Origin of the sequence: Streptomyces sp. NPDC005483, assembly GCF_040606035.1 — a bacterium.
In the GTDB taxonomy this organism is placed as follows: Bacteria; Actinomycetota; Actinomycetes; order Streptomycetales; family Streptomycetaceae; genus Streptomyces.
Genome location: NZ_JBEXEA010000001.1, coordinates 446,411 through 504,081, shown reverse-complemented (window position 1 = coordinate 504,081; position 57,671 = coordinate 446,411). Strand labels below are relative to the sequence as shown.

Below are 57,671 nucleotides of genomic sequence, written 5' to 3'. Positions count from 1 at the left end.
TCCGCGCGGACCTTGGTGTGCAGGGCGACTCTCATGACGGCTCCTCGGCGGTCAGGAGGCCGGTGTCGCGCAGCTCCTGCCAGTAGGCGGGGGGCACCGGAGTGGCGAACTGCTCGGCGGCGTCCCTGACTTCGGCCGCCGAGCGGGCGCCCACGAGGACGCTGGCGACGGCCGGGTGGGCCGCGCAGAAGGCGAGGGCGGCGGCCCGCAGGCTGATGCCGTGCCGCTCGGCGATCTCCCGCATGCGCAGGGCCCGGTCCAGCAGGTCCCCGGGAGACTGTGCGTAGTTGTACGTCGCGCCGGGCCTCGGATCCGCCAGCAGACCGGAGTTGAACGCGCCGCCGATCACCACGGAGACGCCTCGCTCGACGGCGGCGGGCAGCAGCTCGGTGAGCGCGCTCTGGTCGAGCAGGGTGTAGCGGCCGGCGCACAGCACCACGTCGACGTCGGTCTCGCGGACGAAGCGGGTGAGCATCTCGGCCTGGTTCATGCCGGCGCCGATCGCCCGGACCACACCCTCGGCGCGAAGCTTCTCCAGGGCCGGATAGCCCTCACGGAAGGCCGCTTCGGCGTGGTCGTCGGGGTCGTGGAGGTAGACGACGTCCACGTGGTCCAGGCCGAGGCGTTCGAGGCTCGCTTCCAGGGTGCGGCGTACGCCGTCCGCGCTGAAGTCCCAGACGCGGCGCCGGGTTGCGGGGACCGCGAAGCCGTTCGCGAGGTCGTCGCCGCCGTCCGTGGACGGCTCCAGCCGGCGGCCGACCTTCGTGGAGATCGTGTACTCGGCGCGAGGGCGCTCCCGAAGGGCCTCCCCCAGGCGCTGCTCCGCCAGTCCGAGGCCGTAGTGCGGGGCGGTGTCGAAGTAGCGGACGCCGCTCCGCCAGGCGGTGTCGACCGCTTCGTGCGCCTGCTCGTCGGTCACCTCGGTGAAGAGGTTGCCGATGACGGCACCGCCGAAGCCCAGCCCGCTGACCGGGACGCCGCTGCTGCCGAGGGTGTTCACTGATCCACCGGCCTCAGGCGCAGGCCCTGCATGCCGCCGTCGACGGCGAGGGAGGTGCCGGTGGTGGCGCCCGAGAGGGGACTCGCCAGGTAGGCGATGGCACCCGCGACCTCGTCCGCCGAGACGAGTCGGCCGGTGGGCTGGCGGGCTTCCAGGGCGGCGCGCTCGGCGGCCGGGTCGGGGGCCTTGGCGAGGAGGCGCCCGATCCACGGGGTGTCCGCCGTACCGGGGTTGACGCAGTTCACGCGGATGCCCTCGCGGACATGGTCGGCGGCCATGGCGAGAGTCAGGGAGTACACGGCCCCCTTGGTCGCGCTGTACAGAGCCCGCCGCGGGAGCCCCGCGGTGGCGGCGATGGAGGAGGTGTTCACGATCGCGGCGTGCGACGACTCACGCAGGTGGGGCAGGGCGGCACGGGCCACCCGGACCATGCCGACGACATTGACGTCGAGGACGCGGTGCCATTCCTCGTCGTCGTTGTCCGCGACCGTGCCCTGGGCGCCGATGCCCGCATTGTTGACCACGATGTCGAGTCCGCCGAGGTCGGCGGCTGCAGCGGCGACGGCTTCGCGGACGGAGGCGTCATCGGTGACGTCGGCGCGGTAGGCGAGCAGGGGCTTGTCGACCGAGGACGGGTCCAGGTCGAGGACGGCGACCTGGGCGCCGCGCGCGAGAAGGAGTTCGGCGGTGGCCCGGCCGATGCCGGAGGCGCCGCCCGTCACCAGGGCCCTCAGGCCCTCGAAGTCGCTCATGCCGCCTGCCCCTTCTTCTGTGTGTCGTCGGCGAGGTCTTCTGCCCAGAAGGCCCCGTCCGGGAACGTGTACCGCGCGATGGACTCCGGGCGCATGGCCGCCGAGAAGCCCGGTGCGGTGGGTGCCGTGTAGTGGCCCTCGCGGATCACCACGGGGTCCAGGAAGTGGTCGTGCAGATGGTCGACGTACTCGATGACCCGGTCCTCGGTGGTGCCGGTGACGGCCACGTAGTCGAACATCGACAGGTGCTGGACGAGTTCGCACAGGCCGACCCCGCCGGCGTGCGGGCAGACCGGCACGCCGAACTTGGCCGCCAGCAGCAGGATGGCGAGGTTCTCGTTGACGCCGCCGACGCGGGCCGCGTCGATCTGCACGACGTCGAGAGCGCCTGCCTGGAGGAGCTGCTTGAAGACGACCCGGTTCTGGACGTGCTCGCCGGTGGCCACCTTCACCGGGGCGACCGCCTTGCGGACGGCGGCGTGGCCGAGGATGTCGTCGGGGCTGGTGGGCTCCTCGATCCAGTACGGGTCGAACTCGGCGAGCGCCTTGGTCCAGCGGATCGCCTCGTCGACGTCCCAGCGCTGGTTGGCGTCGATCGCCATGCGGATGCCGGGGCCGACGACCCGGCGGGCGACCCGGCAGCGCCGTATGTCGTCCTCCAGGTCCGCGCCGACCTTGAGCTTGATCTGCCGGAAGCCGTCGGCGACGGCCGCGGCGGCGAGCCGGGTGAGCTTCTCGTCGTCGTAGCCGAGCCAGCCGGCGGAGGTGGTGTAGCCGGGGTAGCCGCGCTCCAGAAGGCTCTCGACGCGCTCCTGCGAGCCCGCACGCCCCCGCCGCAGGATCTCCAGCGCCTCCTCGGGGGTGAGCGCGTCCGTGAGGTAGCGGAAGTCGATCTGAGCGACCAGCCACTCGGGGTCACCCTCGGCCAGCAGCCTCCACAGGGGCTTGTCCGCGCGCTTGGCGGCCAGGTCCCACACGGCGTTGACGACCGCGCCGATCGCCATGTGCATCACGCCCTTCTCGGGGCCGAGCCAGCGCAGCTGGCTGTCGCCGATCAGGTCGCGGTTCAACGTCCCCGGGTCCGCGCACAGTTCGTCGACGGACCGTCCGACCACATGCCCGCGCAGCGCCTCTATCGCGGCGACCTGGACCTCGTTGCCCCGCCCGATGGTGAAGGTGAATCCGTGCCCCTCGTGCCCGTCGGCCGCGTCCGTGCGCAGCACGACGTAGGCCGCCGAGTAGTCGGGGTCCGGGTTCATCGCGTCGGAGCCGTCGAGCTCGCGCGAGGTGGGGAAGCGGATGTCGTAGGTGTCTACCGCGGTGACGCGGGCGGGGGTCGAGGACACGGAAGGCCTTTCGGTAGGTGACGGGACGGGCGGGCTCAGTCCTGGGCGCGTCCCGTCGTCACACGGGCGATCATGAGGGCTACCAGGATGATTCCGCCGTAGATGGCCTGGATCCAGAAGGACGGCACCTGGGCGAGGGTGAGCAGGTTCTGTACGACACCGAGCAGGAGTACGCCGGTCAAGGCGCCGAACATGGTGCCCTTGCCGCCGTCGAGGCTGATGCCGCCGATCACCGCGGCCGCGAACACCGTGAAGATCATGTTCTGGCCCTGGTTGGCGCTGATCGCGCCGACGTAGCCGGTCTGCATGATGCCGCCGACCGAGGCGAGAACACCCGCGACGACGAACACTCCGAGCATCACGCGCTCCACGCGGATGCCGGCGGCGCGGGCCGCGTCCGGGTTGCCGCCGATGGCGTACAGGGAGCGGCCGACGCGGTGGTACTTCAGGACGAAACCGGTGACGGCGAAGGCGACGGCGGCGAGCCACACGGACATCGGGATGTTGAGGAAGGTGGTCGTGGCCAGGGAGTAGAAGCTGTCCGGCATACCGAAGAGGGTCTTGCCCTTGGTGGCGCCGACGAGCAGTCCGCGCAGCACGATCAGCATCGCCAGCGTCACGATGAACGCGTTGAGCTTGAACTTCACGACCAGGATGCCGTTGAAGGCGCCGACCAGCGCACCGACGACGAGGATCGCCAGCATGGCGAGGACGGCCGGGAACTCGGTCCCCCAGCCGGACTGCGCGGCGGGCAGGACGAGAAGGGCTCCCACGGCGGGCGCGATGCCGACGACCGACTCCAGGGAGAGGTCGAACTTGCCGGTGATCAGGACGAGCGACTCGGCCAGCACCACCATCGCGAGGGCCGCCGAGGCGCCGAGGATCGAGATCAGGTTGCGCTCGGTGAGGAACGAGTCGTTCACGAACGCGCCGAGCACCATCAGCAGCAACAGGGCGGGAACGAGGGCGAGTTCGCGGGCCCGGCGCAGCAGGACCGTCCGGGTGCCGCTCGGGGTCTTCGTCCCGCCCCGCGCGGGAGTGGCGGTCGGCGTCTCCGAGGCTTTCATCTCAGTCACCCGGGCCTGCCCCTCGTCGGCCGGGGGTCCGGGGGTTGTCCCCCGGGGAGCCGCTGTAGCCATGGTGGTCCACTCCTTCGATGGAGGCGATCAGCTCGTGGTCGCGCCAGCCGGCCGGGTGTTCGGCGACCACGCGGCCGTGGAAGAGGACGAGGACGCGGTCGCAGCGGCGCAGGTCGTCGAGTTCGTCGGAGACGACGAGGACCGCGGTGCCGTCCTCGCGGGCGGTGTCCACGCGGGAGAGCAGGGACTCCTTGGACTTCACATCGACGCCCGCGGTGGGGTTGATGAGGACCAGCAGGCGGGGGTCGGAGGCGAGGGCGCGGGCCATGACGACCTTCTGCGCGTTGCCGCCGGAGAGGTCGGAGACGGGCTGGTCGGGGCCCTCGGTGTGGATGTCGAGGCGGTCGATGAGCTCGGTGGCGAAGCCGCGTCTGCGGTCGGTGCCGACGAAGCCGTAACGGCCGAGCCGGTCCAGCACGCTGAGGGTGGCGTTGTCGCCGATGGTCATGCCGAACACCAGGCCCTGGTCGTGCCGGTCGCGCGGCACGAAGCCGACGCCGGCCTTCAAGGAGGCCTGTACATCGCCGAACGGCAGTGGCTTTCCATCGAGTTGCGCCGTGCCGCTGGTCGGGGTGTGCAGTCCCGTGAAGCACTCGGCGAGCTCGATCTTGCCGCTGCCGCTGATGCCGGCGAGTCCGACGACCTCACCGCGGCGCACGGTGAGGTCGACGTCGTCGTAGGCGTCGGAGGTGAGGCCGCGGGCGTCGAGGAGGACGGGCGCGTCGTCCTCGACCTCCCTGAGCTGGACGGCCTGTTCGGCGACGGTCTCGCCTGCCATGGCCTCGATCAGGGCGGCCCGGGGCATGTCGGCGACCGGGGCCGTGGTGATCCAGCGGGCGTCCCTGAGGACCGTCACCGTCTGGCACACCTCGTACACCTCCTGGAGGTGGTGCGAGATGAACAGGAAGGTGACACCGGAGTCCTGGAGCGAACGCATCCTGCTGAAGAGCCGCTCGATCTCCCGTTTGTCGAGCTGCGCGGTCGGCTCGTCGAGGACGATGAAGCGGGCGCCGAAGCTCAACGCCCGTGCGATCTCCACCATTTGGCGGTCCTCGACCTTGAGGTCGGCGGTGCGCGCCTCCGGGTCGACGCTCACGTCCCAGGTGTCGAGGAGCTCGGCTGCCTCCTTCTGCAGCCTGCGCCAGCTGATGAAGCCCTTCCGCAGCGGCTGCCGGTTGATGAAGAGGTTCTCGGCGACCGTCAGCTCGGGTACGACGGTGGGCTTCTGGTAGACGCAGGCGACCTTGCTCCGCCAGGCGTCCCGGTCGGTGAGCGCGGGCGCGGGCTCGCCGTCGAAGCGGACGGTTCCCTCGTCGGGGGCCTGGAGACCGGTGAGGACGGTGACGAGGGTGGACTTGCCCGCGCCGTTGCGGCCGACGAGCGCGTGCGACTCCCCGGGCAGGACGGTGAGGCGGCCGTCCGCGAGGGCGGTCGTGGGGCCGTACCGCTTGACGACCCCCTGAGCTTCAACGAGTGGGGTGCTCATTTGACCGTGTTGCCCCACAGCTTGGGGTCGTCGACGTTGTCCTTGGTGATCAGGGGCGCGGGCAGCTGGTCCTCAAGGATGCCGCTCGACAACTTGACGATCGTCGAGTCGTGATCCGTCGGGCCGGGCTTGAAGGTCTTCCCCTGCATCGCCGCCTTGATGTAGTACATGCCGTACTTGGCGTACAGGTCGGCCGGCTGGGAGACCGTGGCGTCGATCTCGCCCTTGCGGATGGCGTCGAACTCCTGCGGGATGCCGTCGTTGGAGACGATCGCGATGTGGCCCGCCTGCCCGGCCTTCTTCAGCATGCCCTTGGACTTGAGGGTCTGCAGGGTCGGCGCGAGGTAGACGCCGCCGGCCTGCATGTAGATGCCCTTGATGTCGGGGTTGGCGTTCAGGAGGGTGCTCAGCTGCGAGGCGGCCGTGTCGGACTCCCACTTGGCGGGGATCTCCAGCACCTTGAGCTTCGGGAAGTTCTTCTTCACGCAGGCCCGGAAGGCCTCGGAGCGGTCGCGTCCGTTGACGGAGGCCAGGTCACCCATGATCTGGACGACCTTGCCCGAGGGGATCTGCTCCCCGAGGTACTGGCAGGCCTTCTCGCCGTACGACACGTTGTTCGCCCGTACGACCATGGCGACCTTGCCCTTGTCGGGGGCCACGTCGACCGCGACGACCGGGACGCCCTTGCGTTCGGCCTGGTCGAGGCCGGCCTCGATGGCCGCGCTGTCCAGGGGGGCGACGACCAGGCCCTTCACCCCCTGGTTGAGCTCGTTGTTGATGTCGGTGATCTGCTGGGAGGGATCGCTGTTGGAGTTGACCGTCTTCAGCGTGTCCACCCCCTCGGACTTGGCCATCTTGGGCACGTAGTCGTTGTACGACTGCCAGAACGGCGAGGTCAGCAGCGGCAGGATCACTCCTACCTTGCCGGTCCCGTCGCCGCCTTCGGTGCCGGCGCTGCCGGTGTCCTTGGTGCTGCCGCACGCGGCGAGCACGAGCGAGGCGCTCGCGGCCGCGGCCACCGCACCGATGATGCGCATTCTGTTCCGCTTCCCCACTGGCCTGTCGGGCATCTGACGGCTCCTCGTTGAGCGTGTTTCGCGTGATCCAGCATGAGCGTGTTCGAGCAGATGACGGCATACTTATCAGACCACTCGGGCTTGGCAATACCCTCTGGCGGCATATTTTCCCGTCTTCGGGCCATAGTGGTCCGACCACATCGACGGTTAGACTGCGGCGCACCCGGTGAGTCGTAGCCGGTGAGTGGAGGAGTGGCGTGGAGGAGACAGCCCCGCAGAAGGGCACCGTGACGCAACGCGCCATCGAGCAGATCAAGGCGATGATCGGCGAGGGCCGCCTCGAGCCGGGCCAGCGGCTGCCGACCGAGCGTGATCTGGCCGTACAGCTGGGCATCTCCCGCAGTTCGATGCGGGAGGCGATCCGCGCGCTGACGGTGCTGGGCGTGCTGGAGGCGCGGCACGGCTCGGGCATCTACGTCACCCAGCTGGAGGCCGGTGACCTGCTGGAGACCTTCGGGGTGGTCGCCGACCTGTCCCGGGGCCCGCAGCTGGTGGAGCTCCTGGAGGTGCGCCGCATCCTGGAGTCGACGGCGACCGCGCTGGCCGCCGCCCGCATCACGCCGGACCAGCTGGCCGAGGTCGAGAAACACCTCACGGCGATGAACGCCACCGACGACCCGGAGGAGATCCTCGCCCACGACCTGGCCTTCCACCGGGAGATCGCGGTGGCGGCCGGCAACGACACGATGGCGGCGATCCTGGAGGGCCTGTCGTCCCGCACCTTCCGGGCCCGGGTCTGGCGCGGCTACCAGGAGGAGGGCGCGTTCGAACGGACGCGCCGCGAGCATGCCGCGATCCACCGGGCCCTGGTCGCCCACGACCCGGAGGCGGCCCGGGCCGCGGCGGCCGCGCACGTGGGCGAGGTGGAGGAGTGGCTGCGGGCACAGCTCGGGGCATGACGGAAGGGGCGTGCAGGGCGGGGAGTATGGGAGCGGGTCTCAGGCCCTGGTGAACCGTCCGTGCCGCGGCCGGGGAACTGACCGCCCTGCTGGACTGCGGCCCGGCACTCACGGTACGGGTTCCGGTACCGCGGCTGGTCGTGCGGGACGGCACGGGGTGGCGCCGCAGCGCCTGAGAGCCCGGGGGGACATCGGGCACCCCGGAGCGACGATGGCCGTGTGCGGACACGGGGAGCGCTCTGTGCCGTCACAGCACCGAGCACTCCCGGCACAGCGTCACCGGCCACCGGCCCGGCCGGCAGGTCGCCGGCGTCCCGGTGGCCGTCCGCTCTCTCAGACCTGGGACCTGTACAGCCCGAACTCCGCCATGTGCAGGGCGCTTCGGGACTGTGTCACCCGCAGCCGCCACCGCCGCGCCCGTACCGGGGCCGGCAACAGGAGGATGCGGCTCGCGCCGATCGTGCCGGCGGCCGTGATCTCCGTCCAGGCGCCGTCACGGAACGCCTCGACGACGAAGCTCTCCACCTGCTGGCCGTGCCGGATGTCCTCCGCGAGACGGATGCGGTCGACCTCCGTCTCGCGGCCCAGGTCCAGTGTCACGCGGTCCGATGCCGTGGTCCTGCGGGCGCCCCGGGCCAGATCGCGGGGCAGTTCGCGCTCGATCCGCTCACGGAACTCGCGCAGCCGGACGACGTCCGTGCCGTGCAGCAGGCCGTCGGTGTCCGGCGGGACGTTCAGCAGCAGTACCGCGTTGCGGCCCACCGACCCGAAGTAGATGTCCGTCAAGTAGTCGACGGACTTGGGCTGTTGGTCGGCGTGGTAGAACCAGCCGTCGCGGATGGAGACGTCGCACTCGGCGGGCCACCACTGGAGGTAGTCCGTCGCGGGCCGCGCCTTCACCAGGGCGGTACGACTGCCCTCGTCCGGGGTGTCGTAGGACAGGGCCCAGTCGGTGCGGCCGTACTGGTTCTCCTTGACCGGGATGACGCTCCACTCGTCCTCGCGCGCGATGCCGCTCTCGTTGCCGACCCAGCGCAGGTCGGGGCCGGTGACGGCGATCGCCGCGTCCGGGGCGAGGGTGCGGACCAGGGTGTACCAGCTGTCCCAGTCGTAGCTCTCCACCTTGTCGGGCGGGATGTGCCCCTGGGCGCCGTCGAACCACACCTCGTCCACGGGCCCGTACTCGGTCAGCACCTCGTACAGGGTGTTGAGCATGTGGGCGCCGTAGTCGGTCGCGGGGAGGGTGAAGAAGCGGTCCGGCGTACGGTCGTCGCCCGCCACGAGGGTCGGTATCGTGCGCGGGGAACGGGCGCTGCCATTGGCGTAGACGCCGTGGAGGTACTGGTTCTCGTCGGCGGGTGAGATGTAGACGCCGACCTTGAGGCCGTACCGTCGCATGGAGTCGGCGAAGGAGCGCAGCACGTCGCCCTGGCCGCCCCGCCAACTGCTCGAGGCCACCGAGTGGCCGGTGTAGCGGGAGGGGTGGAGGACGAAGCCGTCGTGGTGCTTGACGGTGAGGATGGCCAGTTTGAAGCCGCCGTCCTTCAGGGCTGCGGCCCACTGGTCGGTGTCGAGGCCGGCCGGCTGGAAGACGTCCGGGTCCTCGTCGCCGGTGCCCCACTCCAGGCCGGTGAAGGTGTTCACACCGAAGTGCAGGAACGCGGTCCGTTCCAGGCTCTGCCAGGCGATCTGCCGTGCGGTGGGCCGGACTTGGGACGCCTTGCGGACGAGGTCGGCCTCGGTGTCGTCCGGCGAGACGGGGATGCGGTAGCGGAGGTCACCGTCGAGGGCCGCCGCCGGGCCCGGAATGCCGGTCACGGCGAGGCCGGCGGCGGCTGTGACGAAGAGGCGTCTGGAGACGGACATGGGGTGCTCCTCAGCTCAGGTGCCAGACTGCGGGAGTTCGTTGATCGGCCGGGTACTGCACGAGCCGGTTGTCGTCCGTGAGGGTGAGCGCCATCCGGGTGATCGCGTTGACGAGCCGGTAGCCGCCCGCCGCGGGCTCCAGCACCCAGCGCTGCAAGGTGCCGGTCGCGTCGCAGGTGTCCCAGGTCGCCTCGACCCCGGGCTGCAGCGGCACGTTCAGGGTGAGCTTGCCTGCGCTGATCGCGAGGCAGCCGGCCGCCGAGCGGAGGGTCACATAGCCGTCCGCCGTGCGCTGCACGGAGGCTGTGAAGGACTGCCCGAAGGTGTACGTCCCGTCCTTCACCGGCACCCGGGTCAGGTCCCGCCAGCCGGGTGCGTGTCCGACTGCCGTACCGCGGGCCACGAACTCGGCGTAGGTCGCGTCGGGACGCGGGTCGCCCCAGGTGGCCTGGGCGATGTGCCGCAGTGCGGGCCAGAGCCGTACGGCGACCTCGTTCTCGGTCTCACCGCGCCCGTTGTCCGGCCACAGGCTGATCTTCGCGCCGGTGACGCCCCGGGAGGAGGTCAGCTTCTCGCCCTCGAAACTGCGCGGGTCCCAACTCTGGTCGTACAGCGACTCGGTGTCGCTATGGAAGCCGCCGCGGATGAGGTAGAGCGAGTACGCGGAGTTCATCACCGAGTACCCCTGCGCGATGAGCCCGCTCGGCTTCACCGCCACGTTCAGCCAGTGCTCGACGGTGGTGTCCTTGTCGACCGGCACGGTGTTGGCGCCGGTCAGCCCGTCGTTCCAGATGCGCAGCCGCACGCCCTTGCCCGCCGCGTAGTCGTGGACGCGGTTGACGAAGTCGACGAAGGCGTCCTGCGGGGTGGCGGCCGAACCGTACTTCTCCCGGGCGTACTCGAGGATCTGCGGGTACTTCGCGAAGTCGGAGCCGAGCATGTACTCGTCGGCACCCATGTGCCAGGACTTCGAGGTGAAGACCTGGGCGTACTCGTCCATCAGGCTCGTGTAGTAGTCGAAGGCCGCCTGCTGGGTGATGTCGAGCCGCGCGGGCTGCTTGTTTCCGTCGGAGTCGGTCAGCTGGAGGTCCGGGCGGTTCTCGATCCAGGGGTCCATGTGCCCGGGGGAGTTGATCTCGGGGATGATCTCGACGTGGTACTTGTCGCCGAGCGCGACGAGCTGCCGTATCTCGTCCTTGGTGTAGTAGCCCCAGGTGTTCGCCTCGGGGTGGGCCTCGCTCTTGACCTTCAGTTCCACCAGCAGCTGGTTGAGCTTGTTGTAGGCCATCTCGCGGACGAGGTTCTCCAGCCAGGGCAGCGAGATGTGGATGTAGCAGGCGCACACACCGACACCCCGCTCCTTGTAGCGCGGCACGTCGACCGTGCGTCCGGCGGGGACGCGGTCGCCCTGGGCGAGGAGCTGGAGCAGGGTCCGGGTGCCGTAGAAGGCTCCGGTCTCGGTGGCTCCGGTGATCGACAGGCTACTGCCGGCGTGGAGTTCGTAACCCTCGGCGCCGAGGGAGCTCCGGGACGGCCTGACGTCGACAACGATGTCACCGGTACGGGCTCCGCCACCTACGACGGGGACCGAGCCGTGGCCTGCCGCCCGCAGATCACCGGCCAGCGTGTCGGCGACCCTGCGTTCGGCCGGGTCGTCCGCGACCAGCCGGGCCCCGGGCCGGTAGACGTAGGCGCCCGACTCGGGGGTCCACCGGGTCAGGGCGGGCACCGTGACCGGCTTCCCCTCCTCGGAGCGGGCGACCGCCGGGACGGGCGCCAGGAGCAACGCCAGCAGCGCCACGACGGCGGCGAATCTCAGCCGTTTCCTCATGAGTGACTCCCTATTCATCGGGTGGCTGATAATTGAGGCCACCAGAAGAGCTGTCAACGGGGCTGAATCGGCCGAGAGTTGCGCAAGAGATCGGATGACCTGCTGGTCGGCGACGCACACCTGGCCTCACCCCTCGCGAAAAGTCCAAGAAGACCCGTCCGAATGTCCAAGCGCGAGCGCTCTCGACGTGACGTCCACCTCCGGGCAGAGTTCTCCCTACGTACTCGCGAGTAGCCCCGAGGAGCGCACGTGACCAGCTGGGTCGGCCGTACCGCCGCCGAGATCGCCGCCGCCGTCCGCGAGAAGCGGGCCGCGCCCCGGGAGGTCCTGGCCGAGCACCTCGCCCGGATCGAGAAACTTGACGGACGTATCGGGGCGTTCCGGCTGGTGCGGGCCGAGGCGGCACTGGCGGAGGCCGACGAGGTGGGCTCCCGGGGCGACCTCGGCGAACTCCCCCTGGCCGGTGTGCCCGTGGCGGTCAAGGACAACCTCGCCGTGCGCGGGGAGACGAACCGCGTCGGTTCCGCCGCGACCCCGGACACGCCCACCGAGGCCGACCACGAGGTCGTGGCCCGGCTGCGGGCCGCGGGCGCGGTGGTCGTGGGGCTGACGAACGTCCCGGAGCTGTGCGTCTTCGGTACCACGGAGGGCGTCCACGGCACCTCCCGCAACCCCTGGGACACCTCGCGCACGGCGGGCGGCTCGTCCGGTGGCAGCGCGGCCGCGGTCGCCGCGGGCCTGGTCCCGATCGCCCTCGGCAACGACGGCATGGGCTCCCTGCGCATTCCCGCCGCCAACTGCGGGCTCGTCACGCTGAAGCCCGGGTCGGGGGTGGTGCCGGCAGGCATCAGTGAAGGCGACTGGTTCGGCATGTCCGAAAACGGTCCCCTGGCGACCACGGTCGAGGACGCCCGCCTGCTGCTTTCGGTCATCGCCGGCACCGAGTTCCTACGACGGGACGCGCCCGCCACGCTCGACGTCGCCGTGTCCCTGCGCAGCCCCCTCGCCGGGGTCACGATCAGCGCGCCGTATACGAACGCGGTCCGCGAGGCGGCGGGGCTGCTGATCAAGGCGGGGCATCAGGTGCGGCGCGCCGACCCGCCGTACCCGCTCTCGCTGAGCGTGACCTCGCTGGCCACCTGGACGGCGGGCACCTCGGTGGACGCGGCCGGTCTGGACCCGCGGCAGCTGGCCCGGCGCACCCGGGTGCACGCGGCGATCGGCCGGCGCTTCGTCAAGGGCGTCCGGAAGGGCAGAGCCCGGCAGGAACTGCGCGAGCGCCTGGAGCCGTTCTTCGCCGAGCACGACGTGCTGCTGATGCCGGCCCTGGCCCGGCGATCCCCCAAGGCCGAGGCCTGGCACGAGCGGGGCTGGCTGCGCAACGTCCTGGTCAACACCAACTACTCGCCGCTGACCCCACCGTGGAACCTCACCGGCTGGCCGGCGATGTCGGTCCCGCTCGGCACCCTGCCCTCGGGCGCCCCCACCGCCGTCCAACTGGTGGCCCGGCCCGGATCGGAGACGGTGCTGCTGGAGGTCGCGGAGGAACTGGAGCGGCGGCAGCCGTGGCGGCGGACGGCGCCGCTCGACTGAACACCGGGCCTGGAGAGCTCGATAGCGAGGTCCACAGCTTCACGGCCGGGTTGGTCTCGACACCGGCGTTGAGGACCATGCCCGGTAGCCGTCCGCCGCGGCGGCCAGGACGTGCTCGGCGAGGGCACGACCGATGCCGCGGCCGCCCTGCTCGGGGCCGACCACAAAGCCGGCGTCGGCTATCCGGATGCGGGGCCGCCGCAGTGGGGGTGACACAGGCCGAGGCGTCGCAGGCGCCGGTCTCGTCCTCGACGACGTGGACGCGCCCGGCCGGGTGCGTCCACAGGGCGCGCGCTGCTTCTTCGGAGGTGCCGGGGGTCCCGGGCGCAGGTCTCGCCCGCGGCCACGATCCGGTGCCAGAACGGCGAGATCCGTGGCCGGTTGTCGGCCACGGCTTCTCTGATCAGCATGGGCGTGAGTTCGCACGCCCATGCCGTCGGCGATCGCGAAGATCCTGCGGTCAGTCCACGCTGGGCAGGATGTGGGGCTCGGCGAGGTCGTCCTCGTAGCCCGCGAGACGGATGGGGGCGGAGCGCGCCCACACGTCAAGACTGCCGATGTCTCCGGGCCGTCGGCCCGCACGCTCCGGGCGTTCCTTGGGGCGCTGTTCGCGATTCGTCTTCTCCGGTGTCACCGCGCACTCCTTATGTGTCGGGCTCACCCTCGGGACGTGCCTCTCCAACCTACGGTCGGTGCCTGGACGTCCGCTCGGGCCTGGGTAGAGATCGGTTCGGACGCGGTGGCGCCGTGCAACTCATATGAGAGCAGGCCGTGATGACCGGCTTGTCCCGGGACGGACTGTGGGTGTGGGTGGGACCCCGTACTGCCGTCCGTCGGCTACAGATTAACCAGATGAGCGGGGGTCCGCTCGATAGGCGCTGAAAACAAGGTGTAACCATTGCAATTCACCTTGACGTTTCCGGCCGTGTTCGGCCTGTTTTGTCATTTGATGCGCCTTTCCGAAGTCACTCGTTCGGCCTACGGCTCGACCGGCCCTCCGAGCCGTCGAGGTCGCGCAGTTCAAGTCCCGTTGGCCGGATCGCAAGGCACGCATGCTGTGCTGACCCGTGGCAACGGCCGGACCGGCGGGAGGTCTGACGCATGGAACTGCGCAGTGTCGACGAGCTGATGGATCTGCTGCACGCCTGCGGCAGCGAACACGCCCTGCGGACCGCCGCACTGCTGCGCCGCAGTCGGCCCGCGGACAAGGAGCTCCAGGTGGCGGGCCTGCTCCTGGGCACCGGCCAGGCGGCCGAGGTCTTCCACGCACTTCTCGGGGAACGGGTCTACCGCCTGGTGCGCCGGCACGGCCCCGCCACCGACGACGACCTGTTGCTCCTGGCGGGCGAGGAGAGCCTGACATCCCGGTTCGACGCCGGCGTCCTGGAGGACTGGCGTGCCGTCCTGGAGCTGGTCGCGGCACGCAACTCCCGTCTGGAGACTGTTGACTGACGGTTCGTCATGAGACGGTACGGCGATGACGTCGTCGTACGGACTGCACGGCAGGGCTGCCCTGGTGACCGGCGGCACCCGCGGGATCGGGCGCGAGGTCGCCCGGCAACTGGCCGACGCCGGCGCGCGGGTGTGTGTCACGGCCAGGGACCGGGAGGACGTCCGGCGGACCGCCGTCGAACTCGGCGGTATCGGGCTCGCGGGCAGCGTCGCGGACCCCGCGCATCCGCGAGCCGTCGTGGACCTCACCCTGCGTGAGTTCGGCCGACTCGACATCCTGGTCAACAACGCGGCGACGAATCAGCCGTACGGCCCCCTCATGGAGGTCGATCCGGACGCCTGGCGCGAGGCCTTCACCGTCAATGTCGAGGGACCGCTGCGACTGGTGCAGGCGGCGTGGCGCGGGTGGATGCGGGAGCACGGCGGGGCGGTGGTCAACGTCTGCACGGAGGGCGCCGGGCACGTGGGGCCGAACGTCGGCGCGTACGGCACCGGCAAGGCGGCGCTGCTTCACCTCACCCAGCAGCTGGCGGGCGAGCTGGCGCCCGGGGTGCGGGTCAACTCCGTCTCCCCCGGGCTGGTACGGACGGAGATGGCGCGGTTCGTGTGGGAGAAAGGTCCCGTCGAACTGCCGCTGGGGCGGATCGGCGAGCCCGGGGACATCGCGCGGGCCGTGGTGTGGCTCGCGTCCGACGCGGCCGAGTGGATCACCGGGGCGGATCTGCTGGTGGACGGGGGCACGCGGGTGCGGGCGGCGCACCCGGGCGGGTACACCGTCCATGACCGGCTGCGGTCCGGCGCGCCGCCGCACTCATGACCGCTGTCAGGGGAACAGGGCGATGCCCATGACGACGATCAGGCCCACGAAGACGACGAACGCGATCATGCCCCAGCTCCAGGGGTGCCTGATCGGGTCGGCGGCACCGCCGCGGGGCCGGTCCTCCGGGAGCTCGTGCTGGACCGGACGGTCGCTCGCGTAGAACTCCTCGTCGGTCGGGTAGTGGTTGCGCGGATCGTTGAAGGCGCGCGGATCGATGCTGTGGGGACCTGCCATGACAACTCCTGGCGCGGGTGGCGCGGAGAACTCTCCGGACTCCGGGTTCCCCACCGACGGCGGCCCACACGCCAGGGCCGCCGTCGAGCGGTCAGGGCCGCCGGCTCACCACTTCCCGGGCACGTAGTCCTTCAGGAAGACCCCGTACACGTCCTCGCCGTCCTCGCCGCGCACGATCGGGTCGTACACGCGGGCCGCGCCGTCGACCAGGTCGAGGGGGGCGTGGAAGCCCTCCTCGGCGAGGCGGAGCTTGTCGAAGTGGGGGCGTTCGTCGGTGATCCAGCCGGTGTCGACGGAGGTCATGAGGATGCCGTCGGTCTGGAACATCTCCTGGGCGCTGGTCCGCGTGACCATGTTCATGGCGGCCTTGGCGGCGTTGGTGTTGGGGTGGCCCGCGCCCTTGTAGCCGCGGCCGAAGACGCCCTCCATCGCCGAGACGTTCACCACGTAGGAGCGGCCGCTCCTGGCCTTCTTCGCGGCGTCGGCCATGGCCGGGCGCAACGCGCTGATCAGGATGAACGGTGCCGTGTAGTTGCACAGCTGGGTCTCGAGGAGCTCCACCGGGGAGATCTGCTCGATGGTCTGGACCCAGGTGTTGCTGTCGACGACGTCGGGGACGAGACCGCCCGCGTCGATGGCGGTGCCGTCGAGGTGCCGGGCCACGCTGGCGTTGCCCGCGACCAGGGCGAGGTCGGCGACCTGCTGGGCGTCGAGACCGGAGATCCCGGCGGGCAGGGAGGCGAGTCCGTCGACCGCGCCGGAGCCGAAGGCGCCGATGACGTGGTGGGCGGGGAGTTCACCGGCGGGCAGCGGGGCGCTCTCGCCGTCGACCAGGGCGGCGTAGGCGGAGGGCAGCCGGCGTACGGTCTGCGTCGCGTTGTTGACGAGGATGTCTAGCGGGCCCGCCTCGGCGACCTGCTCCGCGAGGGCCACGGCCTGCGCGGGGTCGCGCAGGTCGATGCCGACGACCTCCAGGCGGTGGATCCAGTCCCCGGAGTCGTCCATGGCCTTGAAGCGGCGGATGGCGTCCTTCGGGAAGCGCGTGGTGATCGTGGTGTGGGCGCCGTCGCGCAGCAGCCTCAGCGCGATGTACATGCCGATCTTGGCGCGGCCGCCGGTGAGCAGGGCGCGCTTGCCGCTGAGGTCGGCGCGGACGTCGCGCTTGGTGCGGTTCAGCGCGGCGCAGTCCGGACAGAGCTGGTGGTAGAAGTAGTCGACCTCGACGTAGCGGGTCTTGCAGGTGTAGCAGGAGCGCGGGCGCTGGAGTATCCCGGCGATCCTGCCCTCCTCGGTGACCGACGACGGCAGGATGCCCTCGGTCTCGTCGTCGATCCGCTGGGCGGAGCCGGTCGCCGTGGCCTCCGTGACCGCCTTGTCGTGGGCGGTCTTGGCGGCCCGGCGCTCCTGCCGGCGGCGCTGCTTCACCGTGCGGTAGATGCCGGCGGTGGCCCGGCGCACGGCGATCGCGTCGGGGTGGTCGACGTCCAGCTTGTCGAGCTCGTCGAGCACGCCGAGGCAGACGGCCAGCCGCTCCGGGTCGATGCCGGGGCCGTGCACGACCTCGTCACCGGGCTCGCGCACGACCTCGTCCGTGATCGTCGCCGAGCCGTCCTCTGTCACCGTCATCGCGCTGCCGTTTCCCTGGTCACCCGTGCGGCGCTGTGCCGCGTCCGCTTGCCGAACGCGGAATTTTACTTCAGCGCGGGGCCCGGCCCGCAATCCGGAAACGATCAAGAACCGCAGGCGGTCAGCAGTTCCTTCACCTCCTCGGTCAGCGCCCGGGCGAACCGGTCCAGGTCAGGCACCGCTTCCGCGTCGGCGACCAGGCCGTAGTGGACCTGTCCCCGGTACGTCGAGATGGCGACCGCGAGGGACTGGCCGCGGGCCAGCGGGGCGAAGGGGTAGACCTCGGTGACCGGGTTGCCGCCGAGCTTCAGGCCGATGCTGGGCAGCGGCACGCTGGTGACCAGGATGTCGAACCAGAACCGGGCGCCCTGACCGGCCAGGGGCCCGCCGAGGCGGTGGCCGAGGGCGGGGACGTGGTCGGCGAGCAGGGCGACGGCGCCCGCGCCGCGGTGGGGGCCGGCGTCCTTCTTGCGGTCCATGGCCATGCGGACCGTGTCCAGGCGGCCCAGCGGGTCGGGGTCGTCGACCGGAAGCCGCACCAGGTATCCGGAGAGCCGGTTGCCCTGCGGGTGCGCGGTGCGCGGACGGCGCCGGGAGACGGGGATCAGGGCGCGGGGCGTCACGCCCGCGCTGCCGTCGCCGCGTTCGTCCAGCCAGCGGCGCAGGGCACCCGCGACGACCGCGATCAGGACGTCGTTGACGGTGCCGCCCCGGCTCTTGCGGACCCGGTGCACGTCGTCGAGGTCGACGACGACTCCGGCGGTGCGCCGGGTACCGCTCGGCTCGGAGGTCAGGGCGGCGGAGGAGCGCACGCCCACGGAGGACAAGGCGACGGAGGCGCCGATGTCGAGGGCGCGGCCGACGTCGGAGACGGCGCTCCGGAGGAGGTCGGGCAGCTTGCGCACGTCCGGGAGCAGGCTCTTCGCGGGCTCCTCGGGGCGTGGCCTGCGTGCGGGCAGGTCCATCGGGTCCAGGACGGCGGCGGCGAGCGTCAGGGCCCGCAGTCCGTCGGCCAGGGCGTGGTGGAACTTGAAGAGCACGGCGAAGGAGACGCCGTCCTCCCCCGGCAGCACATGCGCCTCCCACGGCGGCCGTTCGCGGTCCAGCGGCCGCTGCATGAGCCGGCCGGCCTCGGTCTGGAAGTCCGCGGTCGGGGCGTGCAGCAGGACGTGCCGCAGCGGGTCGAAGTCGGGGTCGGGGACGCGGGCGGCGCCCCCGAAGGCGTACGGGAAGCCGAGCGGCCACACGTCCCGGATCCGCATCCGCAGACCGGGCACGGCCGCGGCCCGGCCGGCGAGCAGGTCGGCCGCGTGGGCGCCGGCGGTGGGCGAGTGTGCCGTGAAGACGCCGAGCGCTCCCAGGTGCATCGGATGCTCGGCGGATTCCATGTTCCAGAACGCCAGGTCGAGAGGGGCCAACAGGTCAGGAGTCAATGGCTTGCCTCTCGCCGACAACGGGTGGGCCAGCAGTCAATCGCCCTTCAGCGATTACGGTCAAGTACGATCAAGCTACGCTCAGTTAACAGCAGATTAAGTCCCGCCCCTGGGAAAGGGGCGGGACACGTGGTGCGGATGGGGTCATCCGCCGGTGATCAACACCCGGCCGGAGTCGCCCGGGACGCATCCCGGATGAGGGCCTGGTGTGCCGCCCTGACCCGCTCGACGTCCGGTTTCAGGACCTCGCGGTCGTAAGTGAGCAGCCCGTTCAGCTCACCCTCGACGTCCGAGATCTGGGTGTATACGGCCGCGTTGCCGCCTCGGCAGGCCAGGGTGCGTACCTCGTCGAGCTTGGCCAGGTAGTCGTCGGTGTAGGTCGCCGGGTCGACGTCGACGTACGACTGCTGTACGGACCAGGCGTGTCCGGGGACCGCCAGGCCGAGGCCGCCGTACTCACCGCTCACCAGGGCACGTCGGCCGTCCGGGTGAGGCGGCAGGGCGGGACTGGGATAGCCGTGCTCGTCCATGATGTCGCCGGCGCCGCCGTCGGCTCCGAGGTTGAGGCCCGACTGGTTGTTCACCAGGCGGGTCGGATCCCAGGCCTTGGCCTGCTCGGCGATCCGGCCGACGTCGTACTGCCCCCAGCCCTCGTTGAAGGTCACCCACATGACGACCGACGGACTGCTGATGTGCTGGTCGATCATCTGTTTCAGCTCACGCTCGTACTCGGCGCGGGCTGCGGGGCCCGGATTCACCCCCGCGGTCATCGCGGGCATGTCCTGCCACACCATCAGGCCCAGCCGGTCGGCCCAGTAGAACCAGCGGTCGGGCTCGACCTTGATGTGCTTGCGCACCGCGTTGAAGCCGAGCTGTTTGTGGACCCTGAGGTCGTACGCGAGGGCCTCGTCGGTGGGTGCGGTGTGCAGGCCGTCGGGCCAGAAGCCCTGGTCGAGGGTGGCCATCATGAAGACCGGCGCACCGTTGAGGACCGTGCGCGGGGTGCCGTTCACGTTCTCGACGGCGATGGAGCGCATCCCGAAGTAACTGCCCACCCGGTCGGCGCCGACGGACACCTTCAGGCCGTACAGGAACGGGTCGTCGGGTGACCACAGGCGCGGGGTCGCGAGGGTGAGGGTGAGCGGCTCACCGGTACGGCCGTGGGCCGTGGCGACCCTCCGCTTTCCGTCGTACGCCGTCGCCGTGACCGGTACGCCGTCGCGGACGCCCCGCGCCTCGACCGTCAGCCGGCCGGCGGAGACGTCGGGGGTCAGCTTGAGGGAGTCGACGTGGTCGCGGGCCACTGGCTCCATCCAGACGGTCTGCCAGATGCCGGAGGACGGGGTGTACCAGATGCCGCTCGGGTCGAGGCGCTGCTTGCCGAGGGGAGGGTTCTCACCGTCGGCCCCGTCCGTCGGGTCGTACACGCCGACGATCAGTTCCTGGGTGCGGCCGGGCTTCAGCGCGTCGGTGATGTCGGCGCCGAACTTGTCGTAGCCGCCGGTGTGTTCGGCGACCCTGGTGCCGTTGACGTACACCTCGGACCGCCAGTCGACCGCGCCGAAGTTGAGCCGGAGTCGGGTGCCGGAGCCGATGTGCCAGCCGGCCGGGACGGTGAAGGTGCGGCGGTACCACATGCGGTCCTCGTGCCGTTCCAGGCCGGAGAGCTGGGACTCCACGGGGTACGGGACGAGGATCCGCTCGGCCAGGTTCCTGCCGACCGGCGGCTGTTCTCCCGCCTCGGCGGCGGCGAACTGCCAGCGCCCGTTGAGGTTCTGCCACGCGTCGCGGGTCAACTGCGGGCGCGGGTACTCGGGATGGGCGTTGCCGGGGCCCACCTCCTCGGCCCACTTGGTCCGCAGCTCGTACGTCGAGCGGTTGGGGCCGCTGCTCCAGAAGGCGTTGACAACGTTGCCGTCGGCGCTGGTGAGCCCGCCCTCGCCGTCGTAGCGGAGGTCGGCGGTGCCACGCGCGGTGCCGGTCCTGTTGCCCACAACGGGTTCGGCGAGGGCGACGAGAAGGGCCCGGGGGTCTCGTGGGTCCTGTGTCGCCGCGCCCAGGGGCCACTTGGCGCCGCCGATCACCGCCTGGAGGTGGTCGGTGAGGCCGGCCGGGGGCGCGGCGAGCGGCTGGGCGAAGTCGAGCTTCAGGGTGCGGCCGGTACCGAGGACGGTGGTCGCGACCGGGCCGTCGTAGTCGTAGCCCTCGGGGAGCCGGAACGCCGACTGCGGTACGGCCTCCTTGGTGCCGCCGGGCTGGATCCAGCGCAGGTGGAGGTTGGAGCCGCCGTAGTGCTCGAAGTACTCGACCTTGATGTCGTAGGACTGTCCGGCGGTCAACTCGACGGGCTGCGCGCTCTGTTCGCGGTCCCAGTCGTCGACCCAGTGGTCGATGAGGAGCTGTCCGCCGATCCACAGGCGGAAGCCGTTGTCACCGGTGACGGAGAAGGTGTGGGGGCCGGACACCGCCGGTACGAGCCTGCCGGTCCAGCGGACGCTGACGTCGTCCGCGCGGCCGGTCGCGGCGGCGAGCCGGGGTTCCAGGGTGTCGAAGTCGAGGTTCGGGTCGAAGGTGGTGGCCTTGAGCTCGTGGAAGTCGAAGGCGCCGGGGGCGGACTGGGTCCAGTACTCGCCCTTGAGTCCGCGGGCCTCGACCGGGTCGTCGGCCAGGGCGGGGGTCGAGGTCAGACCGGCGACCCCGAGGAGGGCGGCGAACAGTAACGCCAGCCGGCCTCTGAGGCGGGTGAGGTGCCTGCTGTGCATGGAAGCCTCCATAACAACGTTGTCATGGGCAGGAGTTGGCATGACAACACGGATTCCGGCCTCCGTCCAGGGACATGACAAGTCCGCCAGCGCATGCCGTCGCCGCGCCGCGCGCGGACAATGGGCACAAGACCCCCCTCCTCTGCCGGAAGAAGGCGACGGAGATGCCGAAGGTTTCCCGCGACACGGCCACCCAGGGCGGCGACTACGGGGCGGTCGTCGACCGCGCCGAAGAGTTCGGCGACTACACGGTCGACTTCGTGACGTTCCGCGAGGACATCGACCACCGGCCTCTGCTCAAGGGGCTGCCCGACGACCGCTGCCAGTGCCCGCACTGGGGCTACGTCTTCCGGGGCGAACTCACCTTCCACTACGCGGACCACGACGAGGTGTACCACGAGGGCGACGCGTTCTACGCCCCCGCCGGACATGTACCGGTCCACACCGAGCCGGGCAGCGAGTACCTCCAGATCAGCCCCTCGGACGAGCTGCGCCGGACCAGCGAGGTGATCATGAAGAACTTCGAGTCCCTGCGGGGACAGGGCTGAACTGACCCCGCAGGTCGAAGATCGGGCTAGGACACCAGCTGGCCCTTCCCGAGCGCGATCACCCCGCCCTTGGACACGGTGTACAGCTCCGCGTCCCGCTCCGGGTTCACGCCGATCGTGGCGCCGGGCGGGACCTCGACGTTCTTGTCGAGGACGGCGCCGCGGACCACCGCGCCCCGTCCGATCTTGACGTTGTCGTGGAGTACCGAACCCTGGACGACGGCCCCCGGGTCGACCAGCACACCGGGCGAGAGCACGGAACGGGTGACCTGGCCGCGGATCAGGCAGCCCGCGCTGATGATGGACTCGCTGGCGATGCCGCCCGCGTTGAAACGGGCCGGTGAGAGCTGGTAGGAGTGGGTGTAGATGGGCCACTGCCGGTTGTAGAGGTTGAAGGCGGGGCGCTCGGCGATCAGGTCCATGTGGGCGTCGTAGTAGGCGTCCAGGGTGCCCACGTCCCGCCAGTAGCCGCGGTCGCGGGTGGTCTCGCCGGGGACGTGGTTGGCGCTGAAGTCGTAGAGCTGGGCCTCGCCGCGGTCGGTGAGCTGGGGCAGGATCGAACCGCCCATGTCGTGCACGGAGTGCTCGTCCTCGGAGTCCCGCTGGAGCGCCTCGATCAGCGCCTTGGTGGTGAAGATGTAGTTGCCCATCGAGGCGAACACGCACTCCGGGTCGTCCGCGAGGCCCGGCGGGTCGGCGGGCTTCTCCAGGAAGCGCTCCACGGTGAGGCCGTCGGAGCCCGGGGAGATCACCCCGAACGACGGGGACTCCGCGCGCGGCACGCGGATCCCGGCCACCGTGACACCCGCGCCGGACTCGATGTGCTGGGTGAGCATCTGGCGCGGGTCCATGCGGTACACGTGGTCGGCGCCGAACACCGCGACGTACTCGGGACGCTCGTCGTAGAGCAGGTTCAGGGACTGCAGGATCGCGTCCGCGCTGCCCAGGTACCAGCGCGGGCCCAGGCGCTGCTGGGCGGGCACCGGCGTGACGTAGTTGCCGAGCAGGCTCGACATCCGCCAGGTGGTCGTGATGTGCCGGTCCAGCGAGTGCGACTTGTACTGCGTGAGCACGCAGATGCGCAGGACGTCGGCGTTGACGAGGTTGGACAGGACGAAGTCGACCAGTCGGTACGTCCCTCCGAAGGTGACCGCTGGTTTGGCGCGGTCCGCGGTCAGGGGCATCAGGCGTTTGCCTTCCCCGCCCGCGAGTACGATGCCGAGCACCGAAGGTCCGCCACGACGCATGGCCGCTCCCCTCACCCTGGTTTCACCCATCACTGCCCTGGCGAGGGGCTTAGTACGCCTGTTTGACGATCTCCTCGTAGAGCCGGACCGTACGCCGAGCGACCGCGTCCCAGCCGAACTCGCTCACCGCGCGCTCCCGTCCCGCCTCGCCCATCCGGCGTGCCGTCGCCGGATCGCCGATCACGGAGTCGAGTGCCCGCGCCAGGGCCGTCTCGAACGTGTCGTCCACGGTCACCAGCAGGCCGGTCTTCCCGTCCTCCACGACCTCCGGGATACCGCCGACCCGCGAGGCCACCACGGGAGTGCCGCAGGCCATCGCCTCCAGGTTGACGATGCCGAGGGGCTCGTAGACCGAGGGGCAGACGAACACGGCCGCGTGGGTCAGCAGCTGGATCACCTCGGGGCGCGGCAGCATCTGCGGGATCCAGTGCACGCCCTCGCGGACCCGGCTCAGCTCCTCGAAGAGCTCGCGGAACTCCCGGTCGATCTCGGGGGTGTCCGGCGCGCCCGCGCACAGCACGACCTGTGCCGCCGGGTCGATGTCCCGTACCGCCCGCATCAGGTGGGGCACGCCCTTCTGCCGGGTGATGCGGCCGACGAACAGCACGAACGGACGGCCACGGTCCAGGCCGATGCGGTCCAGGACGTCGGTGCCGTGGTCGGGCCGGTACAGGGCGGTGTCGATGCCGTTGTGCACGATGTGGACCTTGGCCGGATCCAGCGCCGGGTAGCAGCCGAGGATGTCCTCGCGCATCGCTCCCGACACCGCGATCACCGCGTCGGCGGTCTCGATCGCGGTGCGTTCGGCCCAGCTGGACAGGGCGTATCCGCCGCCGAGCTGCTCGGCCTTCCAGGGGCGCAGGGGCTCCAGGGAGTGGGCGGTCATCACGTGCGGGATGCCGTGCAGCAGCTTGCCGAGGTGGCCGGCGAGGTTGGCGTACCAGGTGTGCGAGTGGACCAGTTCGCGGCCTTCGAGGCCCGCGGCCATGGACAGGTCCACGGAGAACGTGCGCAACGCGTCGTTGGCGGTGTCCAGCGCGGACCAGGGCCGGTGCCGGACGACACCGTCCGCGCGGCCCTCGCCCCAGCAGTGCACGTCCAGATCGACGAGGGACCTCAGCTCCCGGGCGAGGAATTCGACATGGACACCCGCGCCGCCGTACACGTCCGGCGGGTACTCCCGGGTCAGCAGGCCCACACGCACCCGGAACCCCCTGTCTCAGTGGCTGATCGGCTTTGCTTTCATGGTCACCCAGATGTGCCGCGCGGGGAAGAGCGCGGGGCTCGTGTGAAGCAACAGTCACCGCACACGCCACCTTCCGGCAACCGGTAGTACAGACAGCAGCTGCGGCGGCGGAGCGTGGTGCTGTCGAGGGTGCCCGCGAGCAGGGGATGGGCGAGGAGTTCGGCCGAGAGGGCACGGGCGCGGGCCGAGAGTCCGGGACGGTGGCCCAGCTGACGGGCGGCGCCCGCCAGGGCCGAGGCGGCGTTGCCCCACAGCAGTCCGGTGGCGAGCCGGTACTCCGCGTGCAGCGCCGCGGTGAGCGGTTCGAGGTGGCCGCGCAGGACGACGTCGGCGATGGTCCCGGCGTCCCCCGGCAGCGGCTCCACGGCCTCCAGCCACAGGTCGTCGGGGGCGCTCGCGTCGGGGTCCCAGCGCAGTCGCCGCGCCGACAGGTCGGGGACGCGGCCGTACAGGACCGCACAGCCGAGCGCGACCGACCACAGCCTGGCCGCGAGGCCCTGGTGGGCGATGGAGGCCGCGACCCGGGGCTCGGGGGCGCGCAGGACCCGGGCGACCTTTTCGACGCGAAAAGTCACGGATTTCCGGTAAACATCCGATGCCCGGTTCTCGTAGACTTGTGCGAGGGTCGGCAGCGCCGGGCGCGCTGTCCCGGGAGTGCCGCCGATCGTGCGTAGGACGAAGAAGGCGCCGAGCGGTCGCAGCGCCGCGAGATCAGGGTCGAGGTCCACGACCAGCAGTAGTACCAAGGCCCGTAGGGGTACCCACCAGGGGGCCTCCACCCCGTGTCACCCGCCTTGGGGAGGACACGGACCCTTTTGTACTCCATCGGCAGTAGGACCCATTGCCTGCTCAGGTACGACGACGGGAAGAACTTTTCCCGGCATCGTGTTGGTCATGGAAGACGACCGTTCGTCGCGCCGGGCAGAGCGCCCCCGCCTCACGCAGAGGAGCAACTCATGAGTGCCCTCGCGTTGTCCGTGCTCCTGTCCCTCGTCTCCGCCGTCGCCTACGCGGGCGGAGCGATCGTGCAGGAGCAGGTCGCGGTGTCGCACCCCGACGAGCAGTTCGCGCCGCTGCGCCGGCCGAGCTGGTGGGCGGCGGTCGCGCTGAACGGCCTGGGCGGACTGCTGCACGTGGTGGCGCTCGCCTACGGTCCCCTCAGCCTGGTCCAGCCGCTGGGCGCCCTGACGATCGTGTTCGCGCTGCCGATGGCCGCGCTGTTCGTCGGCCGCAGGGCCGGGGCCACCGCCTGGCGGGGCGCGATCATGGCGACAGCGGGTCTGGCCGGTCTGCTCTCCCTGGTGGGGGCCTCCGACGCGCACTCGCTGAGCACGACCCAGCGGGTGTTCGCCGGGCTGGTGACGGCCGCCGCGGTGGTCGCGCTGATGATCGCGGGCCGGGCCGCGCACCGGCACCCGGTGGTGCGCAGCGTGCTGCTCGCGACCGCGTCCGGCATAGCGTTCGGCATGTCCTCGGTGTTCACCAAGACGGTCGCCGTCGACTGGACCGGCGGCGTGTCGGCGGCGGACCTGCCCTCCCTGGCCGCGATCGGTGTCCTGGCCACCGCCGGACTGATGCTGTCGCAGGCCTCGTACCGCGGCGCCGGTCTCGCGGCCCCGCTGGCGACGCTGACGGTCGTGAACCCGGTGGTGGCGGCCGTGGTCGGCATCACGATGTTCGGCGAAACCTTCCGCTACGGCACCACGGGCACCGCGCTCGCCCTGAGCTGCGGTGTGGTGGCGGCGGGCGGGCTGATCCTGCTGACGACGGAGCGGCTCCAGCGCACCCACGCCGAGCCGCCGACGGCCGCGGTCCCCGACGACGGGGACGTGTTCGTCCCGGCGCCCGCCGAGGAACCGGCCGATGCTCTCGTGCGCGAGGGCGTGCTCGTCGACCAGGTGGCCGCACTGCGCGAGGAACTGCTCCTGCCGGCCCCTGCCTCGCCGTCCTCCTCCGCCACGTCCGAGGCGGCGCCGGGGGACGACTCGTCCGGCCGGCTCGACCAGCTCCCGAACCAGGGCGACGAGCCCCCGGCGTACTACGGCCCCTTCTACGGAGCCGCGTACATCCCGATGCCGGTCCTCGACCGGCACCGGACCCGCGTCAAATCCTGATGCCGCCGGCCCGGAGATACACCAACGGGTCGATGTCGGAACCGAAGCCGGGCCCCGTCCGCACCTCGAAGTGCAGATGCGGGCCCGAGCTGTTGCCGGTGGAGCCGGAGCGGCCGATGCGCTGCCCGGCGCCCACGCTCTGCCCGGCCTTCACCGAGATCGCGGACAGGTGGGCGTACTGGGTGTAGCGGCCGTCGGCGTGCCGGATCACCACCTGGTAGCCGAAGGAACCGCCCCACCCCGAGGTGACGACCTTCCCGGCCGCGACCGCCCTCACGGACGTCCCGGTGGGCACCGGGAAGTCGACGCCGGTGTGGTAGCCCTTCGACCAGGCGGAGCCCGCCTTGCGGTACGGGGTGCCGAGGGAGGCGTGCACGGGGGCGACGAGGCCCGTGTCCGCGGCCCTCTCGGTGTTTTCGCTCTTCTTGGTCTTCTTGGCCTTCTCCTGGGTGCCGGAGGAGGTCTTCTTCGTCGGGGTGTGGTCGGTGGTGGTGCTCGTACCGACGGTGGCGCGCAGCTTCAGCCGCTGTCCGGGCAGGATCAGGTCGGGATCGGCCCCGACGGTCTCACGGTTGGCTGCGTACAGCCCTCGCCAGCCGCCCCGGACCTTGTGCGCGTCGGCGATCCCGGAGAGCGAGTCGCCCCGGACCACGGTGTACATCTCGGCGGAGCCGGCCCGCGACTGCGGGGTGGTCTGCGGCTGGACGTCCCGCACGGAGGCCGTCTTCTTCGTGTGCGGCTGGACGTCCTGCGCCGAGGCCGTCTTCTCGGTGAGCGGCTGGATGCCGGGGTCCGAGCCCCCGCGCGTCAGCCCGGCCCGCACCGAGCACGCCGGCCAGGCGCCCGGTCCCTGTCCGTCCAGCACCTTCTCGGCCACGGCGATCTGCTGGTCCCTGGTGGCCAGATCCGCTCGGGCCGCGTACCGGGTGCCGCCGTACGCCTCCCAGGTGGACTGGGTGAACTGGAGCCCGCCGTAATAGCCGTTGCCGGAGTTGATGCTCCAGTTGTTGCTGGACTCGCACGCGGCGACCTTGTTCCAGGTGTCCACGTCGGCGGCGTGCGCCGTGCCGGTGCCGATGAGCGGGACCGCGATGCCGACGCCGCCCGCCGTGACGGTGAGTGAGGCTCGGTTGATCCTGTTCGGCTGATACCGGCGGTGCCGGCCACGTACGGCCATGGAGGCCTCCCCCTAGACATGCGTCCTGCGCCAGGAGGGGCAAAAGTAAGCGCGGCGAACAGGCCATGACAAGACGGCAACCGGCCGCGTGGGGGCGCGTCCCGGACCGCCGTCCCCGGCTGAACGCAACGAGGCGCCCGAACCGTATCCCTGGTGTGCGGCCAGTCCCCCGACAAGCCAGGATGACCGGTGGACGATACTGACAAGCACGACCGGCAGCGATAGACGACCTACGCGATCCACAGGATCTTTTGGGAGCAGGCGGTATGAGCACAACAGCGCAGATCGGTGTCACGGGCCTTGCGGTCATGGGCCGCAACCTCGCCCGCAACTTCGCCCGCAACGGCTATACGGTCGCCCTGCACAACCGGACCGCGTCGCGCACGCACGCCCTGGTCGAGGAGTTCGGCTCCGAGGGCGACTTCATCGCGGCCGAGACCGCCAAGGAGTTCGTGGCGGCCCTGGAGCGCCCGCGCCGTCTGGTCATCATGGTGAAGGCCGGTGAGCCGACCGACGCGGTGATCCAGGAGTTCGCGCCGCTGCTCGAGCCCGGCGACATGATCATCGACGGCGGCAACGCGCACTTCGCGGACACCCGGCGCCGGGAGCGCGAACTGCGCGAGCAGGGCATCCACTTCGTCGGCATGGGTGTCTCCGGCGGCGAGGAGGGCGCGCTGCACGGACCGAGCATCATGCCGGGCGGTCCGAAGGAGTCGTACGACTCTCTCGGCCCGATGCTGGAGAAGATCTCGGCGAAGGCGGCGGACGGGGCGCCCTGTGTGACGCACGTCGGTCCCGACGGGGCCGGGCACTTCGTGAAGATGGTCCACAACGGCATCGAGTACGCCGACATGCAGCTGATCGGCGAGGCGTACCAGTTGCTGCGGGACGTGGCCGGGTACTCCCCCGCCCAGATCGCCGACATCTTCCGCACCTGGAACACCGGGCGCCTGGACTCGTACCTGATCGAGATCACGGCCGAGGTGCTCTCGCACGTGGACGCGGCGACGGGCAAGCCGTTCGTCGACGTCGTGGTGGACCAGGCGGAGCAGAAGGGCACCGGCCGCTGGACCGTGCAGATCGCCCTCGACCTGGGCGTCCCGGTCTCGGGCATCGCGGAGGCCGTCTTCGCGCGGTCGCTGTCGGGCCACGCGGAGCTGCGGGAGGCGTCCCGCTCTCTCGCCGGACCCAAGGCGTCCCCGCTGTCGGAGTCGGAGGCCGGGGCCTTCGCGGACCGGGTCGAGCAGGCGCTGTACGCCTCGAAGATCGTGTCGTACACGCAGGGCTTCCACGAGATCTCGGCCGCCCGCGAGGAGTACGACTGGGACATCGACCTGGGTGCCGTCTCCGCGATCTGGCGCGGCGGCTGCATCATCCGCGCGGCCTTCCTGGACCGCATCCGGTCCGCCTACGACACCCGCGCGGACCTGCCCAGCCTGCTCTCCGACGACACCTTCGCCCAGGAGATCGCCTCGGCGCAGGACGACTGGCGTGACGTGATCATCGCGGCGACGCGGCAGGGGGTGCCGGTGCCCGGGTTCTCGGCGGCGCTGGCGTACTACGACGCGCTGCGCGCCGAGCGTCTGCCGGCCGCGCTCACGCAGGGGCAGCGGGACTTCTTCGGTGCGCACACGTACCGGCGCACGGACCGCGACGGCTCGTTCCACACGCTGTGGGGCGGTGACCGGTCCGAGGTGACGGGCTGAGGGTCGCGCTGACAAGGAGGAGGGCCACCGTTCGGTGGCCCTCCTCCTTCGCGTGGTGAGTCGTCAGCTGAGCGGTGGCCCCGGCTCCGGGTTCGGTACCGGCTCGGGCCCCGGCGGTACCGGGGACGGCGACGGGTCGGGGGCCGGACCGGGGCCCGGGGTCGGGTCCGGGGGTGACGGGGGCTCCGGGGCCGGGCCCGGCGTGGGGACCGGACCGGGTCCAGGAGTGGGGCCCGGAGTGGGGCCGGGCGGGACGGGGTCGGGGTACGGGTTGGTCATCAGGTCCTCCAGCCAGTCGGTCGACGTCGGCTCTGGACTACTCCCCCGCGTACCCATGAGCCCCGCGGCCAGTCACCCGCCCGCGTGACGAGCGGGGCCCGCGTGGGTGTGCGCGGGGTGCGGGTGGGGACTTGACGCGGCTCGCCGGGCCCACCGGACCGCGAACTGCTGCGCGGCCCGTCGGGCCCATCCGGCCGCGGGCTCACGGACCCGGCCGCCTAGAACCCCTCGGGGTTGGCCGCCAGCCACCGCTTCGCCGCGCGAAGCAGGTCCGGGTCGGCCGCGGGGGCCTCCTCGGGGTGGCGCTCGGCCCACTTGACGACGTACGGGCAGAGCGGGGCGACGGGAACTCCCTCGCGCGCCGCGATGCCGTAGAGCTCGCGGGCCAGGGAGCCCGCGATGCCCCGCCCCTCGTGGGCCGGTTCCACGATGGTGTGGACCGGGACCAGGGCGCGCTCGGGGGATTCGAGGACGAAGTACTGGATGTGGCCGACGACTTCGCCTCCCCCGGAACCGAAGGCCTCCAGGCGCCCGGCCTGTCGGTCGTCACGGATCTCGATGTCGCTCATGGGCACGCTCCTGGTCCGAAGGTCGTCGGCGGCAGGGTCAGGCCCGTACCGCCTGCGGGCTGCGCTCCTGGTCGGAACCCGGCACCGGCTCGGACGGATCGGCTCCCAGGGCCACGATGCGGTTGTCGCGGTCCACGTGCACGACCCGGGGTTCGAGCGCCCGCGCCTCGGCGTCGGTCACCTGAGCGTAACTGATGATGATCACCAGATCTCCGGGGTGGACGAGATGGGCGGCGGCACCGTTGATGCCGATCACCCCCGAACCGCGCTCCCCCTCGATGACGTACGTCTCCAGCCGGGCGCCGTTGGTGATGTCGACGATGTGGACGAGCTCACCGGGCAGCAGGTCGGCGGCGTCGAGGAGCTCCGCGTCGATGGTCACCGATCCCACGTAGTGCAGGTCGGCCTGGGTGACGGTGGCTCGGTGGATCTTGGACTTGAACAGAGTACGCAGCACTTTGGACTCCTGGAAGTCGGCTCCCTGCCCGCTTCGTGCAGGTCAAGGGCGGTCTCGACTGTACACCGGGACACGCAGGTCGAGGATTGTGAGGAACATCGCTCCGCTCGGGCGAGACGGCTTCACGCCTGGGCTTTCGCGCCGCACCGGCGCCTGTTCAGTCAATCCTCCGGGACAGCCCGGCGACTCACGCTGACCGGATGCTGACGTACCTGATGAGCCATCAAAGGTGTGGGAGACCACTCTGCACACGGACGACGTGCGTCCACGCACCGACCTACCAGGCACCGACATCGCTCTTGGTGGGAGCGGATGGAGTGTTTGACCGTGCCCGCAGCCCGGTTTCGCCGTGAGTCCACTGGTGATGCCAGGTGCGGCTACCAGGCGGCCAGTGAGCCGTCGGTGTTGCGCCAGACGGGATTGCGCCAGCGGTGGCTTCGTTCGGCGGCGGCGCGGACCGCGTCCTCGTCGATGGTGATGCCGAGACCGGGTGCTGTCGGGCGGTCGATGTAGCCGTCGCGGAACGTGAAGGGCGTGGTGTCGGCGAGGTAGTCCAGCAGGCCGCTGCTGTCGCCGTAGCCGATGCCCAGTGCCTGTTCCTGGATGAGGAAGTTGGGGATGGCGAAGTCGAGTTGGAGACTGGCGGCGAGGGCGATGGGGCCGAGCGGGCAGTGCGGTGCCACCAGGACGTCGTACGCCTCCGCCATCGCGGCGATGCGACGGGTCTCGGAGATGCCGCCGGCGTGGCTGATGTCGGGCTGGGCCACGGCGATGCCGTCGGAGAGCACCGAGCGGAAGTCCCAGCGGGAGTAGAGCCGTTCGCCGGTGGCGATGGGGATGGATGTGGAGCGCACCACGGCGCCGAGGTCCCGGGAGAACTCCGGCAGCACGGGCTCTTCGACGAAGAGCGGCAGGAGCGGCTCCAGGAAGGGCAGGACGCGGCGGGACATCGCCCCGCTGAACCGGCCGTGGAAGTCCAGCGCCAGGTCGCGCTCCGGCCCGATGGCCTCGCGGACCGCGCTCACGCCGGCCACGATGGCATCGATCGCGGCGGGCGTGGCGAGCGGTTCCAGCTGGCCGCAGGGGTTGAGCTTGACCGCGGTCATGCCCTTGGCGACCTGCGCGGCGGCCGACTCGGCCAGTTCCTCGGGGGTTTCGCCGCCGACCCAGCCGTAGACGCGCACCCGGTCGCGGACGTGGCCGCCGAGCAGCTGGTGGACCGGGACGCCGTGGGTCTTGCCCGCGATGTCCCACAACGCCTGGTCGATTCCGGCCAGGGCGCTGTTCAGGACGACTCCGCCCCGGTAGAAGCCGCTCTTGGCGAGCACCTGCCAGTGCTCCTCGATGCGAGCCGGATCCTGGCCGAGGAGGTAGTCGAACATCTCCTCGACGCAGCGGGCGACGGTGTGGGCCTTGCCCTCGACTATGGGCTCCCCCCAGCCGGAGATGCCCTCGTCGGTGTCGATACGGAGGAAGAGCCAGCGCGGTTCGACGAGGAAGAGCTCGTATCCAGTGATCTTCATGGGGTGGACCTCCGGGTCCTGTGCTGTACGGCCTGGTGTGGGGCCGGGGGCTCGGTGAGGGGTGAGTCGGTAGTGGTCGCAACGGGCAGGGTGGGTTGTCGCCCGGACCGGGTGAGGCGGGGGGCCTACTCCTGGGAGCTGATGCTGCGGCCACCGTCCACGAGCAGGTTCTGGCCGGTGACGAACGCGGCGTCCTCGGAGGCCAGGAAGGCCACGGCGGCGGCGATGTCCTCGGGCACTCCGAGCCTGCCGACGGGAGTGCGCGCGACGGTCTGCGCCTTGTACTCCTCGGGCGTCTCGGCCCACAGGGCGGTGACCACGGCTCCGGGAAGTACGGAGTTGAACCTGATCTGGCCTCCGTACTCGACGGCCAGCTGGCGTACGAGGGCGGCGATCCCGCCCTTGGCGGCCGCGTACGCGGGGAAGCCCTTGAAGCCGATGGCCGCGTGCACGGACGAGGTGATCACCACCGCGCCCCTGGCCGTTCTCAGCAGGGGCACGGCGGCCCGGACCCCGTAGAACACGGAGTCGAGGGAGAGCTGTAGCTGGTCGTGCCAGCAGGTGTCGTCCAGTTCGTGTGCCGCTGCGGGCAGGTTTCGGCCGGCGTTGAGATGGAGCACGTCCAGGCGTCCCGTCCAGGACCCTGTCTCGGCGACGGCCGCGGCCCACTCCCCCGGCGAGGTGACATCGAGGCATCGGTCCCGTGCCTGTCCGCCCTCGACGCGGATCTCCTCGGCCACGCGCTGGGCGCCTTCGGCGTCCACGTCGGTGACCATGACGGATGCGCCCTCCGCCGCAAGCCGGTGGGCGGTGGCCGCCCCGATGCCGGAGGCGGCCGCGGTGAGCAGGGCCGTACGGCCGATGAAGCGCGCCGGTGCGGCGACGGTCATGGCGTTCCTCCTGGTTCTGCCGGTCTGGCCGTGGAGCCGCGCACCACCAGCAGCGGCTCGGTCGGTACGACGACGTCTCCTGTCGGCTTGCCCTCGATGCTGGCCACCAGGGCGTCCACCGCGGCGGTTCCCAGCTCGTGCAGAGGCATCGCGACAGTGGTCAGCGGGGGGCTGAGGTGCGCGGCCACAGGCAGGTCGTCGTTGCCGACCACGGAGACGTCTTCGGGGATCCTGAGGCCGAGGTCCCTGATCGCGGCCATGGCGCCTATCGCCTGCGCGAGCGAGCTGGTGTAGAGCGCGGTGACCGGCGGCCGCCCGTCGCCGTCGGCACAGCGCAGCAGTTCCCGCGCGGCGGACCCGCCGCCGTCCTCGGTGAAGTCGCCGGACGCGACGGGCGCCGCGTCCAGCCCGAGGGTGTCGGCGTACTGGAGAAACGCCTTCTTGCGGACATCGCTGGGAGTGATCCCGGGGGGACCCGCGATGTGGCCGATCGCGCGGTGGCCGAGGCCGTGCAGATGATCGAGTGCCGTCACGCTGGAGCGGGCGACGTCCATGGTGACGTTGCGGCCGGATCCCTCCACCGAGCGGTTGAGGAAGACATGGGGGACGGCGCTGCGGCCCAGTGCGTCCAGCAGGGGGTGACCGGGGCGGGCGGAGGCGATGAGCAGTCCGTCGACCCTGCCTTCCTGGACGAGGTCATGGAAGGACTCGTCGGCCTCCTGCCCGTCGAAGTCCTCGGCCAGCAGGGAGAGGTAGCCCAGTTCGCGAGCTCGCTGGTAGGCGCCGCGGGCGATGGTGACGTACGTGGGGTTGGCGAGCGCGGGGATCAGCAGGGCCAGTGCGTGTGTGTTGGCTCCGGCCAGTGCCCGGGCTCCCGAGTGCGGCCGGTAGCCGAGCGCCTCGGCGGCCTCGTGGACGCGCCGGCGTGTCTCCGGCCGTACGGACAGGTCCTGGCGGTCGTTGAGCACCTTGGACACGGTGGCCTTGGAGACCCCGGCCGCGTGGGCCACATCCACGAGCTTGGCCCGGACGGGCTGTTCCGGCACGTGCTCCCCCTCTTCGGTGGGCGTTGTCCTGGCCCGCCGTGCGGGACCCGGAGTGACGTGTTCTGGCCTCTTGACATCTTCTGGAAACGCAACTTAACGTTCGCGAAAGTTTCAGTCAACCGGTTTCCTCAGACGGAAATAAGCGGTAACTCTGAGCTAAATCCATCAAACCGGTCATATCGATATGGCCAGATGTCGGCCACAGTTGACTCCACGTCAGCCGTGGCCGAGGAGTCACCGTCGGACTCACCGCGTACGCGACCACCGTCGCACTCGCGGTCCCTGACACCCGTTGGCGCACTGTCCACGCAGACAGCTGCGCCCGGTCCAGGGCATCTCGCGCTCCCTCGAGCAAGCCGGTGCACCACCGGCCACCGTGCTCGCCCGTTCGCTCCTCGCGGCAGCCCCTCATGCCGCCATGGACTCCGCCCTACGTCCCGCTGCCGCCGCACGCCTCGTCACCGCGCACGTCTCGCAACCGCGCGTGTCCCCGCCACGAAAGGCAATCACCATGCCCATGTCCACGTCCCTCGACAGACGGCGCTTCCTCGCCCTCTCCGCCGGAACCGCGCTCGCCGCGACCGGTCTGTCCGCCTGCGCCGGCTCCGTCAGCAACGGCACGGGCGGATCTTCGAGCGGCAAGACGACGCTCACCGTGATGACGGTGCAGAACGAGTGGGACAAGAAGGCCCTCAAGGCCGCGGAAGACGCGCTCGGGATGAACATCAACGTCATCATCTGGGACGCCACCAAGCTCAACGCCATGCTGGCGGCCAAGAACCCGCCGGACGTGGTCCGCGGCTTCGGCGCGACCGAGACCCCGTACTTCGCCGCCCGCGGCCTGATGACGGACCTGGACCCGTACTTCGCCAAGAGCTCGGCGCTGAAGGCCTCCGACCTCGACCCCGTCAACGACGTGTGGCGCTACGACGGCAAGAAGCAGGGTGTCGGACCCCGCTACGGCATGGCCAAGGACTACTCCCAGGACTCCATGTTCTGGTACCGCACCGACCTGTTCGAGGCCGCCAAGCTGGACGCGCCCAGCGCGACCGAACCGGTCTCCTACGACGAGTGGCTGGACCTGGGCAAGAAGCTGGTCAAGCGCCGCCTGGGCAAGGTGAAGGTGTACGGCCTGAACGCCACCGGCATGGGCGTCTTCCCGCAGCTCATGGGGATGACCGCGTCGGCCGGCGGCAGCCTGTTCGCCGAGGACCTGGCCACGGTGGACTTCTCCTCCCCCGAGGCGCTCAAGGCACTGCAGTGGTACCTGGACTACGCCAAGGCCGACATAGGCCCGAACGTCATCAACCCCAACCCGGACGGCTGGGACGGCCCCACCTACCAGGCCAACCGGATGGCGATGAGCTGCAACGGCTACTGGTTCGGCGGACTGATCGGCGCCGACCCCAAGCTCGCCGCGGTCTCCCGCTTCGCGCCCGCCCCGCAGTTCGGCGGCCACCGCGTCAGCTCCTGCTTCGGCGCCACCGGCTTCTGGATCCCGAGGGACGCCAAGAACAAGGACGCGTCCTGGAAGTTCTTCGAGTGGTACTTCGGCGGCAAGCCCGCCCAGGAGCGCGCGGCCAGCGGCTGGGGCATCCCCTCGCTGAAGTCGCTGCGCGCGAGCATGCCGCAGACCAACGCCTTCCAGAAGCAGGCCTTCCAGGTGCAGGAGCAGGAGCTGCCGCACTTCTCCGTCCTCAGCTTCACCCCGTACGCCCAGCAGGCCGCCCTGGAGGGCGTGCTCAGCAAGGTGCTGCCGGGTGCGGTGAAGTCCGGGACGTCGGCGGGCAAGGTCGCCGACACGCTCAACTCCCGGATGAACGAGCAGCTCGCCCAGGGCAAGGAGCTCGTGGGGTGAGCACCGATCAGATCACCGCGTCGGGCGCGCAGTCTCCCTCCGGGGAGACGGCCGCCCGGCCCGGGCCCCGCACTCCCGCGCGCGCCGGACGCCGGCGCGCCTCGCTGACCACCCGCCGGGCCCTCTCCTTCTACGTGTTCGCCGGACCCTGGGTGCTGGGCTTCCTCACCCTGACGGCCTTCCCGCTCGGCTACGCGCTGTGGCTGAGCCTGACCAACTCCGACGGACTGTCGAACAACTCCCGCTTCGTCGGCCTGGACAACTACCGGGAGGTCCTGACCGACCCGGAGACGCTGTCCTCCCTGGCCCGCACCGGCATCTTCACCGCGATCACCGTGCCGCTGAGCATCGCGGCGGGATTGTTGCTCGCGGTGCTGGTCAACCAGCCGATCCGGGCCCGCGGGCTGTTCCGCACCCTGCTGTACCTGCCCGCGGTCGTGCCGCCGGTCGGCGCCGCGCTCACCTTCAAGCTGATCTTCGACCGGGACTCGGGCGCCGCCAACGGCGTCCTCGACGCCCTGGACATCAACGGCGTCGCCTGGCTGATGGACCCCTACGCCCGCTGGGTCCTGATCACCCTGATGCTGTGGGGCTGCGGCAACGCCATGATCATCTCTCTGGCGGGGCTCCAGGACATCCCCAAGGAGCTCCACGAGGCCGCCCGCATGGACGGGGCGAACGCCTGGCAGTCCTTCTACAAGATCACCGTCCCGATGCTGTCCCCGGTGCTGTTCTTCCAGGTCATCACGGGCATCATCGCCGCCGTGCAGAGCTTCCTGCCGCTGCTCATCTCCCTCGACCCCACCCCAAGAGGCGTCTCGGCCGTCCCCGAGGGCAACTACCTGTTCATGATCCATGTGTTCGCCCAGTACTTCGCCAACGGCCGCTACGGATACGCCTCGGCGATGCTCTGGGTGCTGTTCCTGATCATCATCGCGATCACCTTCCTCGTCTTCAGGCTCAGCAAGGGCGCGGTCTTCTACTCCGTCGCCCCGGAGCCGGACAAGCCCTCCCGCCCGCGCACGATCGGAGGCAAGTGATGGTGTTCCCCCGCAGAAGTGCCGTCTACATGTTGCTGGTCGGCGCCCTCGTCCTCTTCCTCGGCCCGTTCGCCTGGCTGCTGGACACCGCTCTGAAGGATCCCTCCGAGCTGCGCGCGCTGCCCATCCACTGGTGGCCGCACCACCCGGGCCTGGGCAACTTCCGGGAGGCCCTGACCCAGATCGACTACCTGGGGTATGCCCGCAACTCCCTGATGATCGCCACCATCTACGCCGTCCTGGTCACCCTGGCCTCGGCGTGGGCCGGCTACGGCTTCGCCCGTCTCCAGGCGCCCGGCAAGCGGCTGATCTTCTCCGTGCTGCTGTCGACGATGATGCTGCCGCAGGTCCTCACGCTCATCCCGACCTATCTGCTGTTCGCCAAGATCCACCTCACCAACACCTATGTGCCGTGGGTGCTGTGGGGCCTGTGCGGCGCCCCTTACCTGATCTTCCTGTTCCGGCAGTTCTTCTCGAACATGCCCAAGGAGCTGGAGGAGGCCGCGATCGTCGACGGCTGCGGGCAGATCCGCATCTTCTGGCGGATCTTCCTGCCGCAGTCCTGGCCGGTCATCGCCACCAGCCTGATCCTGTCCTTCAGCTGGACCTGGGGCGACTACATCGCACCGGCCCTGCTGCTGGACGACGCCCACACCACGCTCGCGGTCAAGCTCGCCTACGGCTACGTCAACGAGCACGGCTCGCCGCTGCAGAACCTGGTCGCCGCGGGCGCCGTGATGTACGTCGTCCCGGTGCTGGCGTTGTTCCTCATCGTGCAGCGGGGCTTCGTCACCGGCTCCGCCACCTCCGGGCTCAAGTGATCCCCCCGCACCGCCGCACGCGCTGATCCGCCCCTGCGACGCACCTCAGATCCGCGTCACCGACGCTCCTCTCATCCGCGTCACCGACGCACCCGCCAGTAAAGGAACCCGCATGACCGACACCCAGGGAATCCTCATCTCCCCCACGGCGGTGGGGTCATGACGGAGCGTCCCGCCCTCACCCCGCAGCTCGGCCGGACACGGGTCATGGCCATCCTGAGGTCGGCCGACGCCTCCGGGCTGCCCGCGGTGGCCCGGGCCCTCGCGTCCGGCGGTGTCACCTGCCTGGAGATCACCCTGACCACCGCCGGAGCGCTCGACGCACTGGCCGCCGTCCGGGCGGAACTCGGCCCGGACGTCGCGGTCGGCGCCGGCACCGTGATCACCGGCGACCAGGCAAGGGACGCCCTGGCGGCGGGAGCGGAGTTCCTGGTCGCCCCCGTCGTGGACACCGCCGTCGTCCGGGACGCGGCCGACCGGGGCATCCCGTGCTACCCGGGCGCCTGGACACCGAGCGAGGTGTCCCAGGCGTGGCAGTCGGGTGCCGCCGCCGTCAAGCTGTTCCCCGCGGGCACGGGTGGTCCCGCCCACCTGCGCCAACTGCGAGCCCCACTGCCCGACATCCCCCTCGTCGCCGTCGGCGGCGTCACCATCGACCAGGCGCGGGAGTACCTGGACGCCGGCGCCTGCGCGGTCGGTATCGGCTCCCCGCTGCTGCGCGGCGCGGACCAAAACCCGACCGCGCAGGCACTGGACGCCCTCACCACCAGGGCACGCACCCTGCTGGGCGCGGTACGGGCCACCGCGCCGGGCGGGGAGGCGAGCGCGTGAACGCCTCCTCACCCCCGCCCGGCGAGCCCTACCTCGTCACCCTCGGCGACGTACTCGCCGTCATGGCGGCCCGCGAACCCGGCCCGTTCTCACTCGGCACGGCACTGCGCCTGGGGATCGCAGGCGCGGAGTCCAACGTCGCCATCGGGGTCAGCCGACTCGGCGGGGCCGCCACCTGGATCGGCCGGGTGGGCGACGACGAACTCGGCGGACTCGTCCTGCGGGAACTCCAGGCCGAAGGCGTCACCACCGTCGCCGTGCGCGACCCCGCCCCCACTTCCCTGCTGCTGAAGGAACGCCGCACCTCCACCCACAGCCGTACGCACTACTACCGCGGCCACACGGCCGGAACCCGGCTGACCGCCGACGACATCCCCGAGCACGTCGTCGCGGGGGCGGCTGTCCTGCACATCACGGGCATCACCCCGGCGCTCGGCCCGGGCCCCGCCGCGGCCGTGACCCGGGCCGTGGACATCGCCGCCGAAGCCGGGGCGACCATCTCACTGGACGTCAACTTCCGTTCACTGCTGTGGGACGAGGCCGAGGCCCGGGCGATCCTGCTTCCCCTGGTGCGCAGAAGTGACCTGGTCTTCGCGGGACCGCACGAGGCCGCGCTCGTGGTACCCGGCGCCGACGGACCGGAGGAGCTCGCCAAGAACATCTGCGACCTGGGACCCGGCGGAGCCGTGATCAAGCTCGGCGCCGACGGGGCGTACGCCCTCCTCGACGGACACTCTCACCGGCAGCCCGCCATCCCGGTCCGCGTGCACGACTCGGTGGGCGCGGGAGACGCGTTCGCCGCCGGATACCTGGCCGAACTGCTCGCGGGCGCGCCCCCGGAACGGCGGCTGAGGACAGCGGCCCTGCTCGGCGCCTTCGCGGTGAGCACCGCCGGCGACTGGGAGGGCCTGCCCCGGCGCTCCGAACTGGAACTGCTGGACCACCACGACGACATCGTCCGCTGAGACCTTCTCCACGCCCCGCCCCATGAACCTCCCAGGACCCCCCATGCGCACCGACACCCTCACCGTCCTCACCGGCTCCTACACTCCCGACTCCGGCGGCAACGGCCCTGGCATAGCCGCCCTGCGGCTCACTCCCGCGACCGGACACCTCTCCTACGACGAGGTGGAGCCGTTGCCCGTGAGCGGGGCCTCGTTCCTGGCGGCGCACCCGTCCCTGGTCGTCGTCTACAGCACCAACGAGACCGACGCCGGAACCGTCAGCGCCGTCGCCCGCGCCGACGACGGCACCCTGTCCCCGCTGGGCTCCCCGATGAGCAGCGGCGGCGCGAACCCGTGCCACCTCACCGTCCACCCGGACGGCGAGTGGCTGCTGACCGCGAACTACGGCAGCGACACCGCGCCGGGCACGGTCGCGGCGCACCGACTCGGCGCGGACGGACGCCTGCTGGAGCCGACCGATCTCGTGGTCCACGACGGGTCGGGACCGGTCGCCGGACGGCAGGAGGGCAGTCACGCCCACCAGGTACTCGTCGACCCGGGAGGCCGTTTCGTGCTGGCCACCGACCTGGGGGCGGACGCGGTCCTCACCTACCGGCTCGACACCCGCAGCGGAACCCTGGAACGGGTCGCGGTGAACCCGATGCGCGCCGGATCCGGACCCCGCCACCTCGCCTTCTCCCCCGACGGTGACCTGGTGTTCAGCGCGGACGAACTGTCCTCCACCCTCACCTGCCACCGCTACGACGCCGCCGAAGGCACCCTGACCGCCCTGTCCTCCGTAGCCGCCACGACAGCCGAGGACGTCGTCAACCAGCCCGGGGGAATCGTCGCCTCGCCCTGCGGACGCTTCGTATGGGTGACCAACCGCGGCGCCGATACAGTCGCCGCGTTCCGACTCGCGGGCAGCACCCTGGAGCCGCTCGGCGAGATCCCGGCCGGCGGCACCTGGCCCCGCGGCCTCGCTCTGGTGGACGGTCATCTGCTCGTCGCCAACCAGCACAGCGGCTCGCTCGCCGTACTGCGTGTCCTGCACGACGGAACCCTGACCCAGCCCCACCCGCCGGTCTCCGCCCCGTCAGTGGTCTGCGCCCTGGCCCTCTGACCCTCCCATCCCCTCTCGCCCTCCCCCTTGTCACGTCCGAAGTGACGTCCGAAGTGACGTCCGAAAGGCAGTCATGTCCGAGCCCACCTCCTCCCCCGCCGCCGGCTTCACCCTCGACTCGGCGTTCGACGTCGGCAGGGTCAACCCGCGCCTGTACGGATCGTTCGTCGAGCACATGGGCCGCTGCGTCTACACCGGCATCTACGAGCCCGGCCACCCCTGCGCCGACGCGGACGGCCTGCGCCAGGACGTCCTGGAGCTGGTCAGGGAGCTCGGCGTCACCACGGTCCGCTATCCCGGCGGCAACTTCGTCTCGGGCTACCGCTGGGAGGACAGCGTCGGCCCCCGCGAGGAACGCCCGACCCGGCTCGACCTGGCCTGGAAGTCCACCGAGACCAACGAGTTCGGCCTCGGTGAGTTCATGGAGTTCTGCGGCAGGACCGGCATGGAGCCGATGATGGCCGTCAACCTCGGCACGCGGGGCGTGGAGGACGCGGTACGGCTCCTTGAGTACGCGAACCACCCCGGCGGCACCGAGCTCTCCGACCGCCGCGTCGCCCACGGCGGCAAGGAGCCGTACGGCATCCGCATGTGGTGCCTGGGCAACGAGATGGACGGCCCCTGGCAGACCGGGCACAAGACCCCCGAGGAGTACGGCCGCCTCGCCGCCGAGACCGCCCGCGCGATGCGGCAGGTCGACCCCGGTCTGGAACTGGTCGCCTGCGGCAGCTCCAGCTCCTCCATGCCGACGTTCGCTTCCTGGGAGTCGACGGTCCTGCAGGAGACGTACGACCTGGTGGACTACGTCTCCCTGCACGCCTACTACGAGGAGATCGACGGCGACCGCGACTCCTTCCTGGCGTCCGCCGTTGACATGGAGCACTTCATCGAGTCGGTCGTCGCCACCTGCGACCACGTCCGCGCCCGCCTGAAGGCGGACAAGCGCATCAACCTCTCCTTCGACGAGTGGAACGTCTGGTACCAGAAGCGGCCCAACCCGCACGCCGTGGAGGAGTGGCAGCAGGCGCCGCGCATTCTGGAGGACGTCTACACCGTCACCGACGCGGTGGTCTTCGGTTCGCTGCTCATCGCGCTGCTGCGGCACGCCGACCGGGTCACCTCGGCCTCCCTGGCGCAGCTCGTCAACGTCATCGCGCCGATCATGACCGAGCCCGGTGGCGCGGCGTGGCGGCAGACCACGTTCTACCCCTTCGCGCAGGCGTCGGCGTACGGACGCGGCCGGGTGCTGCGCGTCGAGGTGGACAGCCCGACGTACACCACCGCGCGCTTCGGTGAGGTACCGCTGCTGCACGCCACCGCGGTGATCGACGACGAGACCGGCGACATCACGGTCTTCACGGTCAACCGCAGCCAGACGGACACCCTTCCCCTGCAGGTCGACCTGCGCGGCGTCGACGCCCACACCGTGGTGGAGCACCTCGTCCTGACCGACGAAGACCCGGAGGCCGTCAACACCGCGGACCGGCCCGACCGTGTCACCCCGCAGGCCGCCACGGGCACGGCGGTCACCGACGGGGTCCTGCACGCCGAACTCGCGCCGCTCTCCTGGAACATGATCCGCCTGACGAACCGGTCCGCCTGACGGCCTCGACGAGCCGACCGCCCATGGGCCACCGCCGACCGCGACTCATGGGCGTGCCGGGCCATCCGGATCACCACCGCACACCGGTGTCCTGGGACACCGCCGTACTCAATCCTGGGAAGAACCGATGACAGCCGTTGCCCGACCCCTGTTCCGAGACCCCGTGCACGACGGCGCGACCGATCCCACCGTCATCTGGAACCGGCACGCCCGCGAGTGGTGGATGTTCTACACGAGCCGTCGCGCCGACGCGCCGCCGATGGACGACGTGAGCTGGGTGCACGGGAGCGACATCGGGATCGCGTCCTCCTCGGACGGCGGGGCCTCCTGGCTGTACCGGGGAGTCGCCGAGGGGCTGGACATCGAGCCGGGACGGCACACCTACTGGGCCCCCGAGATCATCGACGACGGAACCGAATATCACATGTTCGTCAGCGTGATCCGCGGTGTTCCGACCCAGTGGGCGGGCCACGCACGCGTGATCCGCCACTACACGAGCCACGACCTCTTCTCCTGGACCTACCGCTCCACCCTCTCGCTGTCGTCCGACAGAGTGATCGACGCCTGCGTCCTGCCGCTCCCCACGGGCGGTTTCCGCATGTGGTACAAGGACGAGGCCGACGAAGCGCACACCTACGCGGCGGACAGCGACGACCTGACGCGGTGGACCGTCCGGGGACCCGCGGTCGAGTGCTCACAGCACGAAGGTCCCAATGTCTTCGAGCTCGGCGGCAGTTACTGGATGCTCGTCGACGAGTGGCATGGCCTGCGCGTTCTTCACTCACGGGACCTGGAGACATGGGAACCGCGGGGGCTCGTCCTCGATCGTCCCGGGCAGGGCCCCGACGACGGCTCGTACGGCTTCCACGCCGACGTCGTCACCAGCGAACTGGGCGCATTCGTCTTCTACTTCACCCACCCCGGGCGATCCGACGACAGCCCTGGCCGACGACACAGCGACCATGACGAGCGCCGAAGCTCGATCCAGGTCGCCCGCCTGCGGGTGGACGGAGACACCCTCGTGTGCGACCGCGACGAAACGCTGGAAGCACCCATCCTGCCTCTCGAAGGGCCGGTCCGGTGACGGCGATCTGGAGAGCGACCGCGAGAGCCCGTCGCGCAGGGATGATCCCGTTCGTCGCCGCGCTCCTGCTCGCCACCGCATGCCGAGCGGAAGCGCCGGCAGACTCCGGTGTGACCCTGCTCGACGGGAACCGGATCACCGTCTCCGGCCCGACCGTCGTCTCGGCCCTTCCCATCGACGACCAGGGCGACGTCCACGCGGCGGCAGCGCGGAGCCAGATCCCCTCGCTCAAGAGCGTGGCGCTTCAGTACCCCGGCCTCCGGGTCCTCGTCACCGACTCGGACGGCCACACGACCGACGCCGCCCTCCAGAACTTCGCGGCGAACTGGGCCCTCCCGCCCGCACTCGTCGTCGCCGCGGACTCCGCCTCCGTGGGCACCGAACTGCCCACGGACGGACAGCTCCACACGCTGCTGATCGGGGCCGACGGACACGTCGCCGCCGAATGGTCGAACCAGGCCGCTCCGACGCAGGCCATCGTCGCCGCGCTCCGCAAGGTCACGGCGAGCTCCTCCACCCCTTCCGACAACGTCGTACGGAAAGAAGCATCATGAGACAAGTCGCAGAGATAAGACGACTGTTCGCAGGCGCGGTCGTCACCATGCTGCTCGCCTGCGCCGCAGTGGCCCTGACACCGGCCGCGCCGGCCCACGCAGCAGGCTCGGCCTACTACGTGGACTGCTCGGCGGCATCCAACGGGACCGGAACCTCCTCCTCGCCGTGGAACTCGCTGGCGGGCCCGAACGCGACGACGTTCGCCCCCGGTGACCAGTTGCTGTTCAAGCGGGGGACGACGTGCACCGGCCTGCTGCACCCACTGGGCTCGGGCAGCGCGGCAGGCGGATCGATCACCATGAGCGCCTACGGCACCGGCGCCCTCCCGGTCATCGCCGGCGGCGGTGGCACGGACGCGATCTATCTGTACAACCAGGAGTACTGGGAGATCTCCGACCTGGAGGTGACCAACACCGGCGCAGTGAAGGGCGCGAACGCACGGCGCGGCGTCTACGTGGTCCTGGAGAACTACGGCACCGGAGACCACTACAAGATCAGCAACCTCAACATCCACGATGTGAACGGAAACCAGTCGAAGGAAGTCGACGGCAGCGCCGGAATCCTCTTCGCCGTTCTCGGGACCACGGCCCCGAGCGCCTTCAACGACGTCGACATCGACGGCAACACGGTGGCCAACGTCTCCCGCAGCGGTATCAACATGTCCAGCACCTGGCTCTGCCGGCCTTCCATAGGCTGCAACAACCCTGTCTGGACTCCTTGGAGCGGTGTCGTCGTCCAGAACAACACCGTCCACGACACCGACGGTGACGGCATCGTCGTCCAGATGTCGCAGAACGCCCTCATCGACCACAACGTCGTCTACAACGCGGCGAAGGCCCCCAACGCGGCGAACGCCGGCATCTGGGCCTGGGACTCCGACGGCACCGTGATCCAGTACAACGAGGCGTACGGAACCCAGAAGAACACCGGGAACTCCGACGGCCAGGGCTTCGACGTCGACTACGGGCAGGACGGCACCGTCGTCCAGTACAACTACAGCCACGACAACGCGGGAGGGTTCATCCTCTTCTGCGGCTGCGGCGGCGGATCACACCTCGCGAGCAACGCGGTGGTCCGCTACAACGTCAGCGAGAACGACCTTCTTCGCGCCATCACCATGGACGGCTCGCAGGACTCCGCGTTCTACAACAACACCATCTACATCCCGTCCGGATCCACCGCCAACGTCCTCGAGGTCACCGGCGCCTGGAACGACCTCACGCTCGCCAACAACATCATCTACAACCTGGGCAGCGGCGGTTACGTCTACACGTCCGGCCAGCCGGCCTCGAACTTCGCCTGGCGCAACAACCTCTTCTACGGCAACCACCCGGCCAGTGAGCCCTCCGACCCGGGGAAGATCACGGCGGATCCGCAGCTCGCCTCGCCCGGCAGCGGCGGCACGGGCATCGGCAGCGTCGCGGGCTACCAGCTCACCGCGTCCTCCCCCGCCATCGGCGCGGGTGTCGTCGTCCCGAACAACGGCGGCAAGGACTACTGGGGCTCGACCGTTCCCGCGACCTGCGCACCCGACATCGGCGCCGACCAGTTCAGCACCCCCTCCGACTCGACCTGCCTCGCCAACGAGAACCTCGGCTTCGAGAAGGGGACGACGGCGGGGTGGAGCGCGTGGAACTCCGCCTCGGTGGTGAACACGGGCGCCCACTCCGGCACCTACGCGGGACGTGTCGGGCCGTCGCCCGCCTCGCTCGAACAGTCCGTCCCGGTCGCGCCCCGGACGACGTACCGCGTCTCGGGCTGGGTGAAGTCGGCCGTCGCCGGCGAGGTCATGAACGTCGGCGTCAAGAACACCGGCGGTCTGGAAACGGTGGCGAGCTCCAGCGGCACAGCGTGGACGTTCGTCTCCGCCGACTTCACCACCGGGGCGACGAACAACACCGTACGGCTGTACTGCTACAAGAGTTCGGGTACAGGGAACGGCTACTGCGACGACATGGCCGTCACCCCCGTCAGGAACTACGCGATCAACGGCAACTTCGAGTCCGGCCACACCGTGCCCTGGCGCAACGGTGACTTCTCGCTCACGGGCACGGCGGCCAACGGCAACGCGGCCGGGCTGACGAACGCGTCCCTGAGCTCGGCCTCCCTGTTCCAGATCGTCACCGGCCTCACGCCGAACACCACCTACCGGCTGACCGGCTCCCTCGCGAGCCAGACCGCCGGCACCACGACAGCGCTGGAGGCCAAGCTCTACAACGGCAGCGCCGTCGCCAGCGCGTCGACCACGTCGAGCACGTACTCGAAGCAGTCGACGACGTTGACCACGGGCGCGGGCGTGACCTCCGCCCGTATCTACTGCCACCTCGTCTCCGGAAGCGGAGACGGCTACTGCGACGAAGTCACCCTGACCCAGCAGTGACCGACAGCGTGGGCGTCCCGGACGGGCCAAGCCCGTGCGGGACGCCCACGCGCGGTTCGTGTCGATGTCCTTTCATGCGACTCAACAGAGAGGGGAACTGACCATGGGAGCGTCAGGACGTCAGGAGCAGCCCGGCCCGCCTGGAGCCACACGCCCGGGAGCGCTGACCCGGCGCGGGGTCCTCAAGACAGCGGCGGTCACGGCGGGGGCCGCCGTACTGGGCCTCGCCGACGCGGGAGAGGCCCACGCCGCGGACGCCGTCATGACCGCCACGTCACCGGACGGCAGTAACAGGATCACGGCGTCGTTGATCGGCGGTGTCCTCACCTGGTCGGTCAAACGCGCCGGCACGACGGTCGTCGACACCTCGGTGCTCGGACTCGTGATGAGCGACGGCACCACCCTGGGCGCCGCGAACACCGTGATGACCACCTATCAGCACTGGACCCAGGACAGCACTTGGACTCCGGTGTACGGGCGCAACGCGACGATCCGCGACCACTACCAGGAGATGCGATGGAATCTTCAGGACAGCACCAGCGGCGTCGCCTTCGGCATCCAGATACGCGCCTACGACACCGGAGTCGCGCTGCGCTACACGCTGCTCGGCACGGGCACGGCCACCATCTCGGACGAGCTGACCAGCTTCGTGTTCCCCGGCGGCACCCTGGTCCACAGCGCCCGGGACGAGAGCGTGTACACCCCCGTCGCGCCGGACGCGATCCCCTCCACCGGCACCTCCGGCACGGACGTCGGCCCCCTGACAGACATGCCGCTGCTGGTCACCCTGAACAGCGGTCTACGCGCCTGCATTTGTGAATCCTCCCGCGTCAACTACCCGCGGGGGATGCTCACATCGGTCTCCGGACAGAGCAACACCCTCAAGACGTACCTGATGAAGAAGACCGCCCGCGGCAGCGGCCCGGTACAGAACACCTCGACCGTCACCACGCCGTTCGCCACGCCCTGGCGGGTCCTCGTCCTCGGATCCTCCGACACCGACCTCGTCGACAACGCCGAACTGGTGCTCAACCTGGCCCCGGCGGGCGCCCTGGCGGACACGACGTGGATCCGGCCGGGCAAGGTGTTCCGCTGCAACCTGACCACGGCTGCCGGAATCGCCGGAGTGGACTTCGCCGTCGCCCGCAGCCTGGACCACATCGAGTACGACGCGGGATGGTACGGCCCGGAGTTCACCACCACCGACGCGACCGCGGCGATCCCGGACATCGACCTGCCCATGGTGATCAACCACGCCACGACGAACGGCATCGGCGTCTTCCTCTACGTCAACCGACTGGCCCTGACCGACCCAGACACCCTGTTCGCCCTCTACAAGAGCTGGGGCGTGGCCGGCGTCAAGCTCGGCTTCATCAACGACGGTACCCAGACCATGACCAACCAGATCATCGCCTGGGCGAAGACCGCCGCCAAGTACAACCTGCTGATCGACATGCACGACGACGTGCGGCCCTTCGGCTACGAGCGCACCTACCCCAACTGGATCAGTCTGGAGGGTGTCCGGGGCAACGAGAACTTCCCCACCGCCACCCACAACGTGACGCTGCCCTTCGCCCGCAACGTCGGCGGCCCCATGGACTACACCATCTGTTACGGGCAGTCCCGCGACCAGACGACCAACAACCACCAGATGGCGATGGCAGCGGTGTACTACCAGCCGCTCAACTTCCTCTACTGGTACTCCACACCGTCGTCGTACGCCACCACCGCCAACTGGCCCGGACTGTCGTGGTTCGACGCGGTGCCCACCACCTGGGACGAGAGCACGGCCCTCACCGGGTCGGTCGGCGAGTACATCGCGGTCGCCCGCCGCAGCGGCACCACCTGGTTCCTCGGGGCGATGACCAACGAGACCGCCCGCACCCTGTCGGTCTCGCTGGACTTCCTCGACAGCGGCGTCGGCTACACCGCCACCGTCTACGCGGACGGAACGGCGGGAACCACCCCGCACGCCACGCCCACGGTGGTCAGTACCCGCACCGTCACCTCCTCGACGACCCTGAACATGGCGATGACCAGCGCGGGTGGCCAGGCGGTCATCCTCAGGCCGAGCTGACGCGCCCCGTCGCCGCCGAATCGGCTGGGCTGTCGGCCGACCGGCCCGAGCGCAAGATGGGGCTGACCGGATCGACCATGGCGACCGTGCAGTTCGACGGCGTACGGGTCCCCGAGGGCCGACGTCGCGGTGCGGAGGGGCAGGACCTGCCGATCGCCCTCGCTGGGCTGGACGCGGCCCCGCCCGGCATCGCGGCCGTCGCCGTCGGCCTGGCGCCGGCCCAGGCGCCCTCAGCAACGCCCTGGCGTACGCGAAACAGCGGGAGACCTTCGGACATGATCACCGATCACCAGAGCGTCGCGTTCCCGCCGGCTGACATGGAGGCCGCCGTGGACAACGCCGGGGCCGCCCTCCTGGCGGCGGCCCGGCGCAAGGACCCCGGACTGCCGTACGGCCGTCAGCGCCGAACTCGTCGCCACCGATGCGGCGATGGGGGTCACCACCGACGCCCTCCAGGCCTTGAGCGGCGCGGGCTACACCCGGCCTCCCCGTCGAGCGCTACATGCGCGAGGCCAAGGTCATGCAGATCATCGGCCGCGCCACCGCCACCACGCTGCTGCACGCCAACGCACATGTGGTCATCGCCGACCTGACTTTGTACGGACACCGAGCGCGGAGGTGTCCCGGCTTGCCAGATCTTGGACTTGAACAGAGTACGCAGCACTTTGGACTCCTTGAAGACGGCTCCCTGCCTGCTTTGTGCAGGTCAGACATAGGCGGTCGAGTGGATCTGCGACTGCCTGATGGCCCACCGTCGCCTGCGGAGCACACGATCCCGGCCGAATCCCGGCGCCCGCCCCAGTCGGTCATGCGGTGAAGGCTCCCGCGCGCCTTGACCAACTCACCGGACACCGCAGGCAGGGAGGACGGGTCGAGGCGCTGCGCACCCTCAGAGGCGCTGCGCACCCTTGGGCGACGGCTCGGTCCGGCGCCCGCCAGGGCGCTGCGCAGGCGCTGCGCGGGCTGTGACGGCGGGCCGTCGGCCGGCCGCCCTGCGGGGAGTACTGCGGGAAAACCGCCGGTTCACTGGCCGCAAGGCGAGCAAATTGTGTCGTCATCTTGACTGAAAAGCACGTGTATCCGTCAGGAACCCGATCAGCCAGCCGGACGGACCGCCCACCGCGCCCCTCCCGCGAGCCGTCCGGTCGGCTTCCCGGATCGCCTCCCGGACCCCACACGCCGGGCGTACGCGCCCCGCGGCGAAGGGGTGGACCCTCCCGCCGCCGCCATTCGCCGTGATCAGCGGCGTGCATCCGGCCGTCACGCCGGTCCAGGAACCCGTCCGGGCCGCCCGCCGCGGAGGCCGGCCGACGGTGGAGAGGGAGCGAGGCCGCGTCCGGCCCGCTCTTCGGCGACGTCGCCCACCGTCCGAACTCAAGCTGCAGAACAGGCCATTCCTTCTGGCTCTCCGTCGTTGACGCGTTTCACGCGAACTGTTAGAACATTCGGCGGATATCGCGGGCTGCTCCGGCAGCCGCAATACGGGGGTGGGGGCACTTTTTGAGGACACTCGCACGGGGGATTCCGGACTCGAGAGCCGGAAACGAGCGCGCCTGACAGGTCATACGTAAGAACGCGGGGACCGTCGACGCATGCCCGCGGGCATGTCGACACATCACGCCCTGGCGTTTCTCCCATTTGCACACCCGCGGCGGTGTTGGCGCATTTCATGCCACCCGCCCGCTTAGCTTGCCCATCTCGGCCTACTGAACGGTGTGGAACGTGAAAGCATATCTGGCCATCCTGCGCATCGGTGACTACCGGTTGCTCTGGTCGGCTCTGGTGCTCAACCTGCTCGGCGACGGCGCCACTTACGCAGCCCTCGCCTGGATCACGGTGGAGGAGTCCGGCGCCGCCGGGCTGGGAATCCTGGGAGTCTGCCTCACACTCCCGGTGATCGCCGGAGGGGCCGTCGTCGGCCCGCTTCTCGACCGGTTCTCCCGGCGCAAGCTCTTCATCTACGACTCGGTGTTCCGGGGCATGGTCGTCGCGCTGATCCCACTCCTCGCCTTCGCGGACTCCCTTCATGTCTGGCACCTGTACGTCGTTGCGCTGGTGTACGGCTTCCTCAAGATCATTCCGCTGGCCGGCACACCCGCCGTGCTGCCCGAACTGGTGCCCGCCGACAAGCTCCAGGCGGCCTCCGGCCTGGAAGCCACCGCCATGGGCGCCGCCAACGTCCTCGGGCCGGCCATCGGCGCGGGTCTGATCACCCTCTTCGGCGCCCCCAACGTCCTGATCCTGGACGCCGCGACCTACCTGCTCTTCGCCTTCCTGATCAGCCGGATCAAGGCCCCGATGGGCCGCCCCGAGCCGGCGGAGACCAATGGTGACGCACCGCAGCGGCCCGGCTGGGCGCCCGTCTTCCGGCTCATCGTCCGCGACCGTTTCCTGATGGTGCTGACGCTCTCGTTCGGCGCCTTCAATGTCTCCGCCGGCGCCCTGGTGGTCGCGCTGCCGTGGCTGGCGAAGTTCGAGTTCGGCAGCGGGCCCGGGGTCCTCGGCCTCATGCTGGCCGTGATGGCGGCGGGCGAACTCATCGGCTCGCTGGTCTCCGGCGCCGTACAGACCTCCGAGAAGCAGATGCTCCGCATCGGAGTCTTCCAACTGCTCTCCGGCGCCGTCCTGTTCTTCCTCATCCCGACCGCGCTGCCCTGGATCCTGCTCGGGCTGGCGCTCAACGGCATCCTGTCGGCGCCGATGACCGTCCTCGGCGGTGTGGTGCGAATGACCCGGGTGCCCAACGAGATGCGGGGCCGCGCCATGACGCTGATGCGCACGGTGATGGCGGGCGCCCTGCCCGCCGGTTCCGCGCTGGGCGGCTTCCTGCTCACCGACAGCCACTACCACGGGCTGATCATCGCCGTCGCCGCGCTCGCAGCCGCGCCCGGCATCCTCACGCTCGTCCTCTTCCGCCGTACCCCGTTCCGATTGGGGGTGACCGCGGCCGATGACCAGCAGACCCAGAACGACACCGTCCTTTCCGGCTCCTGACGCCGGCGAACCCGTCCTGCTCGTCACCGACCACCCGCGCGCCCTCGACAGCGGCACGGCGCCCTTCCGCACCCTCACCGTCGACCTGCCGCCCCTGCCGCGCCACAACCCCGGCGAGGAGGAGGGCGCCCTCCTCCTCGCCGCGTACGCCGTGGTGCTGCACCGGTACACAGGCCGCCGCCTGCTCCTCGTCGACACCGACCGCGGAGCCCTGGCGCTGACCGTGGACTCGGCCGGACCGGTCGACGCACTGCTGGCCGGGTGCGCCGCGCCGCAGCCCGCCGGGCCCTCGGCCGGCACACCCGTGCGGTACGCGGACCACACGGCCCCCGGCGCCCCGACGGAGGCGACGGGGACGGGAGCCGCGACGGCGCCCGGCGAGGGGTGCGAGCTGCTCCTGATCCGTGACGGGGACAAGGCCCGCCTGGCGTACCGCTCCTCCCTGTTCGAACCGGCCACGATGGAACGTTTCGCCGAGCACCTGCTGCGCGTACGGGAGTTCCTCGCCCGCCGGCCCGACGACACCGTCGGCGAGGCGGACCTCCTCGCGGAGGGCGAGCCGGCGCTGATCCTCGGCACCCTCAACGACACGGCCGTCGACTGGCCGGACACGGCCACGGTCCACGGGCTCTTCGCCGAGCAGGCCCGGCGCACCCCGGAGGCCACCGCCGTCACCTGGGCCAACGGTCGGATGGACTACCACGAACTCGACCGGCGGTCGGCGGACCTGGCGGCCGCGCTGCGCACCTACGGGGTGCGCACCGGCGACCGGGTGGGACTCCGCGCGGCGCACGGCCCGGAACTGGTCGTCGCGGCGCTGGGCATCCTCCGCGCCGGAGCGGCCTATGTCGCGCTGGAGCCCGACCACCCGGCCGAGCGCACCGGCTGGCTGCTGGCCGACTCCTCGGTGCGGGTGCTGGTCACCGGCACCGGCCTCCCGGCGGCCCCGCCCTTCGACGGCACGGTCCTGACCGTGGACGTCCGGGACCACGAGGACGCCGCCGCGCCCCTCCCGGCCGCCACCACCGGGCTCCAGGACTCCGGGGCAGGGCCACCGGCCGACCCCGCGTCCGCCGGAGACCTGGCGTACATCTGCTACACCTCCGGCACCACGGGCACGCCGAAGGGCGTCCAGGTCACGCACCGCAACGTGGTCCGGCTGGTCAAAGGAACGGAATACGTACCGTTCGGGCCGGACACCAGAATGCTGCCCACCGGTTCGGTCGCCTTCGACGCGAGCACCTTCGAGATATGGGGACCACTGCTGAATGGCGGAAGTCTCCACATGGCCGACCGTGACGTCATTCTCAACGCCCGGGAATTAGGCCGGGAACTGAGCACGCGGCGGATCACCACCATGTGGCTGACCTCTCCGCTCTTCAACCAGTTGGTGGAGCAGGACGCGAAAGCATTCCGCCCGCTTAGGGAACTCGTCGTCGGCGGTGACGCGCTTTCCTCCCCGCACGTGGCGAAAGTCCTCGACGCGTGCCCGGAACTGACCGTGGTGAATGGGTACGGGCCGACGGAGAACACCACGTTCTCCCTCACCCATCGCGTCACCCGCGACGACCTGGACGGCCGCCGCATTCCCATCGGCCGGCCGATCGCCAACTCCACCGCGTACGTCCTCGACGAGGCGGGACGCCTGTGCCCCGTCGGCGTGCCGGGTGAACTGTGCCTGGGCGGGGCGGGCGTCACGCTCGGCTACCTGGGCCGGCCAGACCTCACCGCCGAGCGGTTCACCGAGGACCCCTTCGTCCCCGGCGGCCGGATGTACCGGAGCGGTGACCTGGCGCGTCTGCGGCCCGACGGAGTCATCGACTTCCTCGGGCGCCGCGACCACCAAGTCAAGATCCGCGGGTTCCGCATCGAACCCGCCGAGGTCGAGAAGGCCATGCTCGGCCACCCCCGGGTCGCCGAGGCCGTCGTGACGGCACGGCCCATGCCGGGCCGCGGCGACCTGCGGCTGTGCGGCTACTACGCCGGCCCCCGGCCGCCCGGGCCGGAGGAACTGCGCGACCACCTCGCCCGCACCCTGCCCGGCCACATGGTCCCGACCCACCTGGTGCCCCTGGAGCGGCTGCCGCTCACCCACACCGGCAAGGTGGACCGGGGCCGGCTTCCCGACCCCGACGGCTCACCCCTGCTCGCCGCGACCCCGTACACCGCGCCCGCCGACAACATCGAGCGCACGCTCGTCGAACTGGCCGAGGCGGCACTCGGCCTGACCGGCATCGGCACCGGCCACGACCTGCGCGACCTGGGCGCCGACTCGCTCACCGCCACCCTGATCGCCGCCGGCGCCCAGGAACGGCTGGGCCGCCACTGCCCGGCGGGCGCGGTCCTGCGCAGCGGTACGCCCGCCCGTCTCGCCGCCCTGCTGCGGGACTCCACCGCCACCGCCACGGCACGCATCCCGGCCGCGCCCGACGCCGACACCTACCCGGTGACCCCGCAGCAGCGACAGGTCTACCTGGAGCAGATCAAGGACGAGCGGGCGGTGCACTACAACGTGCCCGTCACCCTCGACCTGCCCGCCGGCACCGACCCGGCGCGCCTCGCGGACGCCCTGCGGCGGCTCCCGGAGTACCACGAGGCGCTGCGCACCCGCTTCACCGTCGAGGCGGGCGAAGTCCGTCAGTGCGTCGAGGACCACGCCGAACCCTCGGTACGGGTCGTCGACGACCCGCGCGACGCCACCCCGCCCGGCGCGTTCGTCCGCCCCTTCGACCTGGCGCGGGCACCGCTGTGGCGCGCCGAGGTGCACCGGGCCGGCGAGGGCGTCCGGCTGCGGATGGACCTGCACCACATCATCGTGGACGGCTTCTCCCTGACCCCGCTCATGGAGGACCTGGCGCTGCTGTACGCGGGCGGCGAACCCACCCCGCCCGCCCGCAGTTACCGGGACTACGCGGTGTGGCTCCGGGGACGCGACGCCACCGCGGCCCGCGAGGCGCAGGCCCTCCACTGGGAGGAGGTGTTCGCCAAACCGGTCGACCCAGCGGACCTCCCCACCGACCGGCCCCGCCCGCCGCTGCGCGAACTCGACGGCGACGTCCTCGCCTTCGGCCTCGGCCGCGAACGGACCGACCGGATCCGCGCCGTGGCACGCGCGCACGACGTCACACCGTTCGCCGTGCTGGCGTCGGCGTACGCCCTGCTGCTGGCCGGGCTCAAGGGCACGGCCGACATCACGATCGGCACCCCCGTGTCCGGCCGCACCGTCCCCGGACTGCACCACACCGTGGGCATGTTCGCCAACACCGTCGTCCTGCGCCTCGACGCCGACCCCGCCCTGCCGTACGACGCCTTCCTGCGGCGTACCGGCGAGGCCGCCCAGGAGGCCGCCGCTCACCAGGACTTCCCGTTCGAGGAGCTCGTGGCCCGGACGGCCCCCGGACGCGACTACAGCCGCACCCCGCTGTTCGACGCGCTCCTCGCGCTGCACAGCGCCCGCTACCTCTCCGTCGACTTCCAGGGCACCCGCGTACCGCTGCGCCTGGAACAGACCGGACAGGCCGTGTTCGACCTCAACATGCAGATCCACGAGACCCCCGGCGGCATGGACGTCGCCTGGCAGTACGCGGCCGGTCTGCTGCGCCGCGACACGGTCGAGACCTGGCGCGACACCTTCACCTCGGTGCTCGACACGGTGATCACCGAGCCGACCACTTCACTGGGCGCACTCCTGCCCGCCCCCTCCGGCTTCGACCTCGACTTCGATCTCTGACTGCACACGGCACCACGCACACGCACAGCCCGTCACGCACTCACCCGCAGCTCGATCCAGGAGATCCCTATGCCGTCGCACCACCCTGAGGCAGCACCCTCCACGCAGGCCGCCCACTGGCGATCCCAGCTGGCCGCGCTCACGGAGACCTCCGGCTTCCTGTCCGACTTCCGCCCGCCGGCGGACCGGGAGCTGGTGCCCACCGCCACCCACGCGGTACGCCTCGGACCCGAACTGACCGCCCGCCTCGACCGCGTCAGCCGCGACCGGCCGGAGCAACTGCACATCGTCCTGACCGCCGCCCTGATCGCCCTCGTCGGCCGCTGCACCGGCCAGGAGGACGTCGTCGTCGCCCAGCCCTCCCGCGGCGCCGCCCCCGGCCACGCCGGCGGACCGCTCCTGCTGCGCACCGCCCCCACCGGCACCCTGCGCGAACTCCTCGCCCGGGTCGCCGCCGCCGTCAAGGAGGCCGAGCGCCACCAGGACTGCGACGTCGCCGCCCTCGCCGCCGAACTGGGCCGCGCCGACGCCTTCGACACCGCCATCGAGCTGACCGGCTTCCACGACGCCGGGTACGCCACCCCCGCCACCACCCGCTTCACCGTCTCCCGCGAGGACGACGGACTCGTCGTCACCGTCACGTACGACACCGACCGCCTCGGCGAGGACTCCGTCCACCGCATCGCCGGCCACTACGCCCTGCTGCTGGACCTCGCCACCTCGGAACCCGACCGGCAGGTCACCGACCTGCCGCTGTGGACGGACGAAGACGCGACGATCATCGCGGCGAGCAACGCCACCGAGCGGCCCTTCGACCGCGACGCCACCCTGCACGGCCTGTTCACCGCGCAGGCCGCCCGCACCCCCGACGCCCCCGCGCTCCTCACCGACGCCGGCACCGTGACGTACGGCGAACTCGACGCCCGCTCCGACCGGCTCGCGCACACCCTGCGCGGACGCGGCGTCGGCCCCGGCACCGTCGTCGCCCTGGTCGCGGAGCGCTCGCCCGAGATGATGACGGGCCTGCTCGCCGTACTGAAGGCGGGCGGCGCCTACCTGCCCGTCGACCCCTCCTACCCGCAGGCCCGCATCGACTTCCTCCTCGCCGACAGCGGGGCGCGCCTCGCGCTCACCCAGGCCCGGTTCGCCGCACTGCTCGGCGACACCCCGGCGCTCGACCTCGAGGACGCCGCCGCGTACGCCGACGCCGACGGCCCGGCCGGCCCCGCGGGCGGCGCCGGCGACGTCGCGTACGTCATCTACACCTCCGGCTCGACCGGCCGCCCCAAGGGCGTGCAGGTGGAGCACCGCAGCGCCGTCAACCGGCTCGCCTGGATGCAGAACGCCTACCCCCTCGCGGCCGGCGACGTCATCCTGCAGAAGACCTCCGTCTCCTTCGACGTCTCCGTCTGGGAGCTGTTCTGGTGGCCCCTCGCCGGCGCCGCCCTCGCCCTGCCCGCGCCCGGCGCCGAGAAGGACCCGGCCGAGCTGCTCGCCGCGCTCGACCGGCACTCCGTGACGACCCTGCACTTCGTGCCGTCGATGCTCAGCATGTTCCTCGGCCACCTCGACCGGTTCGGCGACGCCACCCGGGCCCGGACCGTACGGCAGGTCTTCGCCAGCGGCGAGGCCCTCACCCCCGCCCAGGCCGCGCACTTCGCCGAACTGCTCCCCGAGGCCCGCCTGATCAACCTCTACGGTCCCACCGAGGCGACCGTCGACGTCACCCACCAGCCCGTCACCGCCCTCGACCGGGCGGGCCGCCGCGCCCGGCTGCCCATCGGCCGGCCGATCGACAACATCCGGATGCACGTCCTCGACGACCAGGGCCGCCCCTGCCCCGTGGGCGTGCCCGGTGAACTCCACGTGGCCGGCGTCGGCCTGGCCCGCGGCTACCTCGACCGACCGGAGCTGACCGCCGAGAGGTTCACCGGCGGCGCCGCGGTCGGCGAGGAGCGCCTCTACCGCACCGGCGACCGCGCCCGGTGGCTGCCCGACGGCACCCTCGACTACCTCGGGCGCGTCGACCTCCAGGTCAAGGTCCGCGGCTTCCGCGTCGAACCGGGCGAGATCGAGGAACGGCTGCGGGCCCACCCGGACGTCCGGGACGCCGCGGTGGTCGCCGTGGACGACGGACTGACCGCCTCCCTGCGGGGCTTCGTCGTCCCGGCCGGGGAAGCACCGGCCGAGAGCGCGCTCAAGGACCACCTGCGCGAGGCGCTGCCCGCCTACATGGTGCCCGGCCGCATCCTCGCCCTCGACGAACTGCCGCTCACCCCCAACGGCAAGCTGGACCGCGCGGCCCTGCGCAGCCCCGACGCGCTGCGCCCGAAGCCCGCCGGCCACGTCGCCCCGCGCACCGAGCATGAGAAGACCCTCGCCGAGATCTGGCGCGAGGTCCTCGGACGCGACCGGATCGGCGTCAACGACAACTTCTTCGCCCTCGGCGGGAACTCGATCCACTTCGTGTCGGTCCTCGCCAAGGCCCGCGAGCTGGGCCTGGAGTTCACCTTC

The 57,671-nt window shown here is 70.8% G+C and carries 44 protein-coding genes and 2 pseudogenes (2 of these 46 running past the window's edge); 22 read left to right on the top strand and 24 right to left on the bottom strand.

The genetic code is table 11. The annotated features are described in order from the left end of the window. From ABZT06_RS02260 to ABZT06_RS02230, 7 genes are all read right to left on the bottom strand, one after another. Positions 1 to 35 carry the start of an L-rhamnose mutarotase gene (locus ABZT06_RS02260; protein WP_355733507.1) on the bottom strand. It extends 280 nt beyond the left edge of the window, so the window shows 35 of its 315 coding nt (coding positions 1-35); its start codon is at positions 33 to 35; the stop codon falls past the left edge of the window. Beyond that, complete coding sequence (locus tag ABZT06_RS02255; RefSeq protein WP_355733505.1) at positions 32 to 1,000, bottom strand: aldo/keto reductase; 969 nt, start codon at positions 998 to 1,000, stop codon at positions 32 to 34. The genes ABZT06_RS02260 and ABZT06_RS02255 overlap by 4 nt, the downstream gene beginning before the upstream one ends. Then, positions 997 to 1,752, bottom strand: coding sequence for an SDR family oxidoreductase (locus ABZT06_RS02250; RefSeq protein ID WP_355733502.1), 756 nt, complete (start codon positions 1,750 to 1,752; stop codon positions 997 to 999). The genes ABZT06_RS02255 and ABZT06_RS02250 overlap by 4 nt, the downstream gene beginning before the upstream one ends. After that, positions 1,749 to 3,098, bottom strand: coding sequence for an L-fuconate dehydratase (locus tag ABZT06_RS02245; RefSeq protein WP_355733499.1), 1,350 nt, complete (start codon positions 3,096 to 3,098; stop codon positions 1,749 to 1,751). The genes ABZT06_RS02250 and ABZT06_RS02245 overlap by 4 nt, the downstream gene beginning before the upstream one ends. Positions 3,099 to 3,133: 35 nt before the next feature. Next, positions 3,134 to 4,039, bottom strand: a complete 906-nt coding sequence (locus ABZT06_RS02240; protein ID WP_355734092.1) for an ABC transporter permease — start codon at positions 4,037 to 4,039, stop codon at positions 3,134 to 3,136. A gap of 127 nt (positions 4,040 to 4,166) precedes the next feature. Beyond that, positions 4,167 to 5,723, bottom strand: a complete 1,557-nt coding sequence (locus ABZT06_RS02235) for a sugar ABC transporter ATP-binding protein (RefSeq protein WP_355733497.1) — start codon at positions 5,721 to 5,723, stop codon at positions 4,167 to 4,169. Then, positions 5,720 to 6,793: a sugar ABC transporter substrate-binding protein gene (locus ABZT06_RS02230; protein ID WP_355733494.1), complete on the bottom strand. Its 1,074-nt coding sequence runs from the start codon at positions 6,791 to 6,793 to the stop codon at positions 5,720 to 5,722. The genes ABZT06_RS02235 and ABZT06_RS02230 overlap by 4 nt, the downstream gene beginning before the upstream one ends. A 203-nt stretch (positions 6,794 to 6,996) precedes the next feature. Here ABZT06_RS02230 and ABZT06_RS02225 point away from each other — a divergent pair, with 203 nt between their 5' ends. Next, a complete protein-coding gene (locus ABZT06_RS02225; RefSeq protein ID WP_355733491.1) occupies positions 6,997 to 7,698 on the top strand; it encodes a FadR/GntR family transcriptional regulator in 702 nt (233 codons plus the stop codon). A gap of 59 nt (positions 7,699 to 7,757) precedes the next feature. Next, positions 7,758 to 7,874, top strand: a pseudogene (locus ABZT06_RS02220) (LacI family transcriptional regulator); the annotation flags it as partial. A gap of 157 nt (positions 7,875 to 8,031) precedes the next feature. Here the strand turns inward: ABZT06_RS02220 and ABZT06_RS02215 are convergent. Together ABZT06_RS02215 and ABZT06_RS02210 are read right to left on the bottom strand one after the other, a co-directional pair. Beyond that, positions 8,032 to 9,564, bottom strand: coding sequence for an alpha-L-fucosidase (locus ABZT06_RS02215; RefSeq protein WP_355733488.1), 1,533 nt, complete (start codon positions 9,562 to 9,564; stop codon positions 8,032 to 8,034). 10 nt (positions 9,565 to 9,574) lie between these two features. Next, complete coding sequence (locus tag ABZT06_RS02210) at positions 9,575 to 11,395, bottom strand: family 20 glycosylhydrolase (RefSeq protein ID WP_355733485.1); 1,821 nt, start codon at positions 11,393 to 11,395, stop codon at positions 9,575 to 9,577. Positions 11,396 to 11,644: 249 nt separating this feature from the next. Between ABZT06_RS02210 and ABZT06_RS02205 the strand changes: the two genes are divergently transcribed. Next, a complete protein-coding gene (locus tag ABZT06_RS02205; RefSeq protein ID WP_355733482.1) occupies positions 11,645 to 12,988 on the top strand; it encodes an amidase family protein in 1,344 nt (447 codons plus the stop codon). Between the two features lie 22 nt (positions 12,989 to 13,010). Here the strand turns inward: ABZT06_RS02205 and ABZT06_RS02200 are convergent. Together ABZT06_RS02200 and ABZT06_RS02195 are read right to left on the bottom strand one after the other, a co-directional pair. Further along, a pseudogene (locus tag ABZT06_RS02200) lies at positions 13,011 to 13,398 on the bottom strand (GNAT family N-acetyltransferase); the annotation flags it as partial. A 50-nt stretch (positions 13,399 to 13,448) separates the two neighbouring features. After that, a complete protein-coding gene (locus tag ABZT06_RS02195) occupies positions 13,449 to 13,622 on the bottom strand; it encodes a hypothetical protein (protein ID WP_007386357.1) in 174 nt (57 codons plus the stop codon). A gap of 467 nt (positions 13,623 to 14,089) precedes the next feature. Here ABZT06_RS02195 and ABZT06_RS02190 point away from each other — a divergent pair, with 467 nt between their 5' ends. Together ABZT06_RS02190 and ABZT06_RS02185 are read left to right on the top strand one after the other, a co-directional pair. After that, the gene (locus ABZT06_RS02190) at positions 14,090 to 14,440 is read left to right on the top strand and encodes a hypothetical protein (protein ID WP_355733479.1); all 351 of its coding nucleotides are present in this window, start codon (positions 14,090 to 14,092) and stop codon (positions 14,438 to 14,440) included. A gap of 25 nt (positions 14,441 to 14,465) precedes the next feature. Further along, the gene (locus ABZT06_RS02185) at positions 14,466 to 15,257 is read left to right on the top strand and encodes an SDR family oxidoreductase (RefSeq protein ID WP_355733476.1); all 792 of its coding nucleotides are present in this window, start codon (positions 14,466 to 14,468) and stop codon (positions 15,255 to 15,257) included. Between the two features lie 6 nt (positions 15,258 to 15,263). Here the strand turns inward: ABZT06_RS02185 and ABZT06_RS02180 are convergent, their stop codons facing one another. From ABZT06_RS02180 to ABZT06_RS02165, 4 genes are all read right to left on the bottom strand, one after another. Next, a complete protein-coding gene (locus ABZT06_RS02180) occupies positions 15,264 to 15,494 on the bottom strand; it encodes a hypothetical protein (RefSeq protein ID WP_355733473.1) in 231 nt (76 codons plus the stop codon). 105 nt (positions 15,495 to 15,599) lie between these two features. Next, positions 15,600 to 17,120: an SDR family NAD(P)-dependent oxidoreductase gene (locus ABZT06_RS02175; protein WP_355733470.1), complete on the bottom strand. Its 1,521-nt coding sequence runs from the start codon at positions 17,118 to 17,120 to the stop codon at positions 15,600 to 15,602. A gap of 104 nt (positions 17,121 to 17,224) precedes the next feature. Further along, complete coding sequence (locus ABZT06_RS02170; RefSeq protein WP_355733467.1) at positions 17,225 to 18,553, bottom strand: wax ester/triacylglycerol synthase family O-acyltransferase; 1,329 nt, start codon at positions 18,551 to 18,553, stop codon at positions 17,225 to 17,227. 158 nt (positions 18,554 to 18,711) lie between these two features. Then, a complete protein-coding gene (locus ABZT06_RS02165; RefSeq protein WP_355733464.1) occupies positions 18,712 to 21,315 on the bottom strand; it encodes a PA14 domain-containing protein in 2,604 nt (867 codons plus the stop codon). A gap of 164 nt (positions 21,316 to 21,479) precedes the next feature. Here ABZT06_RS02165 and ABZT06_RS02160 point away from each other — a divergent pair, with 164 nt between their 5' ends. Beyond that, positions 21,480 to 21,863, top strand: a complete 384-nt coding sequence (locus ABZT06_RS02160) for a hypothetical protein (RefSeq protein ID WP_355733462.1) — start codon at positions 21,480 to 21,482, stop codon at positions 21,861 to 21,863. A gap of 26 nt (positions 21,864 to 21,889) precedes the next feature. On the opposite strand, the gene glgC is transcribed toward ABZT06_RS02160, so the two are convergent. From glgC to ABZT06_RS02145, 3 genes are read right to left on the bottom strand one after another with little or no spacing between them, the layout of a single operon-like run. Continuing rightward, on the bottom strand, positions 21,890 to 23,110 hold the full coding sequence (gene glgC / locus ABZT06_RS02155) for a glucose-1-phosphate adenylyltransferase (RefSeq protein WP_355733459.1): 1,221 nt from the start codon (positions 23,108 to 23,110) through the stop codon (positions 21,890 to 21,892). Positions 23,111 to 23,159: 49 nt separating this feature from the next. Further along, the gene (gene glgA, locus ABZT06_RS02150) at positions 23,160 to 24,314 is read right to left on the bottom strand and encodes a glycogen synthase (protein WP_355733456.1); all 1,155 of its coding nucleotides are present in this window, start codon (positions 24,312 to 24,314) and stop codon (positions 23,160 to 23,162) included. 44 nt (positions 24,315 to 24,358) lie between these two features. Then, entirely contained in the window at positions 24,359 to 25,102 is a 744-nt protein-coding gene (locus tag ABZT06_RS02145) for a (2Fe-2S)-binding protein (RefSeq protein WP_355733453.1), read from the bottom strand. Positions 25,103 to 25,312: 210 nt separating this feature from the next. On the opposite strand from ABZT06_RS02145, the gene ABZT06_RS02140 reads away from it, so the two are divergent. Continuing rightward, complete coding sequence (locus ABZT06_RS02140; RefSeq protein WP_355733451.1) at positions 25,313 to 26,470, top strand: DMT family transporter; 1,158 nt, start codon at positions 25,313 to 25,315, stop codon at positions 26,468 to 26,470. Here ABZT06_RS02140 and ABZT06_RS02135 read toward each other — a convergent pair. Then, entirely contained in the window at positions 26,460 to 27,647 is a 1,188-nt protein-coding gene (locus tag ABZT06_RS02135; RefSeq protein WP_355733449.1) for a transglycosylase family protein, read from the bottom strand. The two genes, ABZT06_RS02140 and ABZT06_RS02135, sit on opposite strands and share 11 nt — an antisense overlap. Before the next feature lie 266 nt (positions 27,648 to 27,913). Here ABZT06_RS02135 and gndA point away from each other — a divergent pair, with 266 nt between their 5' ends. Continuing rightward, a complete protein-coding gene (gndA, locus tag ABZT06_RS02130) occupies positions 27,914 to 29,353 on the top strand; it encodes an NADP-dependent phosphogluconate dehydrogenase (RefSeq protein ID WP_355733446.1) in 1,440 nt (479 codons plus the stop codon). Between the two features lie 497 nt (positions 29,354 to 29,850). Here the strand turns inward: gndA and ABZT06_RS02125 are convergent, their stop codons facing one another. The 5 genes from ABZT06_RS02125 to ABZT06_RS02105 form a co-directional block, all read right to left on the bottom strand. Next, positions 29,851 to 30,201: a GNAT family N-acetyltransferase gene (locus ABZT06_RS02125; protein WP_355733443.1), complete on the bottom strand. Its 351-nt coding sequence runs from the start codon at positions 30,199 to 30,201 to the stop codon at positions 29,851 to 29,853. A gap of 37 nt (positions 30,202 to 30,238) precedes the next feature. Next, positions 30,239 to 30,658 (bottom strand): aspartate 1-decarboxylase, encoded by a 420-nt coding sequence (panD, locus tag ABZT06_RS02120; protein ID WP_355733441.1) that lies wholly within the window; start codon positions 30,656 to 30,658, stop codon positions 30,239 to 30,241. A gap of 377 nt (positions 30,659 to 31,035) precedes the next feature. Next, positions 31,036 to 32,181, bottom strand: coding sequence for a galactonate dehydratase (dgoD, locus tag ABZT06_RS02115; RefSeq protein ID WP_355733438.1), 1,146 nt, complete (start codon positions 32,179 to 32,181; stop codon positions 31,036 to 31,038). A 125-nt stretch (positions 32,182 to 32,306) separates the two neighbouring features. Continuing rightward, the gene (locus ABZT06_RS02110; protein ID WP_355733435.1) at positions 32,307 to 33,071 is read right to left on the bottom strand and encodes an SDR family NAD(P)-dependent oxidoreductase; all 765 of its coding nucleotides are present in this window, start codon (positions 33,069 to 33,071) and stop codon (positions 32,307 to 32,309) included. Continuing rightward, the gene (locus tag ABZT06_RS02105; RefSeq protein ID WP_355733432.1) at positions 33,068 to 34,117 is read right to left on the bottom strand and encodes a LacI family DNA-binding transcriptional regulator; all 1,050 of its coding nucleotides are present in this window, start codon (positions 34,115 to 34,117) and stop codon (positions 33,068 to 33,070) included. The genes ABZT06_RS02110 and ABZT06_RS02105 overlap by 4 nt, the downstream gene beginning before the upstream one ends. A gap of 511 nt (positions 34,118 to 34,628) precedes the next feature. Between ABZT06_RS02105 and ABZT06_RS02100 the strand changes: the two genes are divergently transcribed. The 14 genes from ABZT06_RS02100 to ABZT06_RS02035 form a co-directional block, all read left to right on the top strand. Beyond that, complete coding sequence (locus ABZT06_RS02100) at positions 34,629 to 35,975, top strand: extracellular solute-binding protein (RefSeq protein WP_355733429.1); 1,347 nt, start codon at positions 34,629 to 34,631, stop codon at positions 35,973 to 35,975. Further along, positions 35,972 to 37,015 (top strand): sugar ABC transporter permease, encoded by a 1,044-nt coding sequence (locus ABZT06_RS02095; RefSeq protein WP_355733427.1) that lies wholly within the window; start codon positions 35,972 to 35,974, stop codon positions 37,013 to 37,015. The genes ABZT06_RS02100 and ABZT06_RS02095 overlap by 4 nt, the downstream gene beginning before the upstream one ends. Then, positions 37,015 to 37,836 (top strand): carbohydrate ABC transporter permease, encoded by an 822-nt coding sequence (locus ABZT06_RS02090; protein ID WP_355733424.1) that lies wholly within the window; start codon positions 37,015 to 37,017, stop codon positions 37,834 to 37,836. Before ABZT06_RS02095 ends, ABZT06_RS02090 begins: the two co-directional genes overlap by 1 nt. Before the next feature lie 159 nt (positions 37,837 to 37,995). After that, positions 37,996 to 38,667: a bifunctional 4-hydroxy-2-oxoglutarate aldolase/2-dehydro-3-deoxy-phosphogluconate aldolase gene (locus ABZT06_RS02085; protein WP_355733421.1), complete on the top strand. Its 672-nt coding sequence runs from the start codon at positions 37,996 to 37,998 to the stop codon at positions 38,665 to 38,667. Beyond that, positions 38,664 to 39,632, top strand: coding sequence for a sugar kinase (locus tag ABZT06_RS02080; RefSeq protein ID WP_355733418.1), 969 nt, complete (start codon positions 38,664 to 38,666; stop codon positions 39,630 to 39,632). The genes ABZT06_RS02085 and ABZT06_RS02080 overlap by 4 nt, the downstream gene beginning before the upstream one ends. Positions 39,633 to 39,675: 43 nt before the next feature. Next, positions 39,676 to 40,734 carry a lactonase family protein gene (locus ABZT06_RS02075; RefSeq protein WP_355733415.1) on the top strand — a complete coding sequence of 353 codons (1,059 nt, stop codon included), beginning with the start codon at positions 39,676 to 39,678 and terminating at the stop codon, positions 40,732 to 40,734. Positions 40,735 to 40,807: 73 nt separating this feature from the next. After that, entirely contained in the window at positions 40,808 to 42,337 is a 1,530-nt protein-coding gene (locus ABZT06_RS02070; RefSeq protein WP_355733412.1) for an alpha-N-arabinofuranosidase, read from the top strand. Positions 42,338 to 42,464: 127 nt separating this feature from the next. Continuing rightward, positions 42,465 to 43,421 (top strand): glycosyl hydrolase, encoded by a 957-nt coding sequence (locus ABZT06_RS02065; RefSeq protein ID WP_355733409.1) that lies wholly within the window; start codon positions 42,465 to 42,467, stop codon positions 43,419 to 43,421. Positions 43,422 to 43,462: 41 nt separating this feature from the next. Continuing rightward, positions 43,463 to 43,975, top strand: a complete 513-nt coding sequence (locus tag ABZT06_RS02060; protein WP_355733406.1) for a hypothetical protein — start codon at positions 43,463 to 43,465, stop codon at positions 43,973 to 43,975. After that, positions 43,972 to 46,356 carry a carbohydrate binding domain-containing protein gene (locus tag ABZT06_RS02055; RefSeq protein WP_355733403.1) on the top strand — a complete coding sequence of 795 codons (2,385 nt, stop codon included), beginning with the start codon at positions 43,972 to 43,974 and terminating at the stop codon, positions 46,354 to 46,356. Before ABZT06_RS02060 ends, ABZT06_RS02055 begins: the two co-directional genes overlap by 4 nt. A 103-nt stretch (positions 46,357 to 46,459) precedes the next feature. Next, positions 46,460 to 48,433, top strand: coding sequence for a glycoside hydrolase family 97 catalytic domain-containing protein (locus ABZT06_RS02050; RefSeq protein ID WP_355733400.1), 1,974 nt, complete (start codon positions 46,460 to 46,462; stop codon positions 48,431 to 48,433). Positions 48,434 to 50,155: 1,722 nt separating this feature from the next. Continuing rightward, positions 50,156 to 51,427, top strand: coding sequence for an MFS transporter (locus ABZT06_RS02045; protein ID WP_355733398.1), 1,272 nt, complete (start codon positions 50,156 to 50,158; stop codon positions 51,425 to 51,427). Next, positions 51,384 to 55,157, top strand: coding sequence for an amino acid adenylation domain-containing protein (locus ABZT06_RS02040; protein ID WP_355733395.1), 3,774 nt, complete (start codon positions 51,384 to 51,386; stop codon positions 55,155 to 55,157). The genes ABZT06_RS02045 and ABZT06_RS02040 overlap by 44 nt, the downstream gene beginning before the upstream one ends. 69 nt (positions 55,158 to 55,226) lie before the next feature. Then, a protein-coding gene (locus tag ABZT06_RS02035; protein ID WP_355733393.1) for an amino acid adenylation domain-containing protein crosses the window boundary here: on the top strand, positions 55,227 to 57,671 show its beginning. The gene runs 2,583 nt beyond the window's last position; only the first 2,445 of its 5,028 coding nucleotides appear in the window; it begins with the start codon at positions 55,227 to 55,229; its stop codon lies off the right edge, out of view.

Excerpts from the sequence above, each read along its gene's own strand:
- ABZT06_RS02250 (WP_355733502.1), bottom strand. The coding sequence starts at position 1,752 with ATGAGCGACTTCGAGGGCCTGAGGGCCCTGGTGACGGGCGGCGCCTCC.
- ABZT06_RS02240 (WP_355734092.1), bottom strand. The coding sequence starts at position 4,039 with ATGGTGCTCGGCGCGTTCGTGAACGACTCGTTCCTCACCGAGCGCAAC.
- ABZT06_RS02235 (WP_355733497.1), bottom strand. The coding sequence starts at position 5,723 with ATGAGCACCCCACTCGTTGAAGCTCAGGGGGTCGTCAAGCGGTACGGC.
- ABZT06_RS02230 (WP_355733494.1), bottom strand. The coding sequence starts at position 6,793 with ATGCCCGACAGGCCAGTGGGGAAGCGGAACAGAATGCGCATCATCGGT.
- ABZT06_RS02215 (WP_355733488.1), bottom strand. The coding sequence starts at position 9,564 with ATGTCCGTCTCCAGACGCCTCTTCGTCACAGCCGCCGCCGGCCTCGCC.
- ABZT06_RS02210 (WP_355733485.1), bottom strand. The coding sequence starts at position 11,395 with ATGAGGAAACGGCTGAGATTCGCCGCCGTCGTGGCGCTGCTGGCGTTG.
- ABZT06_RS02190 (WP_355733479.1), top strand. The coding sequence starts at position 14,090 with ATGGAACTGCGCAGTGTCGACGAGCTGATGGATCTGCTGCACGCCTGC.
- ABZT06_RS02185 (WP_355733476.1), top strand. The coding sequence starts at position 14,466 with ATGACGTCGTCGTACGGACTGCACGGCAGGGCTGCCCTGGTGACCGGC.
- ABZT06_RS02180 (WP_355733473.1), bottom strand. The coding sequence starts at position 15,494 with ATGGCAGGTCCCCACAGCATCGATCCGCGCGCCTTCAACGATCCGCGC.
- ABZT06_RS02175 (WP_355733470.1), bottom strand. The coding sequence starts at position 17,120 with ATGACGGTGACAGAGGACGGCTCGGCGACGATCACGGACGAGGTCGTG.
- ABZT06_RS02165 (WP_355733464.1), bottom strand. The coding sequence starts at position 21,315 with ATGCACAGCAGGCACCTCACCCGCCTCAGAGGCCGGCTGGCGTTACTG.
- ABZT06_RS02160 (WP_355733462.1), top strand. The coding sequence starts at position 21,480 with ATGCCGAAGGTTTCCCGCGACACGGCCACCCAGGGCGGCGACTACGGG.
- glgC (WP_355733459.1), bottom strand. The coding sequence starts at position 23,110 with ATGCGTCGTGGCGGACCTTCGGTGCTCGGCATCGTACTCGCGGGCGGG.
- ABZT06_RS02140 (WP_355733451.1), top strand. The coding sequence starts at position 25,313 with ATGAGTGCCCTCGCGTTGTCCGTGCTCCTGTCCCTCGTCTCCGCCGTC.
- ABZT06_RS02135 (WP_355733449.1), bottom strand. The coding sequence starts at position 27,647 with ATGGCCGTACGTGGCCGGCACCGCCGGTATCAGCCGAACAGGATCAAC.
- gndA (WP_355733446.1), top strand. The coding sequence starts at position 27,914 with ATGAGCACAACAGCGCAGATCGGTGTCACGGGCCTTGCGGTCATGGGC.
- ABZT06_RS02125 (WP_355733443.1), bottom strand. The coding sequence starts at position 30,201 with ATGAGCGACATCGAGATCCGTGACGACCGACAGGCCGGGCGCCTGGAG.
- dgoD (WP_355733438.1), bottom strand. The coding sequence starts at position 32,181 with ATGAAGATCACTGGATACGAGCTCTTCCTCGTCGAACCGCGCTGGCTC.
- ABZT06_RS02110 (WP_355733435.1), bottom strand. The coding sequence starts at position 33,071 with ATGACCGTCGCCGCACCGGCGCGCTTCATCGGCCGTACGGCCCTGCTC.
- ABZT06_RS02100 (WP_355733429.1), top strand. The coding sequence starts at position 34,629 with ATGCCCATGTCCACGTCCCTCGACAGACGGCGCTTCCTCGCCCTCTCC.
- ABZT06_RS02090 (WP_355733424.1), top strand. The coding sequence starts at position 37,015 with ATGGTGTTCCCCCGCAGAAGTGCCGTCTACATGTTGCTGGTCGGCGCC.
- ABZT06_RS02085 (WP_355733421.1), top strand. The coding sequence starts at position 37,996 with ATGACGGAGCGTCCCGCCCTCACCCCGCAGCTCGGCCGGACACGGGTC.
- ABZT06_RS02075 (WP_355733415.1), top strand. The coding sequence starts at position 39,676 with ATGCGCACCGACACCCTCACCGTCCTCACCGGCTCCTACACTCCCGAC.
- ABZT06_RS02070 (WP_355733412.1), top strand. The coding sequence starts at position 40,808 with ATGTCCGAGCCCACCTCCTCCCCCGCCGCCGGCTTCACCCTCGACTCG.
- ABZT06_RS02065 (WP_355733409.1), top strand. The coding sequence starts at position 42,465 with ATGACAGCCGTTGCCCGACCCCTGTTCCGAGACCCCGTGCACGACGGC.
- ABZT06_RS02060 (WP_355733406.1), top strand. The coding sequence starts at position 43,463 with ATGATCCCGTTCGTCGCCGCGCTCCTGCTCGCCACCGCATGCCGAGCG.
- ABZT06_RS02055 (WP_355733403.1), top strand. The coding sequence starts at position 43,972 with ATGAGACAAGTCGCAGAGATAAGACGACTGTTCGCAGGCGCGGTCGTC.
- ABZT06_RS02050 (WP_355733400.1), top strand. The coding sequence starts at position 46,460 with ATGGGAGCGTCAGGACGTCAGGAGCAGCCCGGCCCGCCTGGAGCCACA.
- ABZT06_RS02040 (WP_355733395.1), top strand. The coding sequence starts at position 51,384 with ATGACCAGCAGACCCAGAACGACACCGTCCTTTCCGGCTCCTGACGCC.